Source organism: Rhizobium sp. 05L419 (assembly GCF_056397845.1).
In genome coordinates, this window is the sequence record NZ_JBFTOF010000014.1 from 1 (window position 1) to 56,744 (window position 56,744).

Genomic DNA, 56,744 nt, shown 5'->3' on the forward strand with positions numbered 1-56,744 from the left:
CCCCACTGTCGCCCAACGGTATCTGATGCCATCCTCGTCGATCATGCCATCGACATACGTCTATCTGATCCGCACGGGAATCCCCCGCCCATGAGTCAATCAGACGCACCCTCGACAAATGACGATTCAGTTATTGTTCGGAGCAACCTTAGGTGCCATGCAATTCCTTCTTTAGTATCCGCTGAAGTAATCCACACATGACCGATCGACCACGTTCGAAGCCACTGCTCGCAGACGACAAGCCGTTGCAAGGGCGTGTCCGGCGAAAACGCGATCCTGCGCAGCCGAACCTTCCGCTGGATCCGATGCCGGATCGTGTCGAACCTTGGCGTTGTCGAAAATGAAGGCTCCGGTTGGCGAGCAGTGGCTCTACGAGATCAAGTTCGACGGCTACAGACTTGCGATCCACGTTGAACCTCGGCGTATCCGTATCCTGACGCGGGGCGGGCATGACTGGACTCACAGATTTCCCGGCATCGCGGCGGCTGCGCGCGAGCTTGGAGTCGCAACGGCTACCCAAGGATTTCTCTTTCCTAATGAGGGAAACGTTTAGTTTCGAGCAGGCGTATCTGGATTGGGGATGTCAGCAAAGTTCTCGGGCGGTTCGATGAGTGGGAAGCAGAAGCGAACCTCCACTGCGAGTGGCAGTACTCTCAGCGTCTCGTACATCGACAAATGCTTCGCGGTATCGATGGACAATCCTCAGACTCCCGCAGACTTTTTCGGCAACGACTTCACGTTCGAAGACCTGAACGATCAAATTAGCCAGACTATAGCTGCTCTTTGAGCCTTACGACCGGAGGAGGGAGCGCATTCGATCTGCTTGTAGCTTTCCACTAATACCAACCCTAGGAGAGAACGCTGCAGGGTCCCACCTCAACAGTGCCTCGATCAACAGAGGCGAACTAGCGCTAGATTGCTTGAGGAGGCCGGCGATCGCGATTGCGGAAGTGGATCTGACAGCCGATTGGTATCCGCAGGCAAGCGCGATGTGAGCAAAGCTCACCGTCCGACCCATGGAAAGTTGGCCGCCAGTCGATGCGTACCGACCATTGTTGAGCACAACATGCGTGAACCTTTTCGGGGCATATCCGCCAATGGTTGCGAGATTTCCGAGGCGCATGAGTGCAGCACCGTCTCCATCCAAAACAACCACATGTCGAGCCGAATATCGGGCGAGGCCAAACCCAACAGCGCTTGCACATCCCATGCCGCCCGCAAGATAAAGGTTTTCCGGACGGTCGCCGGACGCGGCCAGTGAGCGAGAGGCGTACCCAGCAGTTGAAACAAATATCGTGTCACTTGGGACCGTTGCCCTAAGTGCCGCAATCAACTCTAGCTGGCTTGATTGGGACGTCTCTTCGTCACCGTGCAACAGTTTTCCCTGCCCTTCTCTAGCCGTCGTCGGCTCGATTTGGAATGGTGCGTCGCCGCAAGGCTCAAGTGTGTCCTTCGGCACGACCAAGACTCCAGGGCGCCTTTGGTGAGCAATCTCAGCGTAGAGTTCGTCGATCGCAAAGGCGAGATGGGAGGAAGTTTTGGGCACGACGCGAATTGGAAGGCCAAGCGCGTCAACTAAACTCAGAAATGCACGACCGATAACCTCATGCTGCTCCTCATCCTGCTTGCCGGGCTCCCCTCGGGCCGAAACCAAGAATATGATTGGAGCTGCCATCACTGTCATCAACGATCCGATGGTCTCGATAGAGTCGCAGAAGCCTGAATTCTGCATGACTACAATGGGCGACTTTCCGGCGAGCCACGAACCGACCGCGATGCCGCAAGCCTCCGCCTCGCTGGACGCGCCAATGTAGTCGATCCGGTCATCACTCGACAGTTTAGTGAACACCTGCTTGAGGAATGAGCAAGGAACGCCAATCGCGACCGTGGTTCCGCGTTCACAAAGCGAGTTGATCAAATCCTCGGAGGCAATCATGCGCGTTCGGCGAGAAGCATTCGCCATTGTGGGTCTGTATGCTCAATGACAGTCTCCACACTGGCCATACCGAACTTCACAGAGCGATCCGAGCGTTCGGCGAACAGCAAGCGAGCCGCATCAGTCATCGCGGAGAGAGACGCTCTGAGCAATTGGTTTGCCCATATAACCCCAGATATTCCGAGTTGCTCGTAGACGTTCGGTGATGTCTGCCCAAACGTGGTGGGAATGATCAATACAGGGCATCGACCAGACCACGCTTGCATAAACGCCTCTATCTCGCAAATCGTCGACGCCTTAGAGTGCACAATCACTCCATCAGCCCCTGCTTCAGCATAAGCCTCGCATCTATCAATTGCTTCAGCTACGGGGTGCCCAACCGTAAGGCTCTCCGTCCGGCACAGGATAGCCATTGGAAGTGCTCCAACGGCGCGTCGGCACGCTTCGATTGTGGCAACATAACCCGATATCGCGCTCAACTCGTTGCAACCTACAAGCGAATTCTGTTTCGGGAAACGCTTATCTTCAAAGCTAATTCCGGCAATACCGCGTCGCGCCGCTTTAAAGGCAAATTGTGCAGCAATTTCTGTGCTACCGTGTCCCTCGTCGCCATCTAGGAGAATAGGACGGTCGGTAGCGTCGGCAATATTTGACGAAGCGCTCAGCACTTCGCTCCAGGAAAGTTGATTGCGGTCTTGGCGACCGTGTGTGGCTGATAATCCTAGGCTAGATGCCCAAACTCCGTCAAATCCAGCAGAAAGCCCGACACGGGCCGAGAGCACATCGTGCGCCCCGATTATGTGAGCAGTGCGCCCCAGTCTTGAGAAGAGCCGCATAATCTATCCAGCGTTGAACTGTGTCAAATTTTTACCTAGACGGGTACGTCAGTAAATGCTACTATAATTTCCACTAAAAAGTGGAGATTTGCTATGGGGAACGACACTAAGCAGGAGTTGATTGACCTTTATAAAAGCAGCGGAGCCGTAAATGTCAATAGGTCCTCTGGCTATGTAGTGAGGGGCATGAGAATAAGCCCATTTTATATTGACGGAATGCGGATTTCCACTTCTTCGAATGGCCTTAAACTTGCATGTTCTCTATTCCTTGAGCAAGCCCACGGCCTGAGTATTGATGCTGTCGCGGCGCCTAGTATCAGCGGAGTACCCTATGCAAGCGTACTGAGCCATGCGCTCGGTGTGAGGCTCATTATCGATAGGGGAACAGCGTCAAAGCACGGCATGAAGAAGCGAGTCGAGGGCGTGGTTCAGAAGGGTGATCGGGTGCTTGTTGTTGATGACATCGCCAAACGGGGCCAAACCCTTCTCGAAATCGGCGCAGAACTGGACGCGCTTGGCGCAAGCATTGTAAAGGCTTTAGTCGTCGTTGATGCGACAACTGCGCTCGAGCAAAAGCGGATTGCTGACGCCAACATAGTCTTCGAAGGCCTCATCCGGATTGAGGACATTGGCGTCCACCCAGAAATGACGCTCGATTTGTCGACTCAGCCTTAGGCCAGAAGCCTTCAGTCAGCGCACTTCATCCAGATCTGGACTCAAAGAGATCTTCAATAACGGAACATCAATCGTTTACCTGGGGGGCAGTCTATGACGCAGTGGGTATTCGAAGCACCTGGTTATGCTACCGATTTCCGAGACCCCGCCAATTGGCATACTGCCATGGCGAAGGAGGCACAGGACATCGTCATCCTACTACTCGCGACCGTCCTAAAGAAGGACCCGGCCGATATCACGACCGCCGATGTCCAGGCTCACGCTGCGGAGTTGGCTTATGTTAACCCCGTATGGGAGGAGTTGGATCCGGCCGCTGAAACCGTCGCCATTCGTGCTTGGGGCGCATTTCCACGTGCAGTAATACGCCGCGGACCTTGGAATGAATTCGTACCGACCGCCGTCGACCCCACCGGGATCTACCGCGCCGCTGAGCACCTCGGTGACGAGGATTTTGCGGCTGGCACGTTTGTAGATGGGCAGGACCGCGTCTTGCATCTACCTGTTCGCGACCGCCAGGACGAATATGTTGAATGGTATGCCCACCGGAATGCCAATGGCCAAATCATAAAGCTTGCCTTTGTAGCCGAGGGTTACGACTACTTTGCTACACTGTTCGAACACGACGAGCAGCGCGTGGTCGACATTTACAAGGAGTTCATCGGCGATAATAGCATCAAGACAGATCAATTGCGGGCTACTCACGGTATCTATCGGCGCGGTTCTAACGGCCGTCTAAGTGAAATTGTTGCGCCGGGAGGTTTCAATCCACGCAATAGTCTCAATATAGGCAGCGGGATCGTACATCTTAGTCATCGCGCTAACTCACTTGGCGCAGAGGTAAATCTGGCTGGAGTATCAGGTATTGCCCGCACAATTGCTTCCGGTGAGATGCTGGACGGTAGTGATGCCGAAAAACTGCTGTGCTGCAATGCGGGTGGAAATCCCAATCGCAACAGCGACCCTCTGATTTCGCAACAGGCGTATGCTCAGGTCCTCGGATCGTATCGGTATACCTTAGCCAATCCAGTTGGCCTTTACATCGCCGGAGTTGACGAGCAGGGCCTGCTGTTGCCCGACAATCAGACACCAGTTCCACGCGATTGGTGGTCGGTCCTTCGGGGTGCTGATCTTTGGGATGTGACCAAGAGTCGGGTACTTCGGCTCGAATTGACAATCCCTGACACTGAGAAGATTACCATTAGCGATCTCACAATAGGCGGGGCAAAGGTCGAGCATCCCGGCCAGATCGCCGAACTGCTGTCGGTCCACCTTTTCGTGACACGTTTCAAGCGAAATGGCACCGCGACAGGTCCGTCGGTTAAATGCGAGGCGACCTGCTGTATGAAGGACGGGTCCAGCGAGCTCAGTTTTGCCGATGAGATAGGGGGATGCGCGCCCGGCTGGTCGCCTCGATTCCCTGATCTACTTGCATCTGCCCACGCGCCCGAGGCCCTTGTCAGTGCAGTTGTCGCGGCCGGAGGGCCTCCGCCACACGCTATCTCGCAAAATCGCGCTCGGCGATGATGCTTGCAGTTGACGATATTCAGGGCATGATCCTGGGCGGCTTTAATACCGACTACCAAACGCTTCTGGCTTTAACGCTAATTGATGTCGCCCAAGCGCAAAGCGCCCTGGCTTGGCTGGCTCAGTTAGAAGCGGAGATCACTACTACCGCCATGGTTAGACAGACGCGGGTCGATATGAAGGCTGGGACTGCTATCCCTCCCTATTGGCTTGGCGTTGCGGTAGGCACACAGATCGTCGACCTGTTGCAAGACCTTTACCTGTTGGACTCGGCTTTCAATGGAGGGATGGTGAAGCGCAGTGCTTCGATCCTAGGAGACTTTACAGACCCTGATAACTGGGCATTGGGTGGCCCTGCCGATCCGATTGACGTTCTCCTCATCATTGGATCCAATAATCAGCTTTCTGTAGAAGGCGCCGCTGATGAACTCATCTCTCGCGCCGAGGTAGCCGGATTCAGATCAACCTATCGGGAGACTGGCGCGCGGCTCGTTGATGATCGGGAGCACTTTGGATTTCGCGATGGAATTTCGCAGCCCAAGGTCATTGGTTTTGACGATGGCGGCACGCTTGGGGCCGGCAACTTCGTATTTGGCTATGTCTCCGATCCAGGCGGTCCCATCATCCTCCCTGCGCGAGACGCGCGAGGGCTTGCGCCGAACGGCTCACTGTTGGTCCTCCGCCGGTTGAAACAAGATGTAGCAAGCTTCAGGAACTTCTGTGAGCAAGAAGCGCAACGAATCCAACACCAGTGGCCAGGCCTCACTGCCGACCGTCTGGCGGCTCTGATCGTAGGCCGCTGGCCTTCAGGCACCCCGGTTCGCAACGTCACTACACAGGATCCAGGCGATAATCCACCGGGAAACGATTTCGATTTTCGCGATGACCCCGACGGAAACCACTGCCCGTTCGCTGCTCACATTCGTAAGGTCAATCCACGCGAGGGTGCCCGCGATGAAGTAAATATTCCCAGAATCATCCGACGTGGCATCCCATTTGGACGCCCCGATGAGGAAGATCGCGGCCTTATTTTCATAGCCTTCCAGACTGCCATCCCAAATCAATTTGAGAAACTCACCCGCAAATGGATGAACGGTGCGATCAGTCCCAATCCAGGCAATGATTTGCTGGTCGGGCGCTCGCGCTCTGAACGCACAATGGAGATCATGAGCCCAAACGGTCCCGTCAAGATAAGTGATGGGGGACGGCAGTGGATCACGCCCACCGGAGGCGCTTACCTGTTTGCTCCAAGTCGCAGCGCGCTTGCTAAGTTTGGCGACCCCCCTTCTGCTTCACTGCTCTGGCATGTCCAAACGTTGTTCAAGAAAAATTTCGATCGGGTAACCCGCATAATGAGCAGTACAGTTGGCTTAAATTAAAAGCCTTGATTATGCGTCTTCGCCTGTCCGGATTCTGTCATCTGAATCTGTCTGTTGCGTCGTCGGTACTGATAAGTCACAAAGCGATGAGAGCCAGGAGCGGATCGTGTCCCGGGAGGTGGTGTAGGTCGCGGCTGATGGCCGTGCTTTCCGACATAGAGCCGGAGGATATCAGCGTGCCACGGCGGGCAAACTGATTTGCGGATCATCGCTCATTTGGGCCATGGTCTCAAGCGTCATATACCTGGCGCGTTGGACGGCCCACTCGTCGTTCTGTTCGAGCAGCAGCGCGCCAACGAGACGGACGATGGCTTCGTCATTCGGAAAGATGCCAACGACCTCGGTGCGGCGCTTGATTTCGCCGTTGAGACGCTCGATCGGATTCGTCGAATGCAGCTTTGCCCGGTGCTCTTTCGGRAAGGTCATRTAGGCGAGCACATCGTCTTCAGCGTYGTCCATGATGGTGGCGAGCTTCGGCACTTTCGGTCTGATCTGGTCGGCGACGCTGCGCCATTGAGCGCTTGCTGCCTCCGGCGTCTCCTGGGCGAAGGCTGTGGCGATGAAGGCGGATACAACCCGCCTCCCGCTCTTTCCGGCATGCGCCAGCACATTCCTCATGAAGTGAACGCGGCACCGCTGCCATGTCGCATTGAGGACCTTGGAAACGGCAGCTTTGAGGCCCTCATGCGCATCGGAGACAACCAACTTCACCCCGCGTAGACCTCGGCGTGTCAGCCTGCGAAGGAACTCCGTCCAGATCGGCTCAGCTTCCGACGTGCCGACCTCCATGCCCAGGACTTCGCGCCGACCGTCGTTATTGACGCCGACGGCGATAATGACGGCGACCGAGACGATGCGGCCGCCACGCCGGACCTTGAGATAGGTCGCGTCCACCCAGACGTATGGCCACTCGCCCTCGATGGGACGATCGAGGAACGCCTTCACCTTGACGTCGATCTCTTCGCACAGGCGCGACACCTGGCTCTTGGAGATGCCGCTCATCCCCATGGCTTTGACCAGGTCATCGACAGAACGCGTCGATATTCCTTGTATGTACGCCTCCTGGATAACCGCCGTCAGAGCTTTCTCTGCCATGCGGCGCGGTTCAAGGAAGCTCGGAAAGTAGCTGCCTTTGCGCAGCTTCGGGATGCGAAGCTCGACCGTTCCAGCTCGCGTTTCCCAATCCCGATCACGGTAGCCATTGCGTTGTGCGAGCCGCATCGGGTTCTTCTCGCCGAAGTCAGCACCGGTGGCTCCGCCAACCTCCAGCTCCATCAGCCGCTCGGCAGCAAAGCCGATCATCTCACGCAACAAATCTGCATCGGCACTCTTCTCAACAAGCGAACGCACGTTCATCATGTCATTGGTCATCGGTGATCTTTCCGTCAGGTTGGTCTTGAACAACCCGACCCTAGCGGAAAACACTGATGGCCGCCCGCAAAGCCGATCACCCGCTACAGCGCAATGAAACGCGCGGGCGCTCGGCTTTACTCCMTACCGTCACCTACACCACGTACTGGGACACGATCGAAAACCGCGCGATCAGATCCGGTACTTGATACTTCTGTTTTGCTTGGACGGGCACTATTTGCTGGTCCAGCTTGTGGATCATCGCGCATTTACCGAGCCAGTTGGCCACCACCATGAACTCGTCTTCTACGGGAAGACCAATGTTCAGTCGGCGCACGACCTTTGCCAGCTCCTGCGCGTCACCTTTCCAGGCGAGCTTCTCCAAGGCTTCGTGGAACAGGCGAGCAAGATCGTCGGGGGTTGTTTGCAAGATGAAGGCTCCTTCGGGAGTGTTCTGATAAGAGACCTGCAACTAATAGTCTATCATTCCTTAGCGCGCCGCTTCTTCGGTTTCCGACTTGCGCCACCTTTTCGTGAGTGATTTTCGGGGCGCAGGTGCGACGTAGTCCGGTATGAAATGGCCCTTCTTCCAAGCGGGCACGAAATCCCCAGCCCAGTATCTTGAGAGTGTGCGGTTGAAAAGACTGAAATATAAATGATTTCAAGGAGTTCAGTGGCGCACCCGACAGGATTCGAACCTGTGACCTTTGGAATCGGAATCCAACACTCTATCCAGCTGAGCTACGGGTGCATGCCTGAGGCGGTTCGAGTCGCCTGTCCGATGGGTGGTTCTTAGCCTAGCTTTCTCTCAGCATCAATGTCCAAAATTGAAAAGTCCGCCGTTCTTGCAAACGGCGGACCTATTGGTTTCGTTCGGCGCGTTCAAACCTGCATAGCGCCGGGGCCGGGGATGGCTTTGGGCGGGACCTTGCCGAGGATGATCATGCCGAGAACCTCGTCCTTGGTTACGTCTTCGGTGCGGGCGTGGCCGACAACCTGGCCGTTCTTCATGACCGAGACGCGGTCGGCAAGGTCGAAGACGTCATGGATGTCGTGGCTGATGAGGAAGATGCCGATGCCTTCCTTCTTCAACTGCTTGATGAGCTCGCCGACCTGCGCCGTTTCCTGCGGACCAAGGGCGGCCGTCGGCTCGTCCATGATCAGGATGCGGGCGTTGAAGAGGATCGCGCGGGCGATCGCCACGGATTGCCGCTGGCCGCCGGACAGCGCCTTCACTGGCTCCTTGAAGCGGCGGAAGTTCGGGTTCAGCCGTCCCATCACTTCGCGGGCGGAGGCCTCCATGGCGACGTCGTCGAGGGTGCCCCACTTCGTCTTCAGCTCGCGGCCGAGATAGAGGTTGGCTGCGGCGTCGACATTGTCGGCGACGGCGAGCGTCTGGTAGATCGTCTCGATGCCATACTTCTTTGCATCGCGCGGATTGCGGATGTCAGCCGGTTCCCCTTCGATCAGGATTTCGCCGCTGTCGCGCTTGTAAGCGCCGGAGAGGATCTTGATCAGCGTCGACTTGCCCGCGCCGTTATGGCCGAGGAGGGCGACGACTTCGCCGGGGTAGAGGTCGACGGAGGCGTTGTCGACGGCATGGATGCCACCGAAGGAGATCGAAATGTTCTTCAGCTCGACAAGAGGCGCGTTCTTGCTTTGGGGAGTGCGTTGATCAGTCATGTTTCGGACTCCTCTTACTTGGCACGCGAGCGATAGACGGTGTCGAGCCAGACGGCAACGACGAGGACCGCGCCGACAACGACGCTTTGTAGCGGCGTGTCGACATGGGCCAGCACCATGCCCGACTGGAGTGACTGCATCACGAGCGCGCCGAGCATGGCGCCGGCAATCGTGCCGGTGCCGCCCGCAAGCGACGTGCCGCCGATGACGGCTGCAGCGATCGTATAAAGTTCGTCAAGCGTACCCTGGGAATTGGTGGCGGCGTTGAGACGCGCCGTCGAGATGGCCGCGGCGATCGCCGCCAAGATGCCCATCAGAGCGAAGATGCGCACGGTCACCCAGCGGGTCTTGATGCCGGCGAGCTCGGCAGCCTCCGGATTGCCGCCGATTGCGAAGACATAGCGGCCGAAGCGCAGGCGGGTGGCAATGAACGTCATGATGATGCCGGTGATGATCGCGATCAGGACCGGAACGGCTATACCGTAGGGGATATCCAGGCCGGTTTCAGGCCAGGGGATGTTGTTCGCTTCCGCATACTTCTTGGCTATGTTGATCGGCCAGTAGTAGCTGTTGGCGATCCAGACCGCCCCGAGGATCAGCACGCAGGAAAGTGCCGAGAGGAAATACTCCGCCCAGAGCGGACGGCGCGGGAAGCCGAAGCGCTTGCGCTGCCGGCGGGAGTTGGCGATGCTGCCGATGACGAACAGGCAGGCGATGATACCGACGATCCAGCTCCAGGTCGCGCCGATGGAACCCTCGGCGCCGCCGCCCATGATGCGGAAGGTCTGGTCCATCGGAGCGACGGTCTGGCCGCTGGTGACCAGCCAGGTGGCGCCGCGCCAGACGAGCAGGCCGCCGAGCGTGACGATAAATGAGGGAACGTTGAGGAAAGCGATGATGAGGCCCTGAAAGCCGCCGATCAACGCGCCGGCCAGGATGCCGACCAGCAAGGTGATGATCCAGGTGAACTGGCTGTCGAAGCCGACAAGTCCCGGCAGGATCTTGGCTTGCGTCACGCCCATGATCATGCCGCAGAGGCCAAGCACGGAGCCGACCGACAGGTCGATGTTGCGGGTCACGATGATGAGCACCATGCCGGTCGTCATGATCGCGATATCGGTCGTCTGAACCGACAGGTTCCAGAGGTTGCGCGGCGTGAGGAACAGCCCCCCGGTGATGAAGTGAAAACCGATCCAGATAAGGACGAGCGCGCCAATCATGCCAAGAAGGCGCGTATCGATTTCGGTGGCGCGGAAGAAGCGGCTGATAGCACTGCCCTCGGCCACGCTCGGTCCGCTTGAAGTTGTGGATTTTACCATTTCGGCCATGGGTTTGCCGTTCCCCCACTGTTTGGACTTGCTGCCGGGCACCGTCGAACCGTTGCCCGCTTAGCGTCCTGTTCTTGTACTGACCATCGCCGTGCTTCCGGCATTTCGGTCGCTTGGGTCCCGCGACACGATACCGGCAGGGAATCAAAGTACGCGATGGTGCGATGAGGCGGAGAAACCATCAGCTGATGGTTCAAATCCGCGTCCGGCGCCGCAACGGTGTTGACCGTTGCGGCGCCGGTAATCTTTGCCTTGCGGCTATCTGTTAGTCGCAAGCCTTGGTGCTGCCGGCCTTGACGCCCTGGCAGGCTTCAGCCTTGGAGATCCAGCCCGCGTCGATGACGACATTCAGGTTGTCCTTGGTGATCGGAAGCGGCTTGAGGAAGACCGATTCCATGGCCACGCCCTTGGCGCCGCCCTTGAAGGTCTGGACGCCTTCGACTTCGGTCATCTTCTTGCCGCCGGCCAGATCGAGAGCGATTTCTGCAGCGCGCTTGCCGAGTTCGCGGCTATCCTTCCAGACGGAAACCGTCTGCGTGCCGAGCGCGACGCGGTTCAGTGCGGCCTTGTCGGCATCCTGACCGGAAACCGGTACGGATCCGGCGAGGCCCTGTGCGTCGAGAGCTGCGATCGCGCCACCGGCAGTACCGTCGTTTGCGGCAACAACGGCATCAACCTTGTTGTTGTTCGCGGTCAGGAACTGTTCCATGTTGCGCTGCGCGTTTTCAGGCAGCCAGCCGTCGGTGTAGGCTTCGCCGACATTCTTGATCTTGCCGGCGTCGATGGCGGGCTTGAGAACTTCCATCGCGCCTGCGAAGAGGAAGTCAGCGTTCGGGTCGGACGACGAACCCTTGATGAAGACGTAGTTGCCTTCCGGCTTGACGTTGAAAACGCCCTTCGCCTGCATGCGGCCGACTTCCTTGTTGTCGAAGGTCAGGTAGAATGCAGCCGGGTTTTCGATCAGGCGGTCGTAGCCGACGACCGGGATACCTTCAGCAGCGGCCTTTTCGATGGCCGGGCCGATTGCATCGGAGTCCTGAGCGAGAATGATGAGAGCGTTTGCGCCCTGYGAAATCAGCGATTCAACGTCCGTCAGCTGCTTTGCGGCAGACGACTGCGCGTCTGCGGAGATGTATTTCGCGCCCTTGGCTTCCAGTGCCTTCTTGATGGCAGCTTCGTCGGTCTTCCAGCGTTCTTCCTGGAAGTTGGACCAGGAAACGCCGACGACGAGGTCGGCAGCCATGGCGGCCGTATGCACCGTCACGAGGATGGCAGCGCCGGCCATCAGCTTCAAAATAGACTTCATATTATCCTCCCGAATGGATTGCGGCCAGCCCCAGCCAGTGGTTCCTCCGACCGCCGCGGTTTGCTGTCGAGAAGGGTCTTAATTATTTTCTCGACAGTCGAGAAATTAAGTGTCAGAGATTTTTTCAACTGTCAACACTGCACTACCGGCTTAATTTCCATCGCGGAAAGGTTGTTGGAGATGCGGTGTGAAGGAGGGCGGATTGCGAGGGGGAGAGGCAGGCATACATGCTGACCAAGTCGAGCACGGAGTTGGTCCGGCAGCGTAACAGTGTGCTGGTACTCGCCGCGCTTCGAAGGCACGGCGCACTGGCGCATACGGAGATTTCGGATTTCACAAAACTCTCGTCTGCCACCATTTCGGCCATTACCGCCGATCTGGAGAAGGCGCAGATCATCGAGAAATCCGAGCATCAGGCGGCGGGCGGCAGGGGGCGGCCGCGTGTGCTTTTTCGGCAGCGGCGCGATTGCGGCTACCTGATCGTGGTGATCATTTCTTCGGACGGCGTGCAATACTCGCTGGTCGACTATGCGGGGAAGCTGATCGACCGATTCAGCGAGGACCGATCGCATGATCCGGCCGGTGCCGATCGATTCGTGGCTTCGGTCCGGGAGGGGCTGGCGCGGCTCCTTGCCCGTTCACGGATAGTGCAGGAAAAGGTCCTGCTCATATCGATCAGCAGCAAGGGGCTGGTGAATTCGACCGAACCCGTGCTCGTCTGGTCGCCGATCTTCGGCAGCAATCAGATCGATTTCGAATCGGCACTGCGACCGGATTGGCGGGCAAAGATCATCCTGGATAACGAGACCTTGCTCGTTGCTGCCGCACTTGGTGTCCATGAAGACAATCTGAAAGGCGCAGACTTTCGTTCGCTCGCGGCCTTGTCTCTCGGCCACAGTATCGGGCTTGGCATCGTCAAGCGGACAGCGCCGGGCGAGCGCGAGATCTCGGCGCCCAATTTCGGGCACATGCTGCACATGGCAAACGGCGGCCTTTGTCGCTGCGGCAGCAAGGGATGCATCGAGGCATATGCGGGTTTTTACGCCATTTTGCGGATGGCCTTCGAGGTCCCGCTCGATACGATCCCGGCCAAGTTCGTGCCGATCGCCGAACTGGACAAGATTGCCGTCAAGGCGCGTCAGGGGCATCGTATGTCGGCGTTTGCCTTCCGGCAGGCTGGCGTCGCGCTTGGCAACGGGCTCTCGCGCTTGCTCAGCCTAACGGAACGCATGCCGATCGCGATCACCGGGCCCGGCACGCGCTACTACGATTTGCTGCGCCAGGGGATCGAGGACGGCCTCGGCCAGTCGCATGTCGTGCGGATGGAGGGAATGCCGGAGATCCGGGTCGTCGCGGACGAGCAGATTCTCGTCTTCGAGGGGCATTTGAACAGGGCGTTGTCCGTGATCGACCAGGATATCGTGTTCTCCGGCATACAGGGATCCGACTGACCGCGGGATGCGGTCGCGCAACCTCATGGGATGAACGGGAGATGGCCGGGCAGAGGCCCGGCCATCTCATGTGCGGCCTTCGGTCGGGAGAGGAGCCGTCAGCCGATCTTGATGAGCTTGCCTTCCTTGACGGATTGGAGGGCCGCATCCGCCAGTGCCAGCGCTGCAAGACCGTCGGCACCCGAAGGCGAAATCGCCGCGCCCTTCTCGATGGACGCGATGAAGCTCGCGATCTCGTTGGCGTAGGCTTCGGTATAGCGCGTCATGAAGAAGTCGTGCAGCGGCGGCCTGGTGTAGCCTTCGCCGTTGGCGACCTCGATGGAGACCGGGCGCTGGTTCTCGGCGGCGACCATGCCCTTGGAACCATGCACTTCGATGCGCTGGTCGTAGCCGTAGGTGGCACGACGCGAGTTGGAGATGACCGCCTGTTTGCCCGATTTGGTTTGCAGGATCACCGAGACGCTATCGTAGTCGCCGGCTTCGCCGATTGCCTTGTCGACGAGGACTGCTGCCGTGGCGGTTACGGAAACCGGTTCTTCGCCCAGCAGGAAGCGGGCCATGTCGAAATCGTGGATCGTCATGTCACGGAAGATGCCGCCGGAGCGCTTGATGTAGTCGACCGGCGGGGCGCCCGGATCGCGCGAGGTGATCGTCACCATTTCGACGTCGCCGATTCGGCCGTCGTCGATGGTCTTGCGCACCGCCATGAAATGCGGGTCGAAGCGGCGGTTGAAGCCGACCATCAGCTTGCCCTTGGTTTCGGCGACAACCTTGATGCAGGCCTTGACGCGGGCAACGTCGAGGTCGATCGGCTTTTCGCAGAAGATCGCTTTGCCGGCGCGGGCGAAGCGCTCGATCAGGTCGGCGTGCGTATCGGTTGGCGTGCAGATGACGACAGCGTCGATGTCCTTGGCGGCTTCGATTGCCTCAATGGTGCGGATCTCGCACCCGTATGCCGCCGCGATCGCATCGGCTGCCTGCGGGAAGGCGTCGGCGACGGCCACCAGCTTGGCGTTGGCGTCGCTGCTGACCGCCTTGGCGTGGACCTTGCCGATGCGACCGGCGCCGAGAAGACCAAATCTGACTGTCATGAGAACCTCCCTTGAATTCGGAATGAAATAACCGAACTGCTATAATTGTGGAATTTTCATTCCATTTTATGTGTTCGACGTCAAGCCCGCCACCCTTTCACATTTATGAAATCCATCCTAAAGACATGTGACAGGTTTACACGCGGGAATGACATGCAACTGATTGATCCAAACCATCCGGTCTACCGCCCGCTATGGGTGCGCATTCTGATCGTCGTCGTCTGCTTCGGCTGGGCATTGATGGAAACCACCAGGGGCGATCCATTCTGGGCGGTTCTGGCAGCCGGCGCGGGTGCCTATTCCATCTATATGCTGTTCTGGAGCTACAAGCCGTCGGCGCCGGTGCAGGCGCAGCCCGAGGCGACGAGCGAGCCGGAAGAGGAAGACGTCAGAAAAGACGCGGAATAATCATCGACCGAGCCGTTTGATCGCCTCGTCTATCATCAGGTTGGCGATCGTCATGCGCTTTGCGGCATTCTCGCGGAATCGCGCATCCACCCCATCCGGATGGTTCTTTTTTGCGAAGGCGCGGCGTTTTTCGCCAAGGCTTTGAACCGTATCGCGCGCTGAGATGGAGAGTTCGGTGGCGACCTCCTGCGGGGAGATCCGCGAGAGGTGCTCTGGCATGACAGGCTCGGGTGGGGGCTCCGGCTCCGGTACGGATTGAGCCGGGGGTATTTCTTCTTCAGTCGGCACATCGAATTCCAGGATGTCGAGATAGGCCTGGCCGGGCTTTGCCGACGCTGTCGACACCCCCTCCATGACGTCGAAGGCAAGGCCGGTCGTAAAGCCGTGAATGCGGCTGGAAGGCTGGACGTCATGCTCATCGCGATCGTCGTCGTCCGCTTTCAAGCGGTCGAGCACGGACTGGAATACCGATTGGCCAAACAGCATAGGCGCGCTTCCTCTCAACGGCGCGCATTAGACGCGCGCAACATGGCGCCGAGCTTGTCAGGCTGGGCCGCCCCTCTTGCTTTCGGCGAGAACGAGATCGTAGAGCAGCCGGGCGCTTGGAGGCAAAGCGCGTTCCCTTGCCGTGATCAGGCTGTAGGGCCTGACATTGATCTCGAAATCAATCGGCAGGACCCGCACGTCGGCGGCCTTCGATTGCTGCGTGGCCAGAAACTGGGCGACGTCGATGGCGATCGGCGCAATGGCGTTCGTTTGGCAGATGATCGCACAGGTCAGCAGCAGAGACGACGTGTTGACGATGTTTTCAGGCAGCGGAACACTGTGCGTGAGGAACAGATCMTCGATCGTTCTGCGCAGAAGCGTCCCGGGCGGCTGGAACACCCAATCATAAAGCGGCAGGTCGGCAAGGCTTGCTGTGGCGTTTTTCAGAAGCGGGTGACCGCTGCGAACAATCAGGCAGGCCCTCTCGACGCCGATTTCCTGAACCTCGAACAATCGCGGGTTCAGGTCATCGGGAATGCGGCTGATGATGAAGTCGTGCCGCGCGGCGAGCAGTTCTCGCGCGAGCACATTGCTGGTCTCGACCTGGATGTTCACCTCTATGCCGGGAAAAGCCGTCCGCACTTCCTTGATGGCCGGTACGACAAGGCTCATGGCGGGTGCGGTCACCGCGCCAATGAACACGGAGCCGCCCTTGCCGGACTTCAGCTCACCTATTTCGCGGCTAACCTCCCGCAGTTCCAGCATGATCTTGCGCGCACGTCTGGCGAGAGCCTCGCCGAAGGTCGTCAGCACAACGCCACGCGCGACGCGCTCGTAAAGAGGTGTCTTCAGAATCGATTCCATTTCCGCCAGCATGCGCGATGCAGCCGGCTGGGAAATATTCAGCGCTTCTGCCGCGGCCGAAATCTGCCCGCTATCTTCGATTGCGACAATCATGCGCAGGTGATTCAGCTTGAGTCCCGCCCTCAGAAGGCCGTCATCCCCCAGAGTGTCGGTTCGTATATCGACGTGATCGAGCGCCTGAGGTTCTAAATTAATCGCCATGGTTGCGGCCTCCCAACCGCGTTCCATTAAAAGTAATACTTTTTAACGATATACCAAAATTGTTATGCACTTTGCCAGTTATTCTATTTGACAGTTATAGGAATCCATACCAGTTTGCCGCCGTGTGCTGGTTGGCACTCAACACGTGTGAGAGCGTGGAGGAGACCTACTTCGTTTCTCACAATCTGAAGTAATTTTCCAAGACGGAACCTGCCACAGTTTCGGGGCGGGCGATTTTTCGTCCCGCCGATTTGTTAACAAGGGAGAGAGAGATGAAATCCATTATCTCATTGATGGCTGCGGCTGCTTTCGGCGTCGCGTCGTTCGTAATGCCAGCGGTTGCCGCCGACAAGGGGACTGTCGGTATCGCAATGCCTACGAAGTCGTCCGCACGCTGGATCGACGACGGCAACAACATCGTCAAGCAGCTTCAGGAAGCCGGTTACACGACTGACCTGCAGTACGCTGACGACGACATTCCGAACCAGCTGTCTCAGATCGAGAACATGGTCACGAAGGGCGCGAAGGTTCTCGTTATTGCCGCCATCGACGGCACGACGCTTTCCGACGTTCTGCAGAAGGCCCACGACGCAGGCATCAAGGTCATCGCTTATGACCGTCTGATCCGCGATTCGGGCAACGTCGACTATTACGCGACGTTCGACAACTTCAAGGTTGGCGTTCTGCAGGCCGGTTCCATCGTTGACGCCCTCGGCCTCAAGGATGGCAAGGGCCCGTTCAACATCGAGCTCTTCGGCGGTTCGCCGGACGACAACAACGCGTTCTTCTTCTACGACGGCGCAATGTCGGTTCTGCAGCCTTACATCGACAGCGGCAAGCTCGTCGTGAAGTCTGGCCAGACCGGCATGGACAAGGTCGGTACGCTGCGTTGGGACCCGGCAACGGCCCAGGCTCGTATGGACAATCTGCTCTCGGCTAACTACACCGACGCGAAGGTCAATGCAGTTCTGTCGCCTTACGACGGTCTGTCCATCGGCATCATTTCGTCGCTGAAGGGCGTCGGCTATGGCACCCCGGACCAGCCGCTTCCGGTCGTTTCCGGCCAGGATGCTGAAGTTCCGTCGGTCAAGTCGATCATCGCCGGCGATCAGCACTCCACGATCTTCAAGGACACCCGTGACCTCGCAAAGGTTACTGTCGGCATGGTCAACGCGCTGATGGAAGGCAAGGAGCCTGAAGTCAACGACACCAAGACCTACGACAACGGTGTAAAGGTCATCCCGTCCTACCTGCTGACGCCGGTAGCGGTCGACAAGACCAACTACGAGAAGATCCTCGTCGAAGGCGGTTACTACAAGGCTGACCAGCTGAAGTAATTGTTCCAAGTTGGCCGGAACCCGCAGCTTGCGGGTTCCGGTCTTCACTTTTATGATCGCCGCGCCGTGTTTCCGGCTGCTGGCGTTGGATATTGACTATGGACAATACAATCCTCGAAATGCGGAACATCACCAAGACGTTCCCGGGCGTAAAAGCGCTTGAGAATGTGAACCTCAAGGTTCGGCAGGGTGAAATCCATGCATTGGTGGGCGAAAACGGGGCCGGTAAGTCGACCCTGATGAAAGTTCTCTCCGGCGTCTACCCCGCCGGCACCTATGACGGCGATATCGTCTATGAAGGTGACGTCCGCAACTTCAAGGTCCTGAAGGACTCTGAAGAGATCGGCATCGTCATCATCCACCAGGAGCTGGCGCTTGTACCGCTTCTGTCGATCGCCGAAAATATCTTCCTCGGCAACGAAGTCGCGCATAACGGCATCATCAAGTGGCAGGAAGCCTTCAACCGCACGAAGCAGCTGCTCGGCAAGGTCGGTCTGAAGGAATCCCCCGAGACGCTCGTGACCGACATCGGCGTCGGCAAACAGCAGCTGGTCGAGATCGCCAAGGCGCTGTCTAAGAGCGTGAAGCTCCTCATCCTCGATGAGCCAACGGCTTCGCTCAACGAAAAAGATTCCGACGCACTGCTCGACCTTCTGATCGAGTTCCGCAACCAGGGTCTGACCTCGATCATCATCACGCACAAGCTCAACGAAGTGCGCAAGGTCGCCGACCAGATCACGGTTCTGCGCGACGGTATGACGGTCAAGACGCTCGACTGTCGTACCGAAGAGATCAGCGAAGACATCATCATCAAGAACATGGTGGGTCGCGAACTCGCCGATCGTTATCCGCCGCGCTCCGTGCCGATCGGCGAGACGATCCTCGAGGTGAAGAACTGGAACGCCTTCCACCAGCATCACCGGGATCGCCAGGTTCTGCACGACATCAACATCAACGTCCGCAAGGGCGAGGTGGTCGGCATCGCCGGCTTGATGGGTGCCGGCCGCACCGAATTCGCCATGAGCGTGTTCGGAAAATCCTACGGTCACAAGATCACCGGCGACGTCTTCATGCACGGCAAGAAGGTCGATGTGGGCACCGTCCGCAAGGCGATCGACGCCGGCCTGGCCTATGTCACCGAAGACCGCAAGCACCTCGGGCTCGTCCTTGGCGAGAACATCGTCCACAATACGACGCTTGCCAATCTTGCCGGCGTTTCGAGCGGAACGGTGATCGACAGCATCAAGGAATCCAAGATCGCATCGGACTATCGCACGAAACTGCGTATCCGCAGCTCCAGCATCTTCCAGGAAACGGTCAATCTTTCGGGCGGAAACCAGCAAAAAGTGGTGTTGTCCAAGTGGCTGTTTTCCAATCCGGACGTTTTGATCCTCGACGAACCCACGCGCGGTATCGATGTCGGTGCAAAATACGAAATCTATACTATCATCAACCAGCTCGCCGCCGATGGTAAGGGCGTTCTGATGATCTCATCGGAAATGCCGGAACTGCTTGGCACGTGCGACCGCATCTACGTCATGAATGAAGGACGTATCGTTGCGGAACTGCCAAAGGGAGAGGCGAGCCAAGAAACCATCATGCGCGCTATCATGCGCTCAGGGGAGAAGAAACAATGACTCCGGTCAACCCTTCAGCTGCCACCGAGGAAAGCAACGTCGTTTCCGTTACGGACTACATCCGCAGCAACATCCGTGAATACGGCATGCTCATCGCGCTGGTCGCGATCATGGTGTTCTTCCAGTTCTACACGGGCGGCATTCTGTTCAAGCCGGTCAACCTGACGAACCTCGTTTTGCAGAATTCGTTCATCGTCATCATGGCGCTCGGCATGCTGCTCGTCATCGTGGCCGGTCATATCGACCTTTCGGTCGGTTCGATCGTCGCTTTCGTCGGTGCGGTGGCGGCCATCATGACCGTCAATTGGCAGATGAACTTCGTCCTGGCGGGTATTCTCTGCCTGATCATTGGTGGTGCCATCGGCGCTGCACAGGGATACTGGATCGCGTATCACCGCATTCCGGCCTTCATCGTCACGCTCGCCGGTATGCTCGTCTTCCGCGGCCTGACGCTGTTCGTGCTTGGCGGCAAGAACATCGGACCGTTCCCGAAGGACTTCCAGGTGATCTCGACGGGTTTCCTGCCCGGCGACATGATCGATTTCGGCGGTATTCCGCTGCATTCGACTTCGCTGATCCTGACCCTGATCATCCCGGCGGTGCTCTTTTATCTCGCCTGGCGTCGCCGCAAGGTGAACGAAAGCCATGGCATCGACGTCGAGCCGACGAGCTTCTTCATCGCTCAGAACGTCATTCTTTCGCTGGCGATCCTGTTTCTCGGCTATCAGCTGTCGAGCTACAAGGGCCTCCCGAACGTTCTCGTCGTCATGCTCGTGCTGATCGCGGCCTACGCGTTCGTCACGCGCCGCACCACGATCGGGCGCCGTATCTACGCCATGGGTGGCAATGAAAAGGCCACCAAGCTTTCCGGTATCAATACCGAGCGCCTCAGCTTCTTCACCTTCGTCAACATGGGCGTTCTAGCCGGTCTCGCGGGCATGATCATCGCGGCCCGCCTGAATTCGGCAACGCCGAAGGCCGGCGTCGGCTTCGAGCTCGACGTTATCGCGGCTTGCTTCATCGGCGGGGCTTCGGCATCCGGCGGCGTTGGCAAAATCACTGGTGCCGTCATCGGCGCTTTCATCATGGGCGTCATGAACAACGGCATGTCGATCGTCGGCCTCGGCATCGATTTCCAGCAGATGGTCAAGGGACTGGTGCTTCTCGCGGCCGTCTTCTTCGACGTTTACAACAAGAACAAGGGCTAGGCGCCAAGCGCCAGCCACGCATTCGCCGTCGTATGAACTTACCGATCCGGCTCCTTCGGGAGCCGGAGAGGCGGAGCATTTTCCGCGCTATCTAAAAAGGATGAAGACCGTGCTTATTTCGCAGATCAAGGGTTCGAACGGAGAGATCATCGTCGCCGTGCGCGAGCCGGGCGGTACCGCGAAAGCCGTGAAGAACGCGGGCAGCGTCTACGCGCTGGCCATGGAAGCCGCAAACGGCGGCAAGCCGCTGGTTTCGGTGATCGAAGCGCATGGCCTTGGCGACGCCGTCGATCTCGACAAGGCCTATGCCGAAGGCCGCTTTCTGCCGCCGATGACGCATCCCGATGCAGCGCACCTGCATCTGACGGGCACTGGTCTGACGCATCTGGGCTCCGCGGCAACGCGCGATTCCATGCACAAGAAGACCTCCGAGGCGGCCGAGGAAACACTCACCGACTCGATGAAGATGTTCAAGATGGGCCTTGAGAACGGCAAGCCGAAGGCAGGCGAGAAGGGCGTGCAGCCCGAGTGGTTCTACAAGGGCAACGGCTACGGCTCAGCTGCTCCGGGCGCGCCGCTTGTCTCTCCATCCTTCGCGCTCGACGGTGGCGAAGAGCCCGAGATGGCCGGTATCTACGTGATATCAGAAGACGGCACGCCGTTCCGCATCGGGTTTGCGCTGTCGAACGAGTTTTCCGACCACGTCACCGAGCGGATCAACTACCTCTACCTCGCGCATTCCAAGCTGCGCCCGGCAAGCTTCGGCCCGGAAATCCGCATCGGCGCCGCGCCTGAGGACATCCGTGGCACCTCGCGCATCAAGCGCGGCGACGCTGTGATCTTCGAGAAGCCGTTCCTTTCGGGCGAGGCGAACATGTCGCATACCTTCGCGAACCTCGAATACCACCACTTCAAATATGGCCTGTTCCGCGTGCCCGGCGACGTTCACGTCCACATGTTCGGCACGGCGACGCTGTCTTTCGCAGAAGGCATCAAGGCGCAAGAGGGAGACGTCTTCGAAATCGAAGTGGCCGAATTCGGCCTGCCGTTGCGCAATCCGCTGAAGATCGACGCTGAAGAAGAAATCACCGTCAAGCAGCTCTAAATTTCTCATGGCTTGGCCGCCTGCGCGACCGGGCCATTCTTTCGTAAACGGTAAAGGAGGCTCGTCCAGCCCATGACCATTTATCAGAATCTGATCGCCGGCGAATGGATCGGCACCAACGCGACGAAGAACATCAATCCGTCCGATACCAACGAAGTCGTCGGTCTCTACGCTGACGGTTCGGCCGAAGACACGAGGAACGCGATTGCCGCCGCAAAGGCCGCTTTTCCGGCATGGTCGCGCTCCGGCATCTGGGAACGCCACGTCATCCTGAAGAAGGCCGGCGACGAGATCATGGCCCGCAAGGACGAGCTCGGCGCGCTTTTGGCGCGCGAAGAGGGCAAGACCCTGCCGGAAGCGATTGGCGAAACCATCCGCGCCGCGCAGATCTTCGAATTCTTCGCAGGCGAAGCGCTACGCCTTGCGGGCGAAGTCATCCCGTCGGTCCGTCCGAACGTCGGCGTCGAGATCACCCGCGACCCGCTCGGCGTCATCGGCATCATCACGCCATGGAACTTCCCGATCGCCATCCCCGCCTGGAAGATCGCGCCGGCGCTGTGCTACGGCAACACCATCGTCTTCAAGCCGGCGGAACTCGTTCCGGCCTGCTCCTGGGCGATCGTCGATATCCTGCATCGCGCCGGTCTGCCGAAGGGCGTGCTCAACCTCGTCATGGGCAAGGGCTCGGTCGTCGGCCAGGCCATGCTCGACAGCGCTGACATCGCCGGCATCACCTTCACAGGCTCCACCGGCACCGGCAAACGCGTTGCAGTTTCCTCGCTCGAGCATAACCGCAAGTTCCAGCTCGAAATGGGCGGCAAGAACCCGATGGTGGTTCTCGATGATGCCGACCTCAACGTCGCCGTTGAAGCGGCCGCCAACTCCGGCTTCTTCTCGACCGGCCAGCGCTGCACGGCGTCGTCGCGCCTGATCGTCACCGAGGGCATCCACGACAAGTTCGTCGCGGCGCTGACGGAGAAGCTCAAGACCATCGTCGTCGACCACGCTATGAAGCCCGGAACGCATGTCGGCCCCGTGGTCGACGAGCGCCAGCTGAAGACCGACACCGACTACATCGAAATCGGCAAAAAGGAAGGCGCCAAGCTCGCCTTCGGCGGCGAGCTCATTACGCGCGACACGCCCGGCTTCTATCTGCAGCCGACGCTGTTTACCGAGGCGACCAACCAGATGCGGATCTCGCGCGAGGAGATCTTCGGACCTGTCGTCTCCGTCATCCGGGTCAAGGACTACGAAGAGGCATTGGCGACCGCCAACGACACGCCGTTCGGCCTGTCCTCCGGCATCGCGACGACCAGCCTGAAGCACGCCACGCACTTCAAGCGCAATGCCGAAGCCGGAATGGTCATGGTCAACCTGCCGACCGCAGGCGTCGACTTCCATGTTCCTTTCGGCGGCCGCAAGGGCTCGTCCTACGGTCCGCGCGAGCAGGGCAAGTACGCTGCCGAGTTCTACACGACCGTCAAGACCGCCTATACGCTGGCGTAACGACCGTCTGACGATCCGAGCCGTCACGAGGGCGGCTCGGGGTCACTCAAAAGGCAAAGAACAATGAAAAAGAAAGCTGAATGGCCACGCAGGCTGCGTTCGTACGATTGGTTCGGCGGCACCGGCAAAAATGCGATCATGCATCGCTCCTGGATGAAGAACCAGGGCCTTCCGGCCGATACGTTCGACGGTCGTCCGATCATCGGCATCTGTAATACCTGGTCGGAGCTGACGCCGTGCAACGCGCATCTGCGAGACCTCGCCGAGCGCGTCAAGCGCGGCGTCTACGAGGCCGGCGGCTTCCCTGTCGAGTTCCCAGTCTTTTCGGTCGGTGAAAGCACGCTGCGCCCGACCGCGATGATGTTCCGCAACCTGGCGGCCATGGACGTCGAAGAGGCGATCCGCGGCAATCCGGTCGATGGCGTCGTGCTGCTCGGCGGCTGCGACAAGACCACGCCGAGCCTTTTGATGGGCGCGGCGTCCGTCGATATCCCTGTCATACTCGTGTCCGGCGGCCCCATGCTAAACGGGAAGTGGCGCGGCAAGGACGTCGGTTCGGGCACGGCCATCTGGCAGTTTTCGGAAATGGTCAAGTCAGGCGAAATGTCGCTCGACGAGTTCATGGATGCGGAGCAGGGCATGGCCCGCTCGGCCGGCAGCTGTATGACCATGGGCACGGCCTCGACCATGGCGTCGATGGCCGAAGCGCTGGGCATGACGCTTCCCGGCAACGCTGCCATTCCGGCTGTCGACGCACGCCGTCGCGTGATTTCGCAGCTCTCCGGCCGCCGCATCGTCGACATGGTCAAGGAAGACCTCAAGCCTTCCGATATCCTGACCAAGGAAGCCTTCGAGAATGCCATCCGCGTCAATGGCGCGGTCGGCGGTTCGACGAATGCAGTCCTGCATCTCCTGGCGCTTGCCGGCCGCATCGGCGTGGACCTGTCGCTCGACGATTGGGATCGCCTCGGCCGCGACGTGCCGACGATCGTCAACCTGCAGCCATCGGGCAAGCACCTGATGGAAGAGTTCTACTATGCGGGCGGTCTTCCGGTCGTCATCAAGGCGGTCGGCGAAATGGGCCTGCTGCACAGGGACGCTATCACCGTCACCGGCGACAGCATCTGGAACGGCGTCAAGGATGTCGTCAACTACAATGACGACGTCATCGTTCCGCGCGAGAAGGCGCTGACGCAATCGGGTGGCATTGCGGTTCTGCGCGGCAACCTCGCTCCGAAGGGTGCGGTTCTCAAGCCTTCCGCAGCCTCTCCGCATCTGATGCAGCACACCGGCCGCGCCGTCGTCTTCGAAAGCATCGAAGACTACCATGCGCGCATCAACAAGGACGATCTCGACATCGACGAGACCTGCATCATGGTGCTGAAGTATTGCGGCCCGAAGGGATACCCCGGCATGGCCGAAGTCGGCAACATGGGTCTTCCGCCCAAGGTGCTGAAGAAAGGCGTCAAGGACATGATCCGCATCTCGGATGCGCGCATGTCCGGCACCGCCTACGGTACCGTCATCCTGCACACCGCACCGGAGGCCGCCGAAGGCGGGCCGCTGGCGCTCGTGCAGAACGGCGACATGATCTCGGTCGATGTTCCCGCGCGTACGATCCAGCTCCAGGTCTCCGACGAGGAACTGGCGAAGCGGCGCGCAGCATGGGTCAAGCCACACATGCCGATCTCCGGCGGCTACGGCAAGCTCTACATCAACACCGTGATGCAGGCCGATGCCGGCGCCGATCTCGACTTCCTGGTCGGCCCGCGCGGCTCGGACATTCCGTTGAACCGCGACAGCCACTGAGGCGCCGCACAAGCGTTCAGGAAGTTCGGGCGTCTATGAAAGGCGGGGCGAGAGCTCCGCCTTTTTGCTGCTGGCAGAGGCCACTTTCGGTTTTTTGCGCAGATCTCCGAGATTGGACCGGCAAATTCCAGGATAGACAGCTTCTCGGCCGAGGGCTGTCGTTCGCCGCTTCCGGTGCGCCAACACCGGACATTGAAGTCCAGTCAAAATTTAGTGTAATTTTCGGAGTTTCGACAGGAGAAACCGCGCTGCCAATCGTCATATCCGAAAGAGTAGATCAAATTCTACCGGCCGGGGTTTGGCTTGGGCCAGATCATTGCGACTGGGCTTCGAGATGGAGTACCTGCGAGGCTCTATGTTCGAGACGAACTCGTCCATCGTTGGGAAGGTCGTCCCAGTTTGTTAGCTTTCGCAGATACAGCCTCTGTCCATTACTCAACCGCTCCCGGTGTTCGTCGCGACCACAGTGAATTGTCACCGCAAGAAAAGGGCAGCGCCGCCTAACGGAAAATCAACCAATGGTTCCCAGTTCTCGTTTCCCCAAGTGGTATTTTTGATGCAGTTCGTCAACAGCAGCGGGATGTGCGCTGGAATCGCAGCAGCATATTCATACGCTACATTTCGGATAGATCGGACCATCTCGTAAAATGCAGGAGAACGAAATTCACAGAGACTAAAGGCGGGATTGTAGACTGCGTGATTATCGAGCAAATGGCCGCCGAGTAGCGGATGTAAGTTCCTCGCGATTGTCAGCTTGCCGACACCCGGCAAGCCGTTCAGATGGATGAGCATGAAGTCCCCGAACGATGGTGGAAATAAACTGAGTCTGGATGACTTCAAGCTATCTGAAACAACGCAAGGCGTTCCAAACGCCGACGCTGGATTTGCACCCGACCTCCGCTTTCAAGCCATTGTGCCGGGGAACCGCTTGGGGCCGATACGCGCCATGATGCAGAAGCGCCAGGACTTGGCCGCTACTCAGGGTAAGTGCCAGAGGTCCTTGTCCTCCATAATAGCCGTCACGGCTGATCTTGCGCGTTCTCGGGTGACGGACTCGAATAACACCTACGAAGGTCGCGACCGTAAGTCGGGAGAACTCAAGTGGACAGCAACGCGTGTCGACCTCGTGTTCGGATCGAACGCTCAGCTTAGAGCCCTTTTGGAGGTCTACGGTCAGTCCGACGCGCAAGAGAAATTCGTCAACGATTTTGTCGTCGCCTGGACAAAGGTAATGAACGAATTCCGTTTCGACCTCGTCTAACTGCCGCCTCATGACGCGGCGTGATTGGAGCCGCGCCATGGACGGGAAGCCCGGTCGTTTACGGCCGGGAGCGGTCACGACGCCGGATCACGGAGGGGCGGGCCATTCGCCCTCCACTGCGTGAGCGTCCGCGATCCCTGCGCCCGGCAGTCAAGTGCGCATCGCGGCGAAAAACCTCTCGTCGGCGAACGAATGCGCTTCCGCCGACAGTTGCATTTTAGGATTGCCTGACGAAACGCTTGCGCAAGCCACCGGAGTTGTGGTTGGCTGGTGTGCCGATTTGGGGACAAGCACGATGAATGGCCTCGACGCGCGATTACGGCTTGCAGGCGAGCGGCGGCAGGTTACCGCCCTGTTCTACGATATCGTCGGTTCCACGGAGATTCTGGTTCGGAGCGGCCCGGAGCAGTTCTCCCGGTCCGTCGCTGCCCTGCATCAAACCGCCGAGGCGATCGTGGGCAAGCGTGGGGGGTTCCTTCACAAACGGCTGGGCGATGGGGGGTGCTGTTTCTTCGGGTATCCCGAGCAGTCTGAGGATGCGGCCGAGAGTGCCGTCGATGCTGCGCTTGAACTGATCCGGTTGGCCACGCCGCGGACACGCAAGACAGGAGAGGCGTTCAGGCTTCGCATCGGGATAGCAACGGGTCTAGTCGTGCTTGCGTCGGAGAGTGACGAAATCGTGGGTACGGCACCGATACTGGCTTCTCGGCTACAGGCTGAGGCGGAACCGAACTCGGTGCTGGTCGCGGATGCGACCTACGAGCTCACCCAAGGCAAATTCGACTACAGCCGCATCGCCGAAGCCGAACTCAAGGGTTTCGCTACGCCGGTCACGCTTTGGCGGCCGGAAGCAAAGAAGCCCGCGGCCGGCCCGGTTCCTCCACCGCGCAATGTCGGCCGGGCGATGATGGGTCGGGACGCCGAACTGGCGGTCCTGGTAGAGGCATGGAATTCCGCGCGGGATGGAAAGGGGAGTTCGTTCGCCATCATCGGCGAGGCGGGCATCGGAAAATCCCGGCTCATCTCGGAACTTCGCCGGAGTATCGACGGCGGAGGATTGGCGTTCCAGTGCAACAGACGGTTTGAAGGTCACCCATTTCATCCGTTCATCGGCTTTCTGGAAGCCGTAATCGACGCCCGCGTTTTGAAAGGCGGCGACGGTACCGCGCTTCGGGAAGCGCTCCAGGCCGCCGGGATCGAAGTCGACGCGTATGCAGCGGAGATCATCGCCGCCTTCACCACCGAGCCATCCGGCGCGACTGCGGGAAACATTCGAGTAACCGATCTGACAGGGCGGGCTTTCCGCGCCAAGGTGATCAATGCGGCCGCCCGCCTGCTTTGCTCCGGAGCGGCTTCGGGTCCGATCCTGATCGTCTTCGAGGATGTCCACTGGGCCGACGAGATGACTGTGGAACTGCTGGACAGCCTATGCGCGCTTGCCGCCAGACTGCCGATGCTCGTCATTCAGACATCTCGCGTCGATCGCGCGGAAGCGGTCGCGTCACGTCTGGCGCTCGCTGGCCTTCCGTCGATGGCGATCCGCGAACTGGTTACCTCGATGTGGGAAGGATCGCCTCCCGCCGGTCTGTCTGATTTCATACTGGAGCAATCCGACGGCTTGCCCCTCTATGCCGAAGAACTCGCCCATTTCTTCCGAGCCAGGCACAGGTCCGGTCAACCTGCATCGGAATGGCAGGGGCTCCTCCTCGAAGGGGGAGTGTCGTCGTTGAACGACCTGCTGGCATCGAGGCTGGCGGCGGCCGGGGCGGCGCGCCGTGTGGCGCAGTTTGCGAGCGTCGTCGGAAGGCAATTCACCGTCGGGATGCTCGGCAATCTCCTGGAGAAGGCGGATCGCGACGAACTCGGCAGCCATTTGGAGCTGCTGGCCACCCACGGCATCATCGAACCTTCTTCCAATCAGGCAGACACGTACCAGTTCCGTCACGTGCTCCTCCAGGAGGCGGCCTACAGCAGCTTGTTGAAAAGCGATCGGCGAAGAATTCACATGCGCATCGCCAAACTATTGGTCGAGCAAAGCGTGCCTCCCTTGCCCGCCGAGATCGCTGCCTGGCAATGTGCGGAGGCCGGCAGGCACGGCGATGCCGCGAAGTTTGCGTTGATGGCGGCTGAAGCATGCGTGCTGCGATCCGCAATGAAGGAAGCCGCGCTCTCGCTCGACCTCTGCTCCACGGAAATCGCCTCCTTGTCACGTCGGCACCCGGGGCGCGGCGACCTCATCCTGAGCATGTTCCAACTCCAGGGAGTGGTGGCGACGGCATTGGAGGGCGAAGGTTCTGAGAGGGCGCGCAGGATATATTCGCGGGCAATGCAGCTCGTGAGGCGGCGCGGGACGGAGACGAGACAGTTTCATTTCCCCACCTATTGGGGATGGTGGTTTACAGCGCCTGATGTCAGGTCCCAACAATCACGCGCCCGCATCCTGGTCGACGACATGAGGACGGTCAGCGATCCGGAGACGAGACTGCAATCATACCACTGCGCTTGGGCTACCAGCTTCCACGCCGGCGAGCACGGCTTTTGCCTCGACTGCGTCGCCAGGGGCCTGGAATTGTACGATGCCGACAGGGCGGTCACGCATCGAGCGTTCTTCGGCGGCCATGACGCGAAGGTGTGCGGGCTCGGCGAGAGTGCGCTGTCCTATCTCATCGTCGATCGGGCCGACTCGAGCGAAACAGCGATCGGCCAGTCCCTGGAACATGCCGTGGCGACTGATCACGCGGGCAGCCTCGTACACGCGCTCTACTACGCCATCGTCCTCAGACGTTGCCAGGGCAAGTACGAGGACGTGCGCGCCCTCGGTGAGCAAATGCTCTCGCTGGCGGAGGAGCATGGACTGGTCGCAAGCCAGGCCCGCGCCAACATGTACTGCGGCTGGGCCGAGTTGATGGTCTCCTCGACAGAAAGCGGAGCAAACCGTTTTCAAGAAGCGCTAACCCTTCAGCAGCGATCGGGGACCGACGACAACCTGTCCATACACGCCGACATGCATTCCGAGGTTCTGCAACGGACGGAAAGGCCCCTTGAGGCCCTTTCCGTCATCGAGAACGCGATCCTCCTCGGCCGCAAGAGCGGCCAGTGGTTCTGGCTGGCGGAATTGTACCGCCGAAGGGCAAACGTGAGACAGGGACTTGGAGACAAGTCCGCCCGTGTCAAAAGCGATCTCGGGCGGGCGATCCGGATCGCCGACTCCCAGGGAGCGGCATGGCTTTCGAAAAGAGCCAAACGCGACTTGAAAATCCTGGCTTGAGGAAATGCACGGAGGGCGGGCGTGCTGCACGGAGCTATACTCGAGAGCATCTTGGCGGCACCCGTTGCGCCCTCTCGCGATCCGCTGGAGACCGTCCGCCGGATTCTTGCGAGGAGGAGGGAATTCGGCATCACCCGGCTGGGTTCGATTACCGAACTTGACCGCATCGGCATACCGGTAGCCCAGGCTGTGAGACCGTTGTCGCGATCGGTGAGCGTCAATCAGGGCAAGGGCCTCACCTTCGGACAAGCCGCGATTTCGGCGCTCATGGAATCGCTGGAGGGATGGGCGTCCGAGCGAATTTCCGGGGAACGGGTGGAGCGGGCGGGTCTTCGGGCCATGAACCGCGAAGGTTACTGGTCCCACCTGTCCGCCAAAGGTGACCCCGACGACACGCTGGACTGGATCGAAGGCTGGAACCTTTTCTCGTCGAGTCCGGTCCATGTCCCGCTTGCCATGGTGGACACCGCCTATATCGTACCCTCCCCGCATCCCCGCTGGCTGCCGCGCAACACCGCCGGTCTCGCGGCCGGCACCAGTTGGCGGGGCGCGATCGAGCATGCCTGCTTCGAATTGCTGGAAAGGCACGCGCGTTGTGCGGCGTTGCGGATACCCCATTTCTTCGACCGTTATCGGCTTGACATCCGATCCGTTCGCGGGGGAGCCGCTGGCGAGATCGCCGGGCGGCTGGTTTCGGCGGGCTGCTCCGTCGGGATATGGTCGATCCCGACCGAACACGGCCTCCCCGTCTACTGGTGTCAGGTCATGGAGAGCGCCGGGGAGGCTCCTCTGGCTCCATGGCCGGCCGAAGGCTTCGGCTGCGACCGGACCCACGACCGTGCGCTCGCCAAGGCACTGCTGGAAGCGTGTCAGTCCCGGCTCGGGGTCATTTCGGCCGCACGCGAGGACGTTGCAGGCCACATCTACCGTTATCAGGACGCAGGCGAGCTGGCGGCGTGGCGGCGGGAGCTCGCAGTCGCCGGATTTGCATACCCCGCGCCGGATATCGCAAATGCCGACCTGCCGCTCGCTCCGTTGCATGCACTGCGGCGCGCCGGAGCGATGGCCGCGATCGTCGTGCTGCTCTTTTCCGACGAAGCCATCCCGCTCCATGTGGTGAGGGTCGTGACGCCGCCGCTCGAAACCGATCCGGAGTTCCAGAATGGGAGCTGATATCGTCGTCTTCCTGGGGCCTACCCTGAGCGTCGCGGAGGCCCGGCGGCACCTCGACGCTTTGTATCTCACTCCGGCGGGCAACGGAGATATCGTCCGGGCGGTGTCCGAGCATGCGCCGTCGGCGATCGTCCTCATCGACGGCGTCTTCGCCCAGTCGCCAGCGGTACGGCACAAGGAAATCCTCTGGGCCATGTCGCGCGGCGTGCACGTTTTCGGAGCCTCCAGCATGGGAGCGCTCAGGGCTGCGGAACTGGGGGATTACGGGATGGCCGGCTACGGCATGGTCTTCAGGTGGTACCGCCGAACCGCTCTCGCCGACGACGCAGACGTCGCGGTTGCGATGGCCCCCGCGGAATTCGGGTCCTTTTCCATGGGGGACGCCATGATCGACATCAGGCTCACACTGAAAAAGGCAGAACGCGCAGGCGTTGTCGGACGGCAACTTCGAGTGAAGCTCGAGGAACTGGCACGCTCCATGCACTACACGGAAAGGAGTTTTCGAAAGCTCCTTTCCGTGGCAGCCGAACAGGGTATCGCCGGACAGGAACTCGCAAGTCTTGATCGCTGGCTCGCCGACGGGATGCGCCGGCAGAAAAGAACCGATGCTATCGGTCTTCTAGCGTTCCTGTCGTCGAGAAGATTTGGTCAAGAGAAAATTCCGCGACCGACGAACTTTGAACTAACCGAGGCTTTCGCCTACGACATGGAATACTACAATTTTATGGATAAAATCTTGAGTAATGGCCCTCATTGATAGTATAGTGTTGCCTGGCCCGGTTAGGGGGATTACGGGCGATTGGGGGCAGCCTTGGATGCCATCGCAAATCCGGGAGATAGGGTGAATGCGGTGGTCTCCGGACCGCCCGTCGGGACCCGCTTTCTCGTTTTCCCCCAGCCCCCTTTCATTCGCGGATACGAAAAGCCGGAGGTTGTGTGGATCGGCAACTCTGCGGGCCCTATCGTGGCAGGACCCTCCGACAGTCGCATGTACGTTGCCTATCCGGTCGAACCCAAGCGGCCCTATCGCCTTCCGTATCTTCCGCCCTACCGGGGGTTACTGCGCCCTCCCGTCGAACCGGGACCCGATGGGCACTTCGACCACATCCTCCCCGGCTCGCCCGCCTTCCTTTCGGCTCACAGTTACGCCTGCACGCGCCGCGTCCTGGATATCTGCGAGGGATATATTGGCCGGCGCATCACGTGGTTCTTCGAGCCGACTTACCAGCGTCTGGAGATCGTGCCGCGCATATCCGACTGGGAGAACGCGCAGTCGGGTTTCGGCTTTCTGGAACTAGGCGAAAGCGACCAGCCGACGCCTACTTCGAGTTTCGCGCTGAACTTCGATGCCGTCGCGCATGAGGTGGGCCATCTCGTTCTGTTGAGCGAACTCGGCATTCCATATGGCGACGGGCGGGGGACGGACTTCTTCGCCTATCACGAGGCGGTCGCAGATTTCATATCGCTCCTCGGCCTTCTCCATTTCGATACGGCCGTCGACCGGCTCCTGCGCCGCACGGGCGGCAACCTCTTGATCCACAACGAACTCGATCGCTTCGCCGAACTCAGCGACGAAAAGCAGCTCAGGTCGTTTAACAATTCGCTCAAAGTCGCGGACGTCGGTGACGACGTGCACGACAGGTCRAAGCCCTTCGCGGCGGCGATGTTCGACGGCCTCGTCGAAATCTACCAGACCATCCTCTTCGACAGGGGAGTTACCGATCTCGACCCGCGCCGCTTCGGCAGCTTGCGCCAACAGTTGGCTCCCGAGTTGATCGAAGACGGCCTGCGCGGTCCGAAGCCGGACTACGAGCTTCGTCATTTCGCAAGCAAGGCCGCGCTTGAGGAAGCAAGGGATATCGTCGGAGAAGCTGTGGTCAGGTCGTGGCGACGTCTCGATCCCGACAGCCTGACATTCCAGGCGGCAGCGGAAGCGTTTCTGGACGCGGGCTACGAAGGGCGCGCGCGCCCGTACGTCCGGCAGATCGAAGACTGCATCAGGTGGAGGCAGATACTCTGGTAAAGGAGGCTGAAAATGGTCGATGTAAGCGTACCAGCACCCGATAGGGTCGGGACATACTTTTCGGACACGGTAATCCTATACGGCGTCAAGCTGAATACCGGCACGGACTACGGCGAGTTCGACGCAGGCGAGAACGGAAACGCCGCGCTGCAGATGCAGCTCTACAGATCGGGCGTGGCACAAACCGAGGCCCGGTATTCGATCGTACTGGGCTATGGCTACGCTTTCGAGGGCCATTGCTACCGCATGGACACCAAGAGGGTTTTCATTGTCAAAGGCTCCAGCGCCGAGCCGGCCGTCGGGTGCGGCTTCGACGATCTTCCAGTAGGCGTGGCGGTGCCGTATCAAATGTGGCGCGTCCGTTCATCGGAGGAGTTGCTCGAGATCGTCCTGAATTACGGCGACGTCAAGACGGTGATCCTCGATGCGAACCTGCCGGGCAAGAGATCGCCGTCGTCCTATGCGATCACGGCATCTCTGGCGCACCGTGACGGTCGTCTCGGCCGCGATTAGCGTTTCGTCAGCGGAGGAAAAACGTCATGTCTATCACAGTGACTATTCATTTCACGGAAGCCTTGACCAATGTGGTGATCACAGACGTGCAGTCCGGTGTTCGGTTTCCGCTTGGCAACGTCCCCTCAGGGAACAACCACGATGTAGAGCCTAGCGACCAAAACGGATGGGCAACGATCCATGTGGCCGGGAAGAACGTCAAGGCCGAACCGGTCCAGGGAAGGAAGCGCCTGAACGACGGGGATATATTCGAATTCCCGCCTGCAAAGTCGATCCTCGACGAACTCGCGCAGTTCAAGGACCTGGCCGCGCTTGTGAACCATCTGAAGCCGGGGTTAGCCCCCGCCAAACAGACACAGCCGGCCAAACCGTCTGCCGTCAAATCACCTGCCGTCAAATCACCTCCGGTCAAGTCGCCTACCACAAAGCCCCCGTCGTAGCCGTCTCGGTGGACGGGATAGTGGCCCGGGCTGCGTGCACCTGACGTGGCGAAGGAGCGGGATGTGAAGCGCAGGGAAATTCTTCAACAGGGGCCCATCCCCGGAAGACCGCTGACAGGAGCGCTCCATACGATCAGCTTGCAGTCCCTCAGTGCGCAAGGCGTTGTCTGCTGGGCGGCTAACAGGCGTCGCCGATGGCCGCCTCTCGTTCAGCGACGATGCAGAAGAGCATATTCGCCATGCAGACGAGGGCTCTGCTAGACTTCGACGCCAGATCGACGAATACACCGCGCGCAAAGGGATCGATGCCCCCGGGGCTGAGCCGGACCCAGCGGAGGTGATCGACGCGGTTCTGCCGAATCCACCAGTCCTATCAATTGATCTCGCCGCGCGGGGGATCACGACGGTGATCTGGTGCACCGGGTTCAGAGGGGATTTCGGGTGGATGCCCGTTCCCAATGTACTCGATGCACACGGTCAACCAGTGCACGAGAACGGGTTCGCGAGCGTCCCGGGGGCGCATTTTGCCGGTCTGCCTTTCGCGATCTCGCGACGGTCGGGCACAATATTGGTAACAGCGGAGGAAGCAGACCTGTCGGTCGAAGATATCCAGCGTCGTTTAGACACCTCCCGCTGACGTCCCGATTGAGTGATGCCGGCTCCAAGCGAATATGATCCGGTAGGTGGCTGACATCAAGAGAGTTTGCTTTCCACAGGACGAATGCGCCTTAGAACTCGACCGAGAGCTTTTTGCAGCGCCGCGGTCCCGCCGAAACTGCGGAAGTCCTCGAGTACCTGTTCGTTCAACCCGCCCTTGGTCGAATGCTCGCCGACGAGTTCGTCGAAGCTCGTGACGGGTCTTGAACGGGCAGCATGGTCAAGGCCAGAAAACAACTGACGGAGGTAGGCGTCGCCAGCGGCACTCGGAAGACCCTGGCTCTCCAGCCAGGTCGAGGCCGCGCCTAGGATGCCGAAATAGGTGCCCATCATGGAGCTCGCCGCCGCGAGGAGATCGAACTCACGTTCGCTTTCAACTTGGACCGCCGTTCCGAGCGCCGAGAAGACGGCATTTGAAACCTCGTCGGGCGGGTGGATCGCGGTCGCGCCCTGGAGATCGGCGACGAACGGAAGCGGAATTGCCTGGCTCAACCGAACAGGTTGATCGATCCACGCCCGTAGTTGATCGAGTGGCGTGGCTGCGACAAAGCTGATGACGTGATGGCTCGGCCGAAATCGGAGCGTGCGGACGACCTCCTCGGCAATCTGCGGCCTCACAGCCACGAATACGAGATCGGATCGGTCGAGGACATCCTGGTTGCCCGAAGCGATCGACACGTTCTGGTTGGCCGCTGCGAGGCGGGCGGCGACGGTTTGGCTACGAGGCGACAGCACGATCGGGGTGTCGCGAAACCCCGTCTTGCCCAGCCCGGTGACGACGGCCTCGGTAATCGTTCCCGTCCCGACGAACCCGATTGTCATCCGCGTCGGATCGATCTCCATTGGCACCCCCTATGCGACTGCTTGCGCCCCCGTGATCTTTACGAGGGAACCACATGTGAGTTCCGCCTCGCTCGATGTCAGGAAGGCAACGCGGCTGGTACTTCTTCCGGCTTCCAATACACCCGAAGGGCATCAGCTTGTCCAGATCGGTCCGACCGGACCACGCCCCAGCTTCCGCCACAAGGGCGAACATGAGGGAGGGGATTGTGCCCTCAGGGGTAAGCTAGGACAGCCAAACGCTTTTGCAAACGTCACTTTAGCGTCGTCAGCGGCACCGAAGCAGGGCGAGAGCTGCGCCTTTTCTCTGCCCGCAGGGCAGTTCTTCCGGAACGAATCCGGGCGCGCAGCCGTTATGGCGGCAGGAGGGTGCCGCCATGCCTGGAATTAGAAAACTGATTGTGCTCAGCGCCTTCAATCGCGACGACAATGGCAGGCTGGTACCGGCGTTCGAGCCGCGGCGGATGAAGGGGGAGGACACGGCCGTCTATGTCGCCCAGACGCTGGTCAACGATTATGCGGGCGTGGTCGTGTGGTGCCGCGAGGCAAATGTCGCCATCGGGGAGCAGGGACCTTCGGTCATCCTGTTTCAGTCGGGGCAAGTGCCGGAATTCGACTAGAGTTTCCGCTTTTCCGCGAATCGCGAAAAGGCTCTATCTTTCTGTTTCTACGCAGTTCCGGGCGCAGAACTGCTGCGCACTTTTGCTGCAATTGCTCTAGACTGGCGGTGACGGCTATTTTCAGACCACGACGGACGAGGGCACCATGACCGTTTATTCCGTCAGGCATATCACTCACTATTCGTACAAACGACCGGTGGCCTTCGGCCAGCATCGCGTGTTGTTTCGGCCGCGCGACAGTTTCGATCAACGCCTTCTCGATGCGACGATGACGATCGAGCCGGAACCTCATCAGGTGCGCTGGATCCACGACGTCTTCGGCAATTGCATTGCCCTGGTGGATATGGATGGGCCTTCAGATCGATTGCGGTTCGAAACCAATATCCGTCTCGATCATACGCCGCAGGTTCCGATCGATTTCGAAATGGACAGCGAGGCACTGACCTACCCTTTCTCATACGACGAGGAGGAGAAGCCCGACCTCACCTGCACCATCGCCCGCTACTATGACGATCCCAATGGCGAGGTTGCGCAGTGGGCGCACCAATTCATCGGTGCCGGCGCCACTGGCCGGACCGGTCACGTCCTGATGACGCTCTGCTTCGCGATCCGCCAGAGTTTCGTCTATGCCCGCCGCGTCGAGCGGGGGACGCAGACGCCGATCCAGACCCTGCAGCGACGGCAGGGCACATGCCGCGACTTCGCTCTGCTGATGATGGAGGCCGCCCGTTCACTCGGCTTTGCCGCCCGTTTCGTCACCGGCTATATCTACGTGCCGGATCGCGATGGTACAACGACACTTGGCGGCGGCTCCACGCATGCGTGGTGCCAGATCTATCTCCCGGGTGCCGGCTGGGTCGAATTCGATCCGACGAACGGGATCGTCGGCAATCGCGACCTGATCCGCGTTGGCGTTGCGCGCGACCCGCGCCAGGCAATTCCCCTCTGGGGCAGCTATGACGGAAATGCCGATGATTTCGACGACATGGTAGTCCAGGTCAACGTGACCACCGAGCCATGAGTTGTTTGCCAAGCGCTCATCGGCGTGGAACTCATCGGCTCTCCTGACGTTCCCTGATAGCATGCCGATTGGCCGGCGTAACTCTGCAAAGGAAACACCATGAAGATCCACGCTGGTTTCACGATAGGCTATCAATGCGTGCAGCCAACGCCGATGCTCCTGGTCCTGAACATTCATCCTTCGCGGCGAGGCGATCTGCTGACCGAGCAGGTGATTTCGTTCAATCAGCCGATCGATGCGTGGGGCTACACGGACAATTTCGGCAATTCMTGCGTCCGCATCGTGGCGCCGGCGGGATTGACGACGATTTCGACGGAGTTCGATATCTATGATACCGGCCAGCCTGACGTGGTGCCGGTGAATGCCGCGCAGCACGAGATCAAGGACCTGCCCGACGATGTGCTCGTGTTTTTGCTCGGTAGTCGCTATTGCGACACCGACCGGCTGGCTGATTTCGCCTGGGCCAACTTCTCGAATACGCAGCAGGGTTGGCCTCGCGTTCAGGCGATAGCCGATTTCGTCCACGGCCATATCAGGTTCGACTACATGAACGCCGATCTCCTGCGAACCGCATATGGCGGCTATACGGACAGGACGGGCGTCTGCCGCGACTTCGCGCATCTGGCGATCACGCTTTGCCGCTGCATGAACATACCGGCGCGCTATTGCACCGGCTATCTCGGCGATATCGGGGTGCCCAAGGATCCGGCGCCGATGGATTTCAGCGCCTGGTTCGAGGTCTATCTCGGCGGCCATTGGCATACGGTGGATGCGCGGCACAATGCACCTCGCATCGGGCGCATCCTGATGGCGACCGGCCGCGATGCCACCGACGTTGCTCTTTCGACGGCTTTCGGCCCGGCGACGCTAGCGCAGTTCGATGTCGTCACCGATGAGATCGCCGTCAACGACGCCACGCCCACGCAGGCGCAGTTCAGCTCTGAGTCTGGCTCTGCATTTGCCCCTGGTCTTCGACCTTGACGACCACGGAGAGCTTTTCGCCCGGAGTGCCTATTCGCATGCCGGACACCGGGGCGGCGTCCTTGTAGCAGAGCCCCGTGGCGATGCGCACGTAGCGCTCGTCCGGGCAGATCTTGTTGGCAGGATCGAAGCCGACCCAGCCGAGCCCGGGAATATGCGCTTCAGCCCATGCATGGGTGGCTGCCTGCTCGATCTTTTCGTCCATCATCAGATAACCGGAGATGTAGCGGGCCGGTATCTGCAATGCTCTCGCGGCCGCGACGAAGACATGCGCGTGGTCCTGGCAGACGCCGCTCTTCTTCTCCAGCGCCTGCTCTGCCGTCGTGTCGGCGTCGCTGGTGCCCGGGCGATAGTCCACCGTCTCGTGGATGGCAGCCATCAGCGCGTGCATCCTCGCAAGGTCGTTGTCGCCGTTGACGCCCTTGATCAATTCCCTGGTAAGCTTGCCGGGCTTCGTTCTCGGCGTATCGCGCAAGAAGAGCCACAGGGGACAAAAGCCGGTGTGCGGGCCGATGACCCCGTTGCGATCTTCCGTCTCGACTTCGCCCTCCGCAACGATCCGCGTCACCTTCTGTTCGCCCTGCAGCGAGACGAGGTTGACGTGGTTGCCGAACTGATCGTCGTACTCGACCTCGGGTTTGGCGCCCTCGACATGCAGCGACCAGTCGAGGGTCGACTGGCCGGCCACGGTCGGTGGTGTCAGCCGCAGCCGTTGCAGCGAAAATGCAGCCGGCTCGTCGTAGCGGTATTCTGTGACGTGGCTAATCTTCAGTCTCATTCGTGACCCGCCTATACGTAGAACCGGTAACCGTCGGAAATTTCCATGCCGAGCTGGTTGTTGCGTGTGACGAAATCCTCGAGGAATTCGTGCAAGCCCTGATCCATGATGTCCTTGATGGCGCTGGTCTGCAGCGTCTTGCGGATGGTGTCGGCCGTGTCGTGGGCCGGCAGCCGCTGGCCGTAATCCTTGGCGAGATAGCCGAGTTCGCCGACGATCTTTTCGTAGCAGTAGGCGAGCGAACGCGGCATCTGGCCATTGAGGATCAGGAAGTGGGCGATGTTCATGGCGCGGTATTCGCCGTCGTAGGCCCAGCTGTACGAGCGGTGGGCGGAAACGGAGCGCAGGATCGATTCCCACTGGACATTGTCGATCGACGTCCCGACGGCAGAGACGGCCGGCAGCAGGACATAGTACTTCACGTCGAGAATGCGGCTGGTGTTGTCCGCCCGTTCGATGAATGTACCGATGCGGGCGAAATTGTAGAGCTCGTTGCGCAGCATGGAACCGTGCAGCGCGCCGCGGATCAGCCCCGCACGGTGCTTGATGGCGTCGATGGCTTCCGGCATCTCGGCGGGTTTCAGCCGCCTGGACAGCAGAGCCTTGAGTTCGATCCAGAACTCGTTTGTCGCTTCCCAGGTTTCTCGCGTCAGCGCCGTGCGCACCATGCGGGCATTGTTGCGCCCGTAGTCGACGCAGGACATGACGCTTGAAGGGTTCGAGCGATCGCGCAGCAGATAGTCGATCGCGTCGGCGCTGGTCAGCTTGCCGTGACCTTCGTCATAGGCTTCGCGAACGCCGGCGCTTTGCAGCACGCCGTCCCAGTTGTCGTCGCCTGATCCGCTTCTGGTCAGCGACATGCGCAGTCCGGCATCGATGAGGCGCGCGATGTTTTCGGCGCGCTCGATGTAACGGAACATCCAATAGAGCCCGTTTGCAGTTCTTCCGAGCATCAGTCCTCCAATACCCAGGTATCTTTTGTGCCGCCGCCCTGGCTGGAATTGACCACGAGCGAGCCTTGCTTCAGTGCCACTCGCGTCAGGCCGCCCGGAATGATCTGAACCTTGTCGGAGACCAGAACATAGGGGCGAAGGTCCACGTGGCGTGGCGCGATGCCCTTGTTCACAAGGATCGGAACGGTGGAGAGGGAGAGCGTCGGCTGGGCGATATAGTTGTTGGGTCGTGCCTTGAGCTTTTCGGCGAACTCGGCGCGTTCCCGCCTGGAGGCTGTCGGGCCGACCAGCATGCCGTAGCCGCCGGAGCCGTGGACTTCCTTGACGACCAACTCCTCGAGGTGTTCCAGCACGTATTTCAGGCTGGAATCCTCCGAACAGCGCCAGGTCGGCACGTTTTCCAAAATCGCCTTGCGCCCGGTATAGAACTCGACGATCTCGGGCATGTAGGAGTAGATCGCCTTGTCGTCGCAGATGCCGGTGCCCGGCGCGTTGGCAATGGTGATGTTTCCGGAACGGTAGACGTCCATGATGCCGGGGATGCCGAGGGCCGAATCCGGACGGAAGGTCAGGGGATCGAGGAAATCGTCGTCGACACGGCGGTAGAGGACGTCGATCGCCTCGTAGCCGCGTGTCGTGCGCATCTTCACCTTGCCGTCGATCACGCGCAGATCCGAGCCCTCGACGAGCTCGACGCCCATCGTATCGGCAAGGAACGAATGCTCGTAATAGGCCGAGTTGTAGATGCCTGGTGTAAGGACCGCGACGCGCGGCTTGCCCGTGCAGCCCGGAGGTGCCAGCGATGCCAGGCTCTGGCGCAGCAGATAGGGGTAGTCCTCGACTGGCCGAACCTTGTTCTCATGGAACAGTTCGGGGAACATGTGCATCATCGTTTCCCGGTTTTCCAGCATGTAGCTGACACCGGATGGCGTTCGGGCGTTGTCCTCAAGCACGTAGAACTGATCTTCGCCGGTGCGCACGATGTCGGTGCCGACGATATGGGTGTAGACGCCGCCCGGCGGGCGGAAGCCGATCATTTCAGGCAGGAACGTATCATTGCGCTCGATCAGTTCGCGCGGAATGCGGCCGGCGCGGATGATTTCCTGCTTGTGGTAGATATCGTCGAGGAAGGCGTTGAGGGCGATGACCCGCTGTTCGATACCCTGTGCAAGCTTGCGCCATTCGCGGCCTGAGATGATGCGGGGGATGATGTCGAAGGGAATGAGCTTTTCGGAGGAATCGGCGTGGCCGTACACAGCAAAGGTAATGCCGGTTTTCCGGAAGATGTTTTCCGCGTCGCGGGACTTGGCAATCAGATGCGCTCGATCTTGGTTATTGTACCACTCAAAGTATTTCTCGTATGGCTCTCGCGAACTTTCGTCCCCGGTGATCATTTCATCAAATGCCAAAGGTGTGGCTCCCCTTTTTTCTTCATTTGAATACAACGCAAATAGCAATGCAAGAACCATGCTCAGTTGGAGGAGAAGATTCGTAAAATCGCCTCGCTCCATCAAAATAGCCGAAAAACTGGGCACTTACCGAGATCTGGCGTATCTGCCTCCATCGTCAATTGTTTTTGCGAGCTTAAAACGTAAGCATCTGACTATTTTCCGCCCGCGGCGCGATTCAATTTCGGGCGACGGCCGCTCATGTCCTTCCCGGGGATCAATGAAATTTGACGTAAGCATCAACTGTTCGCCTTTGACGGGAGACGCCCGTCTCGGCTATCTGCGCCGCAGCGTATGCCTCAAGAGTTGCCCCTATTGCCGAGAGTTGCCCGCCCATGTCGCTCGATCGTCTTGCCCCGGCCATCTTCGTTCTGCTGTGGTCCACGGGCTGGGTGGTCGCGAAATATGCGGCCATGCATTCGGAGCCCTTCACGTTCCTCGCCATCCGCTATGGTCTCTCCGCGCTGGCATTCCTTGCACTGTGCATCGCCATGCGGGTCAACTGGCCGGAAAGGGCGGTCGTGCTGCGGGCGATCTACTCCGGGTTCTTTCTCCACGGATTTTATCTTGCGGGGCTATGGTGGGCAATCGCCAACGGCGTGCCGGCCGGTGTGTCCGGCATCATCGCAGCGCTCCAGCCTCTCCTGACGGCCATGGCCGCTCCGCTGCTGGTGGGCGAGCGGCTGGAGGGGACGCAGAAGCTGGGGCTCGTTCTCGGCTTTTTCGGCATCGCGATCGCGATATCGCCGAAACTTTTTGATCCAGCCAATGCAAACCTGATCCATGCCATGGTGCCGCTTGCGGTCAATCTGGTGGCCATGGGCTCGGTCACCTATGGAACGCTCTATCAGAAGAAGCATCTGCAGAGCGGAAATCTTCCGGCGATCGCAACCCTGCAATATGTCGGAGCGCTGATCGTGACGGTGCCGCTGATGCTGTCTTTCGAGCAGATGCATTTCGACGGATCGGCGCGCGCCATAGCGGCGCTCGTCTGGTCCGTCTTCGGGCTCTCCATGGGCGGCGTCGGGCTGCTGCTCTACCTGATCCGTCGCGGCCAGGTGTCGCGCGCGGCGTCGCTGATCTATCTGATGCCGCCGGCCGTGGCGATCGAGTCGTTCATTGCTTTCGGGGAGCCGCTGACGATGCCTCTGGTGATCGGAACCATCGTCGTGGTCGCCGGCGTTTACCTGACGAACCGCAAGATGGCTCCTGCGCTGCAGGAACAGCCGCAATAAAAAACGGCGGGATTTCTCCCGCCGTCCGTTGTTTCCAATCCCAAAGGACTACGCGCGTTCGCGACGCTGGCCGCCGTTGCCGCCGCGCGAAGGGCCGCCGCGGCGGTTGCCGCCGTTGCCTTCGCGACGTTCGCCGCGCTCGCCGCCGGCATTGGCCTGCGCACCGCGGTCTTCACCGGGTTTGCGGGCCGGACGGCCGTGCGCGTTGCGTGCGCCGGCGCCGGGATGATGACGGTTTGCGTCGCCGGAATTGGCGTTGTTGCCATGCGGCTGCGGGCGCTGCGGCTTGCGGGCCGGGCGGAAATCCGACGTCGTGGCCAGATCGTTGTCCGGGCCGGCAGCAGGTGCTGCCTCGCCACGGCGCTGGCCGCGGAAGTCCTCGTTGCGTGCAGACTGGCGCTCGGGACGCGGACGACGCTCGCCGCGTTCCTCGTTGCCGGCGCGGTGTTCGCCGCCTTCGCCTTCGCGACGCGGGCGACGTTCCTGGCGGTTGCCGGAGCGGTTCTGTTCGCCTCGGCCTTCGCCGCCACGACCCTGACCACCACCGTTACGGTTGCCGTTGGCGCGGCGCGGAGAGGCGTTCATGTTGGCCGGCGCTTCGCCGCTTGCGACGGTGATGTCGATGTTCATCAGACGCTCGATATCACGCAGCAGGCGGGCTTCGTCGGGTGCGCAGAAAGCGATCGCGATCCCATCGCGGCCGGCGCGGGCCGTACGGCCGATGCGGTGAACGTAGGCGTCGGGAACCTCGGGCAGGTCGTAGTTGTAGACGTGGCTGACGGCCGGGACGTCGATGCCGCGGGCGGCAACATCGGTGGCGATCAGCGTCTTGATGTCGCCGTCACGGAAGGCCTTGAGAGCACGTTCGCGCTGGCCCTGGCTCTTGTTGCCGTGGATCGACGCAACCGAGTAGCCGATATGCTCGAGGTGCTTCATCAGCTTCTCGGCACCATGCTTGGTGCGTAGGAAGACCATGGCGCGGCCATCGGGGTTTTCGGTGAGCGACTTCTTCAGGAGGTCCGTCTTGTCGTTCTTGCCGTTGACGAAGTGCACGTACTGCTCGACCTTGTCGGCAGCCTTGCCCGGAGGCGTCACTTCGACCTTGATCGGATCGACGAGGTATTCGCCGGCGAGATCAGCGATCGACTTCGGCATGGTTGCGGAGAAAAGCATCGTTTGACGCTTCTTCGGAACCATCTTGGCGATCTTGCGCAGGTCGTGCACGAAGCCGAGATCGAGCATCTGGTCGGCTTCGTCGAGAACGAGGTAGCGCACGGCGGTCAGGCCGATGGCGCGGCGGTTGACGAGGTCAAGCAGGCGTCCGGGCGTGGCGACGAGGATGTCGGTGCCCTTTTCAAGCTGCAGCTGCTGCTTGTTGATCGACACGCCGCCGACGACCACGTTGATACGAAGATGCGACTTGCGGAGGAAGTTCTTCAGGCTGACGGCGATCTGGTTCACCAGTTCGCGGGTAGGGGCGAGGATCAGCGTCCGAGTGGTGCGGTTGTCAGGACGCTTTTCGTCCTTCAGGAGCTTTTCGATGATGGGCAGGCCGAAGGCGGCGGTCTTGCCGGTGCCTGTCTGGGCGAGGCCGATAAGGTCGCGGCCTTCGAGAAGAAGCGGGATCGCCTTTTCCTGGATGGGGGTCGGCGTTTCGATGCCGAGCTGGAAAAGTGTGGCGACGATCGGCTTGGAAACACCAAGCGATTCAAAATTGGTCAAGTCATAACCTTTTTAGGGCGCGCCAAAACAAAATCGCCGGAACGCGGAGTGCGGCCCGGTGTTATTCTGGCGTCAAGAACCCCGCGTGAAGTGGGAACTTGTCTTGTTGGAAAAAGCTTTCCAGCGCTTCTGCCGCGTCTTGGGATGCGGCCTGTACGAAATGCGCTTTTGTCCTTCTTCCTGCATCCTATTTGCTGGCAGGGGCCGCTCACGCGGCGGCCGGAAGGTGAAAGCTGGCCTGCATTTGGTCTAGTTCGCCTGGAAAGTCAAGGGCACCGCCAGAGAAAGCCTTCCTTTGCGCCGCTCTTTCGGCCGCGCCCGGCTGCCGAGCCTGATCCCTCAATAGGGGCAGACACTCACTCTGTAGGCCGTTCCCCAGCCGTTGCGTCGCCATTCGACATGGCAGCGACGGTAGGGCTGATAGTAATAGGGGCGGTATTGGGATCTGTAGACCGGATAGGGCCGATAGGCCGGATAGTAGGACCTGTAGGGATAGCGATAGTAGGCGGCGCCATAGCGATAACCGTAGGCATAGGGATAGCCGTATCCGTCGGGATAACCATAGGTGTACGGATAGGGACGCAGGCCCTGCGACAGCACGACGCCCCCAATTGGGCCGGCCGCGATTCCGCCCCAGAAGGCATCAGGAGAGTTGGCCATTGCCGGATTTGCAATGAGCGGAGTGGTGGTCAACGTCAACGTGATCAGGCCCGCCGCCATGCTTTTATGAATTACGGACATGTTCCTCCTTTCGTGGACGAGGCCTGTTCTTCAGGTCGTCCGCAGACGAAATCAACAACCAGCTCAACTCTACCATATTTCCGCAGCACTTGCGTGCCGGATATGGCCGGCGGCATCCACGATTTGGAACACTCCCTCGGCTGGAGTTGGAGTTGCTGCACACTATTTTCGCCCGCGAGGACGTCATGGTTAATGCGTTGTTAAAGGCCACGCGCCTAAAATCAAGCGAACGGCAATTTCCTTGAAATCTTGTGGTGGAGCGGCTTTTTGAGATCACGCGGGGACCTTCTCGAACTGGCATGCCGCCGGATCGCGGATCTGGGTTACCCGGCCTATGTCAAGAACAGCGAGCTTTGCTATGTCGCTGTTAACCAGGCCTATGCCGATTTCTTCGCGAAAGAGATTTCCGACTTCATCGGTCGGCGCAGCCGCGAGCTTTTCGACCGGCCGGAAGAGGAAGATCGAGAGGACAAGGAACGCCGGGCGCTGGTCTTTGCAAGCGAGGAAAGCGCCATCTGCTTCGACGCGGCAGGTGTTGGGTACGACAGGGTGCGGATCGAGAGCTTCATGCTGTCGCCGGAGCGTGTCTATGTCCTCGGCCTCTTCGAGACAGAGCACAAGGCGATGCGCGCGCGCGGCCGGACGGCGGGCCCATCCATCGACGGGGCTGCAGAGCTCGATCTCCTACGTGCGATCATGGAGGCACTTCCGGTTGCCGCCTTCGCGCGCGACGAAGATCATCGCCTGATCTATGCCAACGAGTGCTTTGAGGTCTTTACAGGCCAATCGCGCGCGGATGCCCTCGGCAAGACCGAGCAGGAGATGTTCGGCGAAACTGCCGGAGACGTCATTCATCGGCGAAACGTCGCGGTGCTGGAGACGGGGGAGGCGACCGAGGTCGAGAGCCTGCTGCCAGGAGCCGGCGGCAAGTTCTATCCGGTGCTTGCCCGCATCAACCGTATCGAAGCGACCGGCGGCAAGCGCTACGTCGTCGGCTCCTTCGCAGACGTCTCGCTGCTCAAGGAGCGCGAGAAAGAGTTGATCGCAGCGCAGGCGCACACGGAAGTTCTGCACTGCGACCTGGCAAGCATCCTGAACTCGTTGCCTGTCGGCGTTCTCATTCTTGAGAGCGATTTCACCATTCTTTATGGCAATCAGGCGTTCTACACGATCTCGGATCTACCGGACCGCCGCTTCGAGGGGCGATCGTACCGGGAGCTCGTCGAGCATAATCACGCGCTCGGCCGCTATGGGCCGGGGGAGACGTCCGACGAGATTTTTGCGCGGCGTGTCCGTCAGTTTCGCTCCGACGAGCAGACGCCATCGGCAGAGATAAACTGGGACACCACGTCCCTTGTTGTCGACAGTCGCCGGATATCGAATGAGCGCGTGCTGCTCACCTATGCCGATATCTCCACCATCCGCCTGCATGAGAAGGAGATCCGTGCGGCGCGCGAGGCACTGGAAAGCCTCGGCGAGCTGATGAGCGATGCAACGCAGGCCATGTCGCAGGGCTTGCTCGTCGTCCAGGATGACGAAATCCTGCTCAGCAACGACGCGCTGGCCGGCATGCTGGATATTCCTGGCTGCTATCTCGAGGTCGGGCGGAACTGGGACGATTTTTTCATCTTCTGTGCCGCCCGCGGCGATTTCGCGGGCGACCCCGGTATTGTACTCGGCGATCTCAGGCACAGCCTTGGCGCGGGGCAGCCCGTCTCGCGCCTGTTTCGGATTCCCGAAGGCCGCTGGGTTCAGATGGACATCGCCGTCAGCGAGCGCCGGCACTGGGTTGCGCTGTTCACCGACATCACCGCCACCAAGAGCCGCGAGGAGGAGTTGACGCTGCTCCTCGCGCGCGCCGAGGCGGCCGACAAGGTCAAGTCGGAGTTTCTGGCCAACATGAGCCATGAAATTCGAACGCCAATGAACGGCGTGCTCGGGATGACCGAGTTGCTGGCGAATACCGACCTCGATACCCGCCAGAAGACCTTCGTCGACATTATCGAGAAATCAGGCAACGCGCTGATGACCATCATCAACGATATCCTCGATTTCTCGAAGATCGACTCCGGTCAGATGACCTTGCGCCGGGTGACGTTCGATCCGGTCGAGGCCGTCGAGGATGTGGCCACGCTGCTATCGTCGCTTTCAGCGGAACGGGGCGTCGAACTGCTCGTTCGTACGGCATCCGGCTTGCCGTCCGCCATCATCGGCGACGCAGGCCGGTTCCGGCAGATCCTCACGAACCTAGTCGGCAACGCCATCAAATTCACGGAGCGCGGTCACGTCCTCGTCGATATGGACTACACGGCAGGGGCCGCCGACGAGATCATGGCGACGATCCGCATCGAAGACACCGGCATCGGCATGCCGCCGGACCGGATCGATTCCATCTTCGGAAAATTCTCGCAGATCGACGCGTCCTCGACGAGACGTCACGAGGGTACGGGCCTGGGCCTGGCGATCACCGCCGGTCTTGTCGATCTTTTCGGCGGCTACATCGAGGTCGACAGCAAACTCGGCAGCGGATCTGTCTTCACCGTCAACCTGCCTTTCTTCGTCGCGGCTGCGCGGCTTGATCCGAAGCCCTTGCCGATCAATGTCCGAGGCGCGCGCATTCTGGTTGTCGACGACAATGCGGTGAACCGCCAGATACTGACGGAGCAACTGGCGCTGTGGGGTTTCGACGGCGCGGCTGCGGAGGGTGGGGTCGAGGGACTTGCAATCCTCGAGGCTGCGCACGAGCTGAGCGTTGCGATCGACGCGATCGTCCTCGATTATCAGATACCCGGCATGAACGGCGGCGATATCGCGCGGACGCTGCGCGCCGACGCCCGCTTCCGCGACCTGCCGATCATCTTCATGACGTCGATGGATATTTCGGGTACCGAGAAGGAATTTGCCGCTCTCAACGGTCAGGCACATTTGATGAAGCCGGCGCGCGCCAACGTCCTGCGCAACACCATTGTCGACGTCGTGCGGACGCACCGGATACGGCTGGCGGCGGACGGCGGTGTCCGTCCGATCGTCGAAGCCGAGCCGGAACCGTCTGCCGTGCCGCCGGTCGAGCGACAAGGCCCGTCGTTCATCGACGTTCTCGTTGCCGAAGACAACGACGTGAACCAGATCGTGTTCACGCAGATCCTGCAGGCCACCGGCCTTGCGTTTCTCGTGGTCGGCAACGGGCAGGAAGCGATCGAGGCCTGGGAAAAGCTCACACCGCGGATCATCATGATGGACGTCTCCATGCCCGTCATGAACGGACACGAGGCAACGCGCCGGATACGCGACATCGAGCGCGGGCAGGGCCACCGCGTGCCGATCGTCGGGGTCACCGCGCACGCGCTGGAAAGCGATCGTGAACTCTGCCTGGATGCGGGCATGGACGACTACATGTCGAAACCGATCAGTCCCGAGCTTCTCGAAGAAAAGATCGGCTTGTGGCTCGGCAAGAGCGAGCGCCCAGCCAATCGCTCTGCGCGCTAGGGCTTGACCCCGCAGAGCATCTCGCGTTTGCCGGCAAAGCCGCCACGGCGCTCCACTGAAAAGCCTGCGGCGATCAGATTGCGTCGGACGAAGCCGGCGGCGGCGTAAGTCGCGAACGTGCCCGCAGGTACCGTCTTTGCGCAGACGAGGCGCATCAGTTCTTCCGACCACATATCCGCGTTGCGCGATGGCGCAAAGCCATCCAGATACCACGCGTCGAAGCTCGCTGCGGCTGCGGCGACCCCGTCGATCGCGCGGCCGCAGACCACGCTGAGCGTGGTCTGATCGTCAAGTGCCAGCGACACTATGGCGTCCGGCGTGTCGGGCCACTGGGCCGCGAGAGCCTGACGCTCGGCATCGATCTCCGGCCAGTGCGACAGTGCGCGGTCGATTTCCTCGCGGCGCATGGGGTAGAGCTCGAACGACATGAAATGCAGACGCTGGCCGCTCGACCGGCAAAGCTTCCACTGCCGCCATGTCTCTGCGAAGTTGAGGCCGGTGCCGAAGCCCAGTTCGCCGATCAGAAAGGTCGCTCGGTTCTGCCAGCGCTGCGGCAGGCCGTTGCCCGAAAGGAAGACGTGACCGCATTCCAGACGACCGTCCGTCTGGCAATAAAAATGGTCGCCAAAGGCCGGTGAATAGGGCATATCGCCGTCGCGCCATTCAAGCGGCTGGTTTGCTCTGTCCATCTGATCGGGATCCGTATCTGTCATGCCAACAGCCGATAGTCCGGCCTTGCCTTCGGGTCAATCGTCTGCAGCGCTGCTGATCGTCGGCGGCGGCATCATGGGTCTGTGGGCGGCCGTTCACGCGGAGCGCATGGGGATCGATACGCTGCTGATCGAAGAGGGCTTGCTCGGGCAGGGCGCGAGTGGCGGGCTGCTCGGAGCCCTGATGCCGCACATGCCGGACAGATGGAATGCCAAGAAGCAATTCCAGTTCGATGCTCTGGTCTCGCTGGAAGCCGAAATCGCAACGCTTGAGAGCGAGACCGGGCTTTCGGCAGGCTATCGCCGCTCGGGGCGTCTCATTCCCTTGCCGAAGCCGCATCTGCGCAAGATCGCACTTGGACATTCCGCCGATGCCGAGATCCGTTGGGATGCGGGCGGCCGTCGTTTTCACTGGCATCTTCTCGATGCGCCTCCAGTCCCCGACTGGGTGGCCCCGGGCGCAAACGAGGGCGGCCTCGTGCATGACACGCTTGCCGCCAGGGTTGCTCCGCGACCGCTTGTTGCCACACTCGCCGCATTCCTGCGCAGCGCAAGGCATGTGCGGATCATCGACAATGTGGCGCTTGCGGGTATCGATCTCGGTCGCAATCTCGCGGAGACCGATGCGGGCACCATCGCTTTCGGCCATTGCATCGTCGCCATGGGCTACAGATCGTTTCCGTTGCTTGCGCGCTACACCGACGGCCTGAAGCAGCCGCTCGGTCAGCCCGTCAAGGGGCAGGCGGCCTTGCTCAAAGCCGATGTCGATCCGTCGTTGCCGACGATCTTCCGCGACGGGCTCTATATCGTGGCGCACGAGGGTGGCCATGTCGCCATCGGCAGCACCAGCGAGAACCGCTTCGACGATCCCTATTCCACCGACGAACAGCTCGATGTGCTACTGGCTGGCGCAAGGGAGCTTGTGCCTGTGCTCGGCGACGCGCCGGTCCTCGAGCGCTGGGCCGGTTTGCGCCCCAAGGCCATCGACCGCGACCCCATGGTTGGCGCGCACCCGTCCCACCAAAGCCTCCTCGCTCTCACCGGCGGCTTCAAGGTGAGTTTCGGGCTTGCCCACCGCCTGGCCGAGTGGGTCGTCGCCGGCGCTGCCGGCCACACGCCGCCCTTCGAACTTCCGGAGAGCTTTCACTTCTCCAGTCACGTAAGCGTCGCTTCCCGCTAAGCGTGAATTAGCAGTTGCTGCCCTTCGTTATTCTGTCATGCAAATCACCTATCAGCTTGCGCAACAGCGGGGCCGAGTGAGCCGCCGCCGCTCGACCACGGAGGGAATCGCATGCGCTATGCCATTTGTTTCACGCCCGCAGCCAGCGATCCGCTGACCTATGCGGCTGCAAATTGGCTGGGCCGGAATGTGTTTTCGGGCGAGATGATCGAGCCGACGGAAATCAGGGGGTTGAGCCTCCACGAGGTCGCGTTCCTGACCGCCGTGCCGCGCCGCTATGGCTTTCACGGTGTGCTGAAAGCGCCCTTTCGCCTTGCGCCTGGCGTCGCCGAGGAACAGCTGTTGCGCGATTTGATGCGCTTCTGTGGCACGCTGACGCCGTTTCATATCCAGCGACTCGAGGTCGCCCGGATGGGCGGATTCTACAGCCTGGTTCCGTCTCTGCCCTGCGAGCACATTCACTATCTCGCTTCGGCAATCGTGCAGCAGTTCGACCGTTTCCGCGCACCGCTCAGCGATGCCGATATCGAGCGCAGCGACCCCGATGGTCTTTCGGCTGCACAGTTTGCCAACCTGCATCGCTGGGGTTGCCCACACGTGATGGACGAGTTCCGGTTCCATATGCCGGTCACGGGGTCCGTCAGCCACCAGGACATGCCGCGCATCGAGCTGGCGCTCCGCAACATTTTCGGCCCCGTACTGGCCGAACCGGTCAAGGTCTCGAACGTCGCTTTGATGTTCGAGGAGGGCAATGGCGGACCGTTTCGCGTGCACTCGCTGCATCCGATGGGGAAGGTTACCGCCCGCAAGGAGCGGGTGGCGGTACCTGCCTAAGAGGTTGTGCCGCAAAGGCAAAACTCTGTTGCATACTTTCCGTCTCGACATTCCGTATCCGGATGCTACCGTTCACCCGACGTTTCAGAAGGTGATTTCATGGTATCCGAGACTTATCCGCGCAATCTCGTCGGCTATGGTCGAAACACGCCCGATGCGAGGTGGCCCGGCGATGCGCGCGTGGCCGTGCAGTTCGTCATCAACTACGAGGAGGGTGGCGAAAGCTCGATCCTCGACGGCGATCCGGCCTCGGAAAACCTGCTGTCGGAGATCGTCGGTGCCGCGGCCTGGCCAAACCAGCGCAACCTCAACATGGAATCGATCTACGAATATGGTTCGCGCGCCGGATTCTGGCGGCTGTGGCGCCTGTTCACCGAACTCAAGGTGCAGGCGACCGTCTATGGCGTGACTCTGGCCATGGCGCGCAACCCGGAAGCGGTCGCTGCCATGAAGGAAGCGGGCTGGGAGATCGCCAGCCACGGCTACCGCTGGTTGGAATACAGGGATTTTCCGGAGGATCTGGAGCGCAAGCACATCATTGAGGCGGTGCGCCTGCACACGGAACTGACCGGCGAGCGGCCCTACGGCATGTACCAGGGCAAGCCTTCGGACAACACCTTGCGGCTGGTGCAGGAGGAGGGCGGCTTCCTCTATTCGTCGGACTCCTACGCCGACGACCTGCCCTATTGGGTGAAGGGCACGGATGACAAGCCGTTCCTCGTCATTCCCTACACGCTCGACACCAACGACATGCGCTTTGCCACGCCGCAGGGGTTCAATTCGGGCGACCAGTTCTTCGCCTATCTGAAGGATGCCTTCGACACGCTTTATGAAGAAGGCAAGGAGGGCAGCCCGAAGATGATGTCGGTCGGTCTGCATTGCCGCCTTGTTGGTCGCCCGGGACGTGCTGCCGCGCTGAAGCGGTTCATGGAATATGTGCTGAAGCACGACAAGGTCTGGATCCCGCGCCGGATCGAGATCGCCGAACACTGGCATGCGCACCACAAGCCGGAAACGATCTGATGGTCTCGCGCGACGAATTCGTATCCCGCTTCGGTGGCGTGTTCGAGCATTCGCCGTTCATTGCCGAGCGAGCCTATGAAGACGGCTTTGCCGGTGAGGATCTGACCATTGACCGGGTTCATACCGCACTTGTGGCGATCTTTCGCGCGGCAAGCCCCGAGGAGCGGCTCGCGGTTCTGCGTGCCCATCCCGATCTCGCCGGGCGCCTGGCGATTGCCGGCGAATTGACAGAAGACAGCAGGAAGGAACAGGCAGGCGCCGGTCTCGACCGGCTGAGCCCCGAGGAGCATGCGCGGTTTACCGAGCTCAATGCGGCCTATGTCGCAAAATTCGGCTTCCCCTTCATTGTCGCCGTGAAGGGGTTGAACAAGGACGATGTTCTGGCTGCTTTCGAACAGCGGATCGCAAACAGCGGCGACGCGGAGTTCGCGGCGGCGACGGCGCAGGTGGAGCGGATTGCGCTGCTACGGCTGACGGCGATGCTGCCGGCGTGACGCGGTCGCCTGACGCGGGCCGAGCGCTTTTCTCTTGTGTGGCCGTGGCTTATAGTTGCGAAACGGGAGCAACCAAGATGAAACCATCCGAAGCGCTGGAGAAGAACAGGCAGGCGATCTGCGTAGCGACGAAGCGCTTCAACGCGGCGAACCCGCGTGACTTCGGCTCGGTGGCGCGGGACGAGGACAGGGTGGACAGCGACCTTGATATTCTGGTGGATACGTTGCCGGGCACGACGCTGTTTGATCTCGGCGGGTTGCCGGAAGAGCTGAAGGACATTCTGGGGGTGAAAGTGGATCTTGTAACGCCGGGCGGCTTGCCTCCGAAAATTCGGGATCGGGTTCTTGCCGAAGCAGCTAGCATATGAACGCAGACAGATTGGTTGACTACATCGATCGGATGCAGGCTGCCGCCGAACAGGCACGAGCATTGACGGACGGCATGAGCGAGAAGGATTTCCTGACAGACGTCCGAACACAGCTGGCGGTCACCATGTCGCTGGTGCTTCTTGGCGAAGCTGCCGCGCGGATCGGTGCCGATGATCCAGATTTTCAGCGCGATCACGCCGAAATCCCCTGGAGCAAGATTAAGGGAATGCGGAATCTGATCGTGGATGACAACTATCGCGCCGACTTGACGGCCATCTGGAGTACGATCCGGAGCGACTTGGCGACACTGCTCTCTCGGCTCGATTCCATTCGGCATTGGCGTATAGAGGGCGAATAGTCGTGACACAATTCCTCGACATCCGTCCCCTCACCAAAGCTGCCTTCGCGCCCTTCGGCGATGTCATCGAAGCCGATCCGGCAACGATGCGGTTTATCAACAACGGCACGACCCAGCGCTACCATGCGCTTGCGGCTGCGGAAGCGGCGGGCGAAGAGGCGCGCGTCATCATCAACCTCTTCCGGGGTCAACCGCGTGCCTTTCCGTACGAGGTCGGCATGATGGAGCGCCATCCGTTCGGCAGCCAGAGCTTTTCGCCGACTTCAGGCGGCCCGTTCCTCGTCGTCGTTTCCGAGGACGAGGGTGGCAAGCCGGGGCGCCCGCAGGCATTTTTTGCGCGCGGCGATCAAGGGGTGAACTATCTCCGAAACGTTTGGCATCACCCGCTGATGGCGCTTGGCGCCGTCAGCGACTTCATCGTCGTCGATCGCGACGGGCCGGGCAACAATCTGGAAGAGTATTTTTTCGAAACGCCATTCATCATCAGCGAGCCAGGCCCATGACCGGATTGACCACCCATGTTCTCGACACCGCATTCGGCAAGCCGGCCGAGGGGCTGAGGATCGATCTCTTTCGTCTCGAGGGAGAGGTTCGCCATCACCTCAAGAGCGTCACGACCAATGCCGACGGGCGTGTGGACGGCGGCCCGATCCTCGCTGGCGACAGCTTTGTGGCGGGAACCTACGAGCTGCTGTTCCATGCCGGCGACTACCTGCGCGAGGCGGGCGTCGCGCTACCGCAGCCGGCGTTTCTCGACATGGTGCCGATCCGGTTCGGCATGGCCGACGTGACGGCACATTACCATGTTCCGTTGCTGCTTTCGCCGTACGGCTATTCGACCTATCGCGGCAGCTGACCGGTGCGCTTTGCCGCCATCGCGGACGTTCACGGCAACCACCTGGCGCTCGAAGCGGTGCTTGCCGATATCAGGGCACAAGGGATCGTCGAGATCGTCAACCTCGGCGATTGCCTGAGCGGGCCGCTCGAGGCCGGCAGGACCGCCGATATTCTGATCGGTCTTGGCGCGACGACGGTGCGCGGCAATCACGACCGCTACCTCATCGAGAACACGGCCGACGCGATGCCGTCGTGGGAGCAGCATGCCTATTCGCAACTGCAGCCACGGCATCTCGACTGGCTGCGCGGCCTGCCTTTCAGCACCATCCTTCACGACGAGATCTATCTCTGCCACGCAACGCCGAAGAACGATGACAGCTACTGGCTGGAGTCGGTTTCATCGGAAGGACACGTGTTCCTGAAGCCGCTCGAAGACATCGAAGCCCTAGCTGGCGGCATCGACGTCCCGATGATCCTTTGCGGCCACAGTCATATCCCGCGTATGGTCCGTCTCGGCGACGGCCGGCTGATCGTCAATCCGGGCAGCGTCGGCTGCCCCGCCTATTCCGATGACACGCCATACCGCCACAAGGTCGAGACCGGGCACCCGATGGCGTCTTACTGCATTATAGAGAAGACCGCTGCCGGCTGGACGCCGCATTTCCGCACAGTCGCCTACGACCACCTGGCGATGGCCGAGCTCGCAGACACAAACGCCCGCCCGGATTGGGCAGGCGCGCTGGCTGGCGGCTGGATGCGATAGAGCGCCAGTCTAGGCGTCTTTGCCGTCCAGTGCCTTGGTCGTGACAACGGGAGTTGCCGCAGCCAGGAGTTACTGACGTCCGGCAATGATCGAGGAGTTGACCTCGTTGATGTCGCGCTTGCCGCAGAGAGCCATCGTGACGTCCAACTCCTTGCGGAGGATGTCGAGCGCGAGGCTTACGCCGTCCTTGCCCATGGCGCCGAGGCCGTAGAGGAAGGGGCGGCCGATATAGGTGCCCTTGGCGCCGAGTGCCACGGCCTTCAGCACGTCCTGACCGGAGCGGATGCCGCCATCGAGGTGGATCTCGATCTTGTGGCCGACGGCGTCGACGATTGCCGGCAGCATGCTGATCGTGGAGGGGGCGCCGTCGAGCTGGCGGCCGCCGTGATTGGACACGATGATCGCGTCAGCGCCGGTTTCCGCAGCCGATTTCGCGTCCTCGACGTCGCAGATACCCTTGATGATCAGTGGTCCTCCCCACTTTTCCTTGATCCAAGTAACATCAGCCCAGGAGAGCTGCGGGTCGAACTGCTCGGCGGTCCAGGAGGAGAGTGAGGACAGGTCCGAGACGTTCTTGGCGTGGCCGACGATGTTGCCGAAGGTACGGCGCTTGGTCTGCAGCATGTCCAGGCACCAGAAGGGGCGCGTCGCCATCTGCCAGATGTGCTTGGGCGTGAATTTCGGCGGTGCAGAGAGGCCGTTGCGCAGGTCCTTGTGACGCTGGCCGAGGATCTGCAGGTCTGCCGTCAGCACCAGCGCCGAGCACTTGGCTGCCTTGGCGCGGTTGATCAGGTTCATGACGAAGTCCTTGTCCTTCATCACGTAGAGCTGGAACCAGAATGGCCTGGTCGTGACCGACGCGACGTCCTCGATCGAGCATATGCTCATGGTCGACAGTGTGAAGGGAACGCCTGCCTCTTCGGCTGCGCGGGCTGCCAACATCTCGCCGTCGGCGTGCTGCATGCCGGTCATGCCGGTCGGCGCAAGAGCCACCGGCATCGAGACCTTCTGGCCGATCATCGTCGTCTCCAGCGTGCGGTTCGTCATGTCGACAAGGACGCGCTGGCGCAGCTTGATCCTGGCAAAATCGCTCTCGTTCGCCTGATACGTCGACTCCGTCCAGGCGCCCGAATCCGCATAGTCGAAAAACATCTTGGGAACGCGGCGCTGGGCGAGGTTCTTGAGGTCTGCGATGGTGAGAGGATTGGCCATGGATAAGACTTTCACATCTGAATAATGCCATCGCCCTTACCACGATTTTCAGGCAGTTGTGTACCTCTTTCGTCGCTCAGGGGATAAGAATCAGGCTGCCAGCGGCGCGCCCGTCTTCGAGGCGCTGCTGGGCTTTCGCGGCGTCTTCCAAAGCATACTCTCCAGCGATCGTCGCTGCTATACCGGAGCCCAGCATGTCGACCACGGAATTGGCCGCAGCCGAATAGTGGACGGCATCCACGATATAGGCCATGACGCTTGGATGAGCGAGGGAGCGGCCCGGTCGCAGTTCATCCACAAAGACCGGTGGAATTGGTCCCCCGGCCTGACCGATGGTCGCCGCGACACCGAACGGGCGAACGCACTGGATGGTCTTTGCCAGCATGCTGCCGCCGATCCCGTCATAGGCGACATCGACGCCGCGGCCGGAGGTAAGCCGTTTCACCTCGCCGACGACATCGGCGTCGCGGCCGACGATCAGGTGGTCGGCACCGCAGGAGCGGGCGAGATCGGCCTTCTCCAGCGTGCCGACGGTTCCGATGACGGTCGCCCCGAGATGCTTTGCCCAGCGCACGAGAATCGCGCCCAGGCCGCCGGCGGCCGCATGCACGAGAACGACCGTGCCGGGCTCGACTCGATAGGTTTGCGTCAGCAGCATGTAGGCTGTCATCCCTTTCAACATCG

At 60.4% G+C, this 56,744-nt stretch carries 53 protein-coding genes, 1 tRNA gene and 2 pseudogenes (1 of these 56 running past the window's edge); 34 read left to right on the forward strand and 22 right to left on the reverse strand.

Annotation, left to right across the window (positions count from 1 at the left end):
- Nucleotides 1-197: 197 nt before the first annotated feature.
- Nucleotides 198-514 (forward strand): annotated as a pseudogene (locus AC1DMK_RS17910) (ATP-dependent DNA ligase); the annotation flags it as partial.
- Between the two features lie 35 nt (nt 515-549).
- Here AC1DMK_RS17910 and AC1DMK_RS17915 read toward each other — a convergent pair.
- The 3 genes from AC1DMK_RS17915 to AC1DMK_RS17925 all read right to left on the reverse strand — a co-directional run bounded on the left by AC1DMK_RS17915 (nt 550) and on the right by AC1DMK_RS17925 (nt 2,772).
- Nucleotides 550-699, reverse strand: a complete 150-nt coding sequence (locus AC1DMK_RS17915; protein ID WP_477860791.1) for a hypothetical protein — start codon at nt 697-699, stop codon at nt 550-552.
- Between the two features lie 91 nt (nt 700-790).
- Entirely contained in the window at nt 791-1,936 is a 1,146-nt protein-coding gene (locus AC1DMK_RS17920; RefSeq protein WP_477860793.1) for a thiamine pyrophosphate-dependent enzyme, read from the reverse strand.
- Nucleotides 1,933-2,772, reverse strand: a complete 840-nt coding sequence (locus AC1DMK_RS17925) for an isocitrate lyase/phosphoenolpyruvate mutase family protein (RefSeq protein ID WP_477860794.1) — start codon at nt 2,770-2,772, stop codon at nt 1,933-1,935. Before AC1DMK_RS17925 ends, AC1DMK_RS17920 begins: the two co-directional genes overlap by 4 nt.
- A gap of 93 nt (nt 2,773-2,865) precedes the next feature.
- Here AC1DMK_RS17925 and AC1DMK_RS17930 point away from each other — a divergent pair, with 93 nt between their 5' ends.
- The 3 genes from AC1DMK_RS17930 to AC1DMK_RS17940 all read left to right on the forward strand — a co-directional run bounded on the left by AC1DMK_RS17930 (nt 2,866) and on the right by AC1DMK_RS17940 (nt 6,350).
- Nucleotides 2,866-3,447 (forward strand): orotate phosphoribosyltransferase, encoded by a 582-nt coding sequence (locus AC1DMK_RS17930; protein ID WP_477860796.1) that lies wholly within the window; start codon nt 2,866-2,868, stop codon nt 3,445-3,447.
- A gap of 93 nt (nt 3,448-3,540) precedes the next feature.
- Nucleotides 3,541-4,971, forward strand: a complete 1,431-nt coding sequence (locus AC1DMK_RS17935; RefSeq protein WP_477860798.1) for a hypothetical protein — start codon at nt 3,541-3,543, stop codon at nt 4,969-4,971.
- Nucleotides 4,968-6,350, forward strand: coding sequence for a Dyp-type peroxidase (locus AC1DMK_RS17940; RefSeq protein WP_477860800.1), 1,383 nt, complete (start codon nt 4,968-4,970; stop codon nt 6,348-6,350). The genes AC1DMK_RS17935 and AC1DMK_RS17940 overlap by 4 nt, the downstream gene beginning before the upstream one ends.
- A 171-nt stretch (nt 6,351-6,521) precedes the next feature.
- Here the strand turns inward: AC1DMK_RS17940 and AC1DMK_RS17945 are convergent, their stop codons facing one another.
- From AC1DMK_RS17945 to xylF, 6 genes are all read right to left on the reverse strand, one after another.
- Complete coding sequence (locus AC1DMK_RS17945) at nt 6,522-7,721, reverse strand: IS256 family transposase (RefSeq protein WP_477860802.1); 1,200 nt, start codon at nt 7,719-7,721, stop codon at nt 6,522-6,524.
- A 133-nt stretch (nt 7,722-7,854) separates the two neighbouring features.
- Entirely contained in the window at nt 7,855-8,130 is a 276-nt protein-coding gene (locus AC1DMK_RS17950; RefSeq protein WP_477860803.1) for a hypothetical protein, read from the reverse strand.
- A 244-nt stretch (nt 8,131-8,374) separates the two neighbouring features.
- A tRNA-Arg gene (locus AC1DMK_RS17955) sits at nt 8,375-8,451 on the reverse strand.
- Between the two features lie 131 nt (nt 8,452-8,582).
- Complete coding sequence (locus tag AC1DMK_RS17960) at nt 8,583-9,383, reverse strand: ATP-binding cassette domain-containing protein (protein WP_037058847.1); 801 nt, start codon at nt 9,381-9,383, stop codon at nt 8,583-8,585.
- Between the two features lie 14 nt (nt 9,384-9,397).
- Entirely contained in the window at nt 9,398-10,711 is a 1,314-nt protein-coding gene (locus AC1DMK_RS17965; RefSeq protein WP_037058844.1) for a sugar ABC transporter permease, read from the reverse strand.
- Between the two features lie 265 nt (nt 10,712-10,976).
- Entirely contained in the window at nt 10,977-12,017 is a 1,041-nt protein-coding gene (gene xylF, locus AC1DMK_RS17970) for a D-xylose ABC transporter substrate-binding protein (protein WP_037058842.1), read from the reverse strand.
- 227 nt (nt 12,018-12,244) lie between these two features.
- Here xylF and AC1DMK_RS17975 point away from each other — a divergent pair, with 227 nt between their 5' ends.
- Nucleotides 12,245-13,468 carry an ROK family transcriptional regulator gene (locus AC1DMK_RS17975; protein WP_477860806.1) on the forward strand — a complete coding sequence of 408 codons (1,224 nt, stop codon included), beginning with the start codon at nt 12,245-12,247 and terminating at the stop codon, nt 13,466-13,468.
- Between the two features lie 98 nt (nt 13,469-13,566).
- On the opposite strand, the gene iolG is transcribed toward AC1DMK_RS17975, so the two are convergent.
- Nucleotides 13,567-14,559 carry an inositol 2-dehydrogenase gene (iolG, locus tag AC1DMK_RS17980; protein ID WP_477860808.1) on the reverse strand — a complete coding sequence of 331 codons (993 nt, stop codon included), beginning with the start codon at nt 14,557-14,559 and terminating at the stop codon, nt 13,567-13,569.
- A gap of 153 nt (nt 14,560-14,712) precedes the next feature.
- On the opposite strand from iolG, the gene AC1DMK_RS17985 reads away from it, so the two are divergent.
- On the forward strand, nt 14,713-14,967 hold the full coding sequence (locus AC1DMK_RS17985; RefSeq protein ID WP_477860809.1) for a hypothetical protein: 255 nt from the start codon (nt 14,713-14,715) through the stop codon (nt 14,965-14,967).
- Here the strand turns inward: AC1DMK_RS17985 and AC1DMK_RS17990 are convergent, their stop codons facing one another.
- Nucleotides 14,968-15,453, reverse strand: coding sequence for a hypothetical protein (locus AC1DMK_RS17990; protein WP_477860811.1), 486 nt, complete (start codon nt 15,451-15,453; stop codon nt 14,968-14,970).
- A gap of 57 nt (nt 15,454-15,510) precedes the next feature.
- Entirely contained in the window at nt 15,511-16,518 is a 1,008-nt protein-coding gene (locus tag AC1DMK_RS17995) for a LysR family transcriptional regulator (RefSeq protein ID WP_477860813.1), read from the reverse strand.
- Between the two features lie 272 nt (nt 16,519-16,790).
- Between AC1DMK_RS17995 and chvE the strand changes: the two genes are divergently transcribed.
- From chvE to araD, 6 genes are all read left to right on the forward strand, one after another.
- Nucleotides 16,791-17,855, forward strand: coding sequence for a multiple monosaccharide ABC transporter substrate-binding protein (chvE, locus tag AC1DMK_RS18000; RefSeq protein ID WP_037058830.1), 1,065 nt, complete (start codon nt 16,791-16,793; stop codon nt 17,853-17,855).
- Nucleotides 17,856-17,953: 98 nt separating this feature from the next.
- Nucleotides 17,954-19,492 (forward strand): multiple monosaccharide ABC transporter ATP-binding protein, encoded by a 1,539-nt coding sequence (mmsA, locus tag AC1DMK_RS18005; protein ID WP_037058828.1) that lies wholly within the window; start codon nt 17,954-17,956, stop codon nt 19,490-19,492.
- Nucleotides 19,489-20,700, forward strand: a complete 1,212-nt coding sequence (mmsB, locus tag AC1DMK_RS18010) for a multiple monosaccharide ABC transporter permease (RefSeq protein WP_037058826.1) — start codon at nt 19,489-19,491, stop codon at nt 20,698-20,700. Before mmsA ends, mmsB begins: the two co-directional genes overlap by 4 nt.
- 109 nt (nt 20,701-20,809) lie before the next feature.
- The gene (gene araD1, locus AC1DMK_RS18015; protein WP_037058932.1) at nt 20,810-21,805 is read left to right on the forward strand and encodes an AraD1 family protein; all 996 of its coding nucleotides are present in this window, start codon (nt 20,810-20,812) and stop codon (nt 21,803-21,805) included.
- Nucleotides 21,806-21,877: 72 nt separating this feature from the next.
- The gene (locus AC1DMK_RS18020) at nt 21,878-23,311 is read left to right on the forward strand and encodes an aldehyde dehydrogenase family protein (RefSeq protein WP_477860816.1); all 1,434 of its coding nucleotides are present in this window, start codon (nt 21,878-21,880) and stop codon (nt 23,309-23,311) included.
- 63 nt (nt 23,312-23,374) lie between these two features.
- The gene (araD, locus tag AC1DMK_RS18025; RefSeq protein WP_477860818.1) at nt 23,375-25,120 is read left to right on the forward strand and encodes an L-arabinonate dehydratase; all 1,746 of its coding nucleotides are present in this window, start codon (nt 23,375-23,377) and stop codon (nt 25,118-25,120) included.
- Between the two features lie 474 nt (nt 25,121-25,594).
- Here araD and AC1DMK_RS18030 read toward each other — a convergent pair whose 3' ends face one another.
- Nucleotides 25,595-25,912 carry a hypothetical protein gene (locus tag AC1DMK_RS18030; RefSeq protein ID WP_477860819.1) on the reverse strand — a complete coding sequence of 106 codons (318 nt, stop codon included), beginning with the start codon at nt 25,910-25,912 and terminating at the stop codon, nt 25,595-25,597.
- A gap of 271 nt (nt 25,913-26,183) precedes the next feature.
- Between AC1DMK_RS18030 and AC1DMK_RS18035 the strand changes: the two are divergent.
- The 8 genes and pseudogenes from AC1DMK_RS18035 to AC1DMK_RS18070 all read left to right on the forward strand — a co-directional run.
- Nucleotides 26,184-26,381: pseudogene (locus AC1DMK_RS18035) on the forward strand (hypothetical protein); the annotation flags it as partial.
- 295 nt (nt 26,382-26,676) lie between these two features.
- Complete coding sequence (locus tag AC1DMK_RS18040) at nt 26,677-29,649, forward strand: ATP-binding protein (protein WP_477860821.1); 2,973 nt, start codon at nt 26,677-26,679, stop codon at nt 29,647-29,649.
- Between the two features lie 21 nt (nt 29,650-29,670).
- Nucleotides 29,671-30,822 carry a YcaO-like family protein gene (locus AC1DMK_RS18045; protein WP_477860823.1) on the forward strand — a complete coding sequence of 384 codons (1,152 nt, stop codon included), beginning with the start codon at nt 29,671-29,673 and terminating at the stop codon, nt 30,820-30,822.
- On the forward strand, nt 30,812-31,579 hold the full coding sequence (locus AC1DMK_RS18050; protein ID WP_477860825.1) for a TfuA-like protein: 768 nt from the start codon (nt 30,812-30,814) through the stop codon (nt 31,577-31,579). The genes AC1DMK_RS18045 and AC1DMK_RS18050 overlap by 11 nt, the downstream gene beginning before the upstream one ends.
- 42 nt (nt 31,580-31,621) lie before the next feature.
- Complete coding sequence (locus tag AC1DMK_RS18055) at nt 31,622-32,845, forward strand: hypothetical protein (RefSeq protein WP_477860827.1); 1,224 nt, start codon at nt 31,622-31,624, stop codon at nt 32,843-32,845.
- 12 nt (nt 32,846-32,857) lie between these two features.
- Nucleotides 32,858-33,358, forward strand: coding sequence for a hypothetical protein (locus tag AC1DMK_RS18060; protein WP_477860828.1), 501 nt, complete (start codon nt 32,858-32,860; stop codon nt 33,356-33,358).
- 26 nt (nt 33,359-33,384) lie between these two features.
- A complete protein-coding gene (locus tag AC1DMK_RS18065; protein WP_477860830.1) occupies nt 33,385-33,798 on the forward strand; it encodes a hypothetical protein in 414 nt (137 codons plus the stop codon).
- 151 nt (nt 33,799-33,949) lie between these two features.
- The gene (locus tag AC1DMK_RS18070; RefSeq protein ID WP_477860832.1) at nt 33,950-34,435 is read left to right on the forward strand and encodes an NAD(P)/FAD-dependent oxidoreductase; all 486 of its coding nucleotides are present in this window, start codon (nt 33,950-33,952) and stop codon (nt 34,433-34,435) included.
- A gap of 56 nt (nt 34,436-34,491) precedes the next feature.
- On the opposite strand, the gene AC1DMK_RS18075 is transcribed toward AC1DMK_RS18070, so the two are convergent.
- Nucleotides 34,492-35,298: a pyrroline-5-carboxylate reductase gene (locus tag AC1DMK_RS18075; RefSeq protein WP_477860834.1), complete on the reverse strand. Its 807-nt coding sequence runs from the start codon at nt 35,296-35,298 to the stop codon at nt 34,492-34,494.
- 374 nt (nt 35,299-35,672) lie between these two features.
- Here AC1DMK_RS18075 and AC1DMK_RS18080 point away from each other — a divergent pair, with 374 nt between their 5' ends.
- From AC1DMK_RS18080 to AC1DMK_RS18090, 3 genes are all read left to right on the forward strand, one after another.
- Nucleotides 35,673-35,915: a hypothetical protein gene (locus AC1DMK_RS18080; RefSeq protein WP_037058818.1), complete on the forward strand. Its 243-nt coding sequence runs from the start codon at nt 35,673-35,675 to the stop codon at nt 35,913-35,915.
- Between the two features lie 145 nt (nt 35,916-36,060).
- A complete protein-coding gene (locus AC1DMK_RS18085) occupies nt 36,061-36,936 on the forward strand; it encodes a transglutaminase family protein (protein ID WP_477860836.1) in 876 nt (291 codons plus the stop codon).
- Nucleotides 36,937-37,035: 99 nt separating this feature from the next.
- Complete coding sequence (locus tag AC1DMK_RS18090; RefSeq protein ID WP_477860838.1) at nt 37,036-37,917, forward strand: transglutaminase-like domain-containing protein; 882 nt, start codon at nt 37,036-37,038, stop codon at nt 37,915-37,917.
- On the opposite strand, the gene AC1DMK_RS18095 is transcribed toward AC1DMK_RS18090, so the two are convergent.
- The 3 genes from AC1DMK_RS18095 to AC1DMK_RS18105 are packed head-to-tail and all read right to left on the reverse strand — an operon-like array spanning nt 37,871 to nt 41,057.
- Nucleotides 37,871-38,695 carry a transglutaminase family protein gene (locus tag AC1DMK_RS18095; RefSeq protein WP_477860840.1) on the reverse strand — a complete coding sequence of 275 codons (825 nt, stop codon included), beginning with the start codon at nt 38,693-38,695 and terminating at the stop codon, nt 37,871-37,873. The genes AC1DMK_RS18090 and AC1DMK_RS18095 overlap by 47 nt on opposite strands.
- A gap of 11 nt (nt 38,696-38,706) precedes the next feature.
- Complete coding sequence (locus AC1DMK_RS18100) at nt 38,707-39,648, reverse strand: alpha-E domain-containing protein (protein ID WP_477860842.1); 942 nt, start codon at nt 39,646-39,648, stop codon at nt 38,707-38,709.
- Entirely contained in the window at nt 39,648-41,057 is a 1,410-nt protein-coding gene (locus AC1DMK_RS18105; protein ID WP_037058923.1) for a circularly permuted type 2 ATP-grasp protein, read from the reverse strand. The genes AC1DMK_RS18100 and AC1DMK_RS18105 overlap by 1 nt, the downstream gene beginning before the upstream one ends.
- Before the next feature lie 374 nt (nt 41,058-41,431).
- Between AC1DMK_RS18105 and AC1DMK_RS18110 the strand changes: the two genes are divergently transcribed.
- Nucleotides 41,432-42,331, forward strand: a complete 900-nt coding sequence (locus AC1DMK_RS18110; protein WP_477860844.1) for a DMT family transporter — start codon at nt 41,432-41,434, stop codon at nt 42,329-42,331.
- A 48-nt stretch (nt 42,332-42,379) separates the two neighbouring features.
- Here AC1DMK_RS18110 and AC1DMK_RS18115 read toward each other — a convergent pair whose 3' ends face one another.
- Together AC1DMK_RS18115 and AC1DMK_RS18120 are read right to left on the reverse strand one after the other, a co-directional pair.
- Nucleotides 42,380-44,053: a DEAD/DEAH box helicase gene (locus AC1DMK_RS18115; RefSeq protein ID WP_477860846.1), complete on the reverse strand. Its 1,674-nt coding sequence runs from the start codon at nt 44,051-44,053 to the stop codon at nt 42,380-42,382.
- 339 nt (nt 44,054-44,392) lie between these two features.
- Complete coding sequence (locus tag AC1DMK_RS18120; protein ID WP_477860848.1) at nt 44,393-44,794, reverse strand: hypothetical protein; 402 nt, start codon at nt 44,792-44,794, stop codon at nt 44,393-44,395.
- A 267-nt stretch (nt 44,795-45,061) separates the two neighbouring features.
- Between AC1DMK_RS18120 and AC1DMK_RS18125 the strand changes: the two genes are divergently transcribed.
- Nucleotides 45,062-48,280, forward strand: coding sequence for a PAS domain-containing hybrid sensor histidine kinase/response regulator (locus AC1DMK_RS18125; protein WP_477860850.1), 3,219 nt, complete (start codon nt 45,062-45,064; stop codon nt 48,278-48,280).
- Here AC1DMK_RS18125 and mnmC2 read toward each other — a convergent pair.
- On the reverse strand, nt 48,277-48,993 hold the full coding sequence (gene mnmC2 / locus AC1DMK_RS18130) for a tRNA (5-methylaminomethyl-2-thiouridine)(34)-methyltransferase MnmC2 (protein ID WP_477860852.1): 717 nt from the start codon (nt 48,991-48,993) through the stop codon (nt 48,277-48,279). The two genes, AC1DMK_RS18125 and mnmC2, sit on opposite strands and share 4 nt — an antisense overlap.
- Here mnmC2 and AC1DMK_RS18135 point away from each other — a divergent pair.
- The 9 genes from AC1DMK_RS18135 (at nt 48,992) to AC1DMK_RS18175 (ending at nt 54,848) form a co-directional block, all read left to right on the forward strand.
- Nucleotides 48,992-50,170: an NAD(P)/FAD-dependent oxidoreductase gene (locus tag AC1DMK_RS18135; RefSeq protein WP_477860854.1), complete on the forward strand. Its 1,179-nt coding sequence runs from the start codon at nt 48,992-48,994 to the stop codon at nt 50,168-50,170. The two genes, mnmC2 and AC1DMK_RS18135, sit on opposite strands and share 2 nt — an antisense overlap.
- A 111-nt stretch (nt 50,171-50,281) precedes the next feature.
- Complete coding sequence (locus AC1DMK_RS18140) at nt 50,282-51,004, forward strand: DUF1045 domain-containing protein (RefSeq protein WP_477860855.1); 723 nt, start codon at nt 50,282-50,284, stop codon at nt 51,002-51,004.
- Nucleotides 51,005-51,103: 99 nt separating this feature from the next.
- A complete protein-coding gene (puuE, locus tag AC1DMK_RS18145; protein ID WP_037058803.1) occupies nt 51,104-52,027 on the forward strand; it encodes an allantoinase PuuE in 924 nt (307 codons plus the stop codon).
- A complete protein-coding gene (uraD, locus tag AC1DMK_RS18150) occupies nt 52,027-52,521 on the forward strand; it encodes a 2-oxo-4-hydroxy-4-carboxy-5-ureidoimidazoline decarboxylase (RefSeq protein ID WP_477860857.1) in 495 nt (164 codons plus the stop codon). The genes puuE and uraD overlap by 1 nt, the downstream gene beginning before the upstream one ends.
- A gap of 77 nt (nt 52,522-52,598) precedes the next feature.
- Nucleotides 52,599-52,889, forward strand: a complete 291-nt coding sequence (locus tag AC1DMK_RS18155; RefSeq protein ID WP_477860859.1) for a nucleotidyltransferase family protein — start codon at nt 52,599-52,601, stop codon at nt 52,887-52,889.
- Complete coding sequence (locus AC1DMK_RS18160; protein WP_477860861.1) at nt 52,886-53,248, forward strand: HepT-like ribonuclease domain-containing protein; 363 nt, start codon at nt 52,886-52,888, stop codon at nt 53,246-53,248. The genes AC1DMK_RS18155 and AC1DMK_RS18160 overlap by 4 nt, the downstream gene beginning before the upstream one ends.
- A 2-nt stretch (nt 53,249-53,250) precedes the next feature.
- The gene (locus tag AC1DMK_RS18165) at nt 53,251-53,751 is read left to right on the forward strand and encodes an ureidoglycolate lyase (RefSeq protein WP_477860862.1); all 501 of its coding nucleotides are present in this window, start codon (nt 53,251-53,253) and stop codon (nt 53,749-53,751) included.
- Complete coding sequence (uraH, locus tag AC1DMK_RS18170) at nt 53,748-54,104, forward strand: hydroxyisourate hydrolase (protein WP_477860864.1); 357 nt, start codon at nt 53,748-53,750, stop codon at nt 54,102-54,104. Before AC1DMK_RS18165 ends, uraH begins: the two co-directional genes overlap by 4 nt.
- Nucleotides 54,105-54,107: 3 nt before the next feature.
- Nucleotides 54,108-54,848, forward strand: a complete 741-nt coding sequence (locus tag AC1DMK_RS18175) for a metallophosphoesterase family protein (RefSeq protein ID WP_477860866.1) — start codon at nt 54,108-54,110, stop codon at nt 54,846-54,848.
- A gap of 69 nt (nt 54,849-54,917) precedes the next feature.
- On the opposite strand, the gene AC1DMK_RS18180 is transcribed toward AC1DMK_RS18175, so the two are convergent.
- Both AC1DMK_RS18180 and AC1DMK_RS18185 read right to left on the reverse strand, forming a co-directional pair.
- The gene (locus tag AC1DMK_RS18180; RefSeq protein ID WP_037058794.1) at nt 54,918-56,060 is read right to left on the reverse strand and encodes an alpha-hydroxy acid oxidase; all 1,143 of its coding nucleotides are present in this window, start codon (nt 56,058-56,060) and stop codon (nt 54,918-54,920) included.
- A gap of 76 nt (nt 56,061-56,136) precedes the next feature.
- Nucleotides 56,137-56,744, reverse strand: the 3' portion of a protein-coding gene (locus AC1DMK_RS18185; RefSeq protein WP_477860868.1) for a quinone oxidoreductase family protein. Its footprint extends 361 nt past the window's final position; the window shows 608 of its 969 coding nt (coding positions 362-969); the start codon falls outside the window, past its right edge — the gene reads right to left on this strand; the stop codon is at nt 56,137-56,139.

Excerpts from the sequence above, each read along its gene's own strand:
- AC1DMK_RS17920 (WP_477860793.1), bottom strand. The coding sequence starts at position 1,936 with ATGATTGCCTCCGAGGATTTGATCAACTCGCTTTGTGAACGCGGAACC.
- AC1DMK_RS18140 (WP_477860855.1), top strand. The coding sequence starts at position 50,282 with ATGCGCTATGCCATTTGTTTCACGCCCGCAGCCAGCGATCCGCTGACC.
- AC1DMK_RS18095 (WP_477860840.1), bottom strand. The coding sequence starts at position 38,695 with ATGAGACTGAAGATTAGCCACGTCACAGAATACCGCTACGACGAGCCG.
- AC1DMK_RS17975 (WP_477860806.1), top strand. The coding sequence starts at position 12,245 with ATGCTGACCAAGTCGAGCACGGAGTTGGTCCGGCAGCGTAACAGTGTG.
- uraH (WP_477860864.1), top strand. The coding sequence starts at position 53,748 with ATGACCGGATTGACCACCCATGTTCTCGACACCGCATTCGGCAAGCCG.
- AC1DMK_RS18080 (WP_037058818.1), top strand. The coding sequence starts at position 35,673 with ATGCCTGGAATTAGAAAACTGATTGTGCTCAGCGCCTTCAATCGCGAC.
- AC1DMK_RS18135 (WP_477860854.1), top strand. The coding sequence starts at position 48,992 with ATGCCAACAGCCGATAGTCCGGCCTTGCCTTCGGGTCAATCGTCTGCA.
- AC1DMK_RS18155 (WP_477860859.1), top strand. The coding sequence starts at position 52,599 with ATGAAACCATCCGAAGCGCTGGAGAAGAACAGGCAGGCGATCTGCGTA.
- AC1DMK_RS18100 (WP_477860842.1), bottom strand. The coding sequence starts at position 39,648 with ATGCTCGGAAGAACTGCAAACGGGCTCTATTGGATGTTCCGTTACATC.
- AC1DMK_RS17940 (WP_477860800.1), top strand. The coding sequence starts at position 4,968 with ATGATGCTTGCAGTTGACGATATTCAGGGCATGATCCTGGGCGGCTTT.
- araD (WP_477860818.1), top strand. The coding sequence starts at position 23,375 with ATGAAAAAGAAAGCTGAATGGCCACGCAGGCTGCGTTCGTACGATTGG.
- AC1DMK_RS18060 (WP_477860828.1), top strand. The coding sequence starts at position 32,858 with ATGGTCGATGTAAGCGTACCAGCACCCGATAGGGTCGGGACATACTTT.
- mmsB (WP_037058826.1), top strand. The coding sequence starts at position 19,489 with ATGACTCCGGTCAACCCTTCAGCTGCCACCGAGGAAAGCAACGTCGTT.
- uraD (WP_477860857.1), top strand. The coding sequence starts at position 52,027 with ATGGTCTCGCGCGACGAATTCGTATCCCGCTTCGGTGGCGTGTTCGAG.
- AC1DMK_RS17985 (WP_477860809.1), top strand. The coding sequence starts at position 14,713 with ATGCAACTGATTGATCCAAACCATCCGGTCTACCGCCCGCTATGGGTG.
- AC1DMK_RS18085 (WP_477860836.1), top strand. The coding sequence starts at position 36,061 with ATGACCGTTTATTCCGTCAGGCATATCACTCACTATTCGTACAAACGA.
- iolG (WP_477860808.1), bottom strand. The coding sequence starts at position 14,559 with ATGACAGTCAGATTTGGTCTTCTCGGCGCCGGTCGCATCGGCAAGGTC.
- AC1DMK_RS17990 (WP_477860811.1), bottom strand. The coding sequence starts at position 15,453 with ATGCTGTTTGGCCAATCGGTATTCCAGTCCGTGCTCGACCGCTTGAAA.
- AC1DMK_RS18065 (WP_477860830.1), top strand. The coding sequence starts at position 33,385 with ATGTCTATCACAGTGACTATTCATTTCACGGAAGCCTTGACCAATGTG.
- AC1DMK_RS17960 (WP_037058847.1), bottom strand. The coding sequence starts at position 9,383 with ATGACTGATCAACGCACTCCCCAAAGCAAGAACGCGCCTCTTGTCGAG.
- chvE (WP_037058830.1), top strand. The coding sequence starts at position 16,791 with ATGAAATCCATTATCTCATTGATGGCTGCGGCTGCTTTCGGCGTCGCG.
- mnmC2 (WP_477860852.1), bottom strand. The coding sequence starts at position 48,993 with ATGACAGATACGGATCCCGATCAGATGGACAGAGCAAACCAGCCGCTT.
- AC1DMK_RS17965 (WP_037058844.1), bottom strand. The coding sequence starts at position 10,711 with ATGGCCGAAATGGTAAAATCCACAACTTCAAGCGGACCGAGCGTGGCC.
- AC1DMK_RS18180 (WP_037058794.1), bottom strand. The coding sequence starts at position 56,060 with ATGGCCAATCCTCTCACCATCGCAGACCTCAAGAACCTCGCCCAGCGC.
- AC1DMK_RS18040 (WP_477860821.1), top strand. The coding sequence starts at position 26,677 with ATGAATGGCCTCGACGCGCGATTACGGCTTGCAGGCGAGCGGCGGCAG.
- AC1DMK_RS18020 (WP_477860816.1), top strand. The coding sequence starts at position 21,878 with ATGACCATTTATCAGAATCTGATCGCCGGCGAATGGATCGGCACCAAC.
- AC1DMK_RS17935 (WP_477860798.1), top strand. The coding sequence starts at position 3,541 with ATGACGCAGTGGGTATTCGAAGCACCTGGTTATGCTACCGATTTCCGA.
- AC1DMK_RS18160 (WP_477860861.1), top strand. The coding sequence starts at position 52,886 with ATGAACGCAGACAGATTGGTTGACTACATCGATCGGATGCAGGCTGCC.
- puuE (WP_037058803.1), top strand. The coding sequence starts at position 51,104 with ATGGTATCCGAGACTTATCCGCGCAATCTCGTCGGCTATGGTCGAAAC.
- AC1DMK_RS18120 (WP_477860848.1), bottom strand. The coding sequence starts at position 44,794 with ATGTCCGTAATTCATAAAAGCATGGCGGCGGGCCTGATCACGTTGACG.
- AC1DMK_RS18050 (WP_477860825.1), top strand. The coding sequence starts at position 30,812 with ATGGGAGCTGATATCGTCGTCTTCCTGGGGCCTACCCTGAGCGTCGCG.
- AC1DMK_RS17930 (WP_477860796.1), top strand. The coding sequence starts at position 2,866 with ATGGGGAACGACACTAAGCAGGAGTTGATTGACCTTTATAAAAGCAGC.
- mmsA (WP_037058828.1), top strand. The coding sequence starts at position 17,954 with ATGGACAATACAATCCTCGAAATGCGGAACATCACCAAGACGTTCCCG.
- AC1DMK_RS18030 (WP_477860819.1), bottom strand. The coding sequence starts at position 25,912 with ATGCTCATCCATCTGAACGGCTTGCCGGGTGTCGGCAAGCTGACAATC.
- AC1DMK_RS18075 (WP_477860834.1), bottom strand. The coding sequence starts at position 35,298 with ATGGAGATCGATCCGACGCGGATGACAATCGGGTTCGTCGGGACGGGA.
- AC1DMK_RS17925 (WP_477860794.1), bottom strand. The coding sequence starts at position 2,772 with ATGCGGCTCTTCTCAAGACTGGGGCGCACTGCTCACATAATCGGGGCG.
- AC1DMK_RS18110 (WP_477860844.1), top strand. The coding sequence starts at position 41,432 with ATGTCGCTCGATCGTCTTGCCCCGGCCATCTTCGTTCTGCTGTGGTCC.